This is a genomic window from Cobetia sp. 29-18-1 (assembly GCF_029846405.1).
Classification (GTDB): Bacteria; Pseudomonadota; Gammaproteobacteria; order Pseudomonadales; family Halomonadaceae; genus Cobetia; species Cobetia amphilecti.
In genome coordinates, this window is the sequence record NZ_JARWKS010000024.1 from 1 (window position 1) to 57,671 (window position 57,671).

Below are 57,671 nucleotides of genomic sequence, written 5' to 3' on the forward strand. Positions count from 1 at the left end.
GCACCAGTCTGAGCGCTTAAACCGCGCAGAACCGAATTGATCATCGCTTCCTTAGTGCCAGTCGGTTACGTTACCTGTTGGTGTCTTGTAGCAAGAGGCGCCGCGTTGGCGAGTCAGGCGCTGAAACGCCTGTCAGGGCCGAGTCTGAGGAAAGGGCTTGAGGAAAGGGCTTGAGGAAAGGGCTTATGGAGAGGACTTGAGGAAAGAGCTTATAGAGAGGGCTTGCGGAGAAAGCAGGAGGTGTCAGGCAAGAAGCAAGCAGCAGCCGTCACGACGGATGTGGCGCAGTACAGGCCATGTCATCGTCATGACGGCTGCCGGAGCAGGCGGCAATCAGTTGCCGAGTGCGGCCGTGATGATGTGGTACTTGTCCATCAGCTCTTCCTGGCTTTCCTTGTTGGCCGGGTCGAGCGGGATGCAGTCGACAGGACAGACCTGCTGACATTGCGGCTCATCGAAGTGTCCGACGCATTCGGTGCACAGGTCCGGGTCGATGACGTAGATCTCTTCCCCCGGCGAGATGGCCCCATTGGGACATTCCGGCTCGCAGACGTCGCAGTTGATGCACTCATCAGTGATGATCAGGGCCATGATGCTGTCCTCAGCTTGTGGCGGTGTCGTCGTCGGTAGCGGAGAAATGCCGGGCGAGGGTCTCGGCCACCAGCGGATGCACCAGACGCGACACATCACCGCCATGACGCGATATCTCGCGCACGATGGTCGATGAAATGTAGGAGTTCTGTAATTCCGGGGTCAGGAACAGGCTATCGACGTGCGGTGCCTGGGCCCGGTTCATGTTGGCCAGCTGCAGTTCGTACTCGAAGTCGGAGACCGCACGCAGGCCGCGCAGAATGATACGCGCATTCTGTTGCTCAAGCAGCTCTGTCAGCAGGCAGCTGAAACCGATGACCTCGACATTGTCGAGATGCGCCAGAATCCGGCGTGCCAGATCGATGCGCATCTCCAGCGGCAGCGCGGGGCGTTTGCTGGGGCTGTAAGCCACCGCGACCACCACCTTGTCGAACAGGCGGGCGCCGCGCTCGATCAGGTCGGTATGGCCATTGGTGATCGGGTCGAAGGTGCCGGGATAGACGGCAATGTTCTTGGGCATGACGAACTCGAGCTCTGTCGGCAGCGGGTCAGCCTGGTGACCGGCTGCAGTGGACGACGAAGGATGAGGAGCCGCAGAAGGCCGGGGCGCAGTGGCTGTCGCGCCGCCGGCTCCCCCGGTACGCCGAGTGTAGAACCCCTCGCGCGGCTTGCCAGTCGCGGGAGGGGATTCGTCACCGAGTGCGCAACCCGGGAGGGGTAGCCAGCCGGTCTTGCAGCGAGCCTGGCTTACAGCGAACCGAAGGGGTTGTCGACCTTGAGCGAGACGGGCTTCGCATAGCCGGGGATACGGATCTCGCGATCCGTGATCTCCAGCTCCGGACCTTCGAGCACGCCTTCACCGAAGCGATAGGTCGGCGTGAATTCGCCGCGCTGTGCCTTGTCCAGATAGTCGGCGCGACGCTGCTCGCAGAGACCGCTGCGTTCACGCCAGGCGGCCAGTGCCTCCTCACCATGTCGCGCCGCCAGCAACTTCAGCGTGACGTCTGCCGACAGCACCACGCCACTGGCGTTGTTGCCACCGAAGCCCTTGGCATTGATGAAGGCGACGTCTGCGGTGAACTCGCGCGCCTCGCGGCGGATGTCGAGGTGGCTGTGATGCACGTCATCGGCGATGGCATCCAGCGTCGGGATACCCGGCAGGATGCCGGTCGCCATGCTGCCGAGCGCCGACACTGCCTGATCGCCCGCGGCGCTGCCCTGGCTGTGGCCGACGAAGGATTTTACCGCCACCACGGGCCAGGCCTGGATGTCGTTGGCGCGAGCCACTTCATTGAGCACGTGGGACTCGGTGGTGCGGTTCTTCGGCGTGGAGGTGGCATGGGCGTGCACGAAGCTGCGCTGGCGCACGCCTTCATCGCCGACGATATCGCGCGCCAGCGCCACCGCCTTGCTCAGGGTGATGTAGTTGCCGACGCCGGGTGCCGAGATGGAGCGCTTCCAACCATCGGCATTGACGAACACGTCCGGCACGCTGCCGATGATGCGAGCGCCGGTGTCCAGCGCCAGATCATCCGCCATCAGGATCACGAACTGGGTCGCTTCCGCGATGGTGAAACCACAGTTGCGCGCGAACGGGCGACAGGCCTTCTGGTAATCGCTGTCGGTGAGCACTTCCAGCGCGTCGAGGGCCTTGAGGCTCTCGTCATCGGCCAGGGCGCCCATGCTGCGGAAGCCCTCGATGACTTCCGGCGTGATCGGCGCATCGGCGGTACCGACCATCACCACACGGCGACGGCCGCTGCGGATGTCATTCAGGCCCAGCTTCAGGTTGTAGAGGAAGCTTGCGCAGGCGCCCATCGCCGCACCGGCGCCGCCGACATTGCCCAGCACATAGGCATTGAGGAAGTCGGCGGGCATCTGGGCATAGCCCAGCGGCATCTGCTTGGAGGTGGCGCGCTCGCCGGCCACGAAGGACTTCATCAGTCCGCCCCAGCCTTCGGCGTCCATCTGGCCGATGGAGTTGCCGGCGTAGACGGCAATATCGTCCGGATCGAGGCTATCGCGCAGCGCATCCCAGTCCAGGCCGCTGTCGCCGAGGCAATCGCTGGCACCGAAGATGGTCATCGACAGGCCGCGCGGGTGATGCACGCTGCGATAGAGCTGCTCCGGCGCGAAGCCGCTGGGCAGCTGACCCGCGGCACGCACCAGCGCCTGACGATGATCGGGCAGCAGGACATCGAATTCGCCGGCCGGTACCGTGACTTCGACATGACGGTTGTCCAGCTCGCGGATCTGCCAGTCAGCGGGCGGCTGTTCCGGCAGCTGGCGGCTGCGCAGCGTGAAGGTCAAGTCCTGGCCCAGCGTCAGCTTTGACTGACGATTGGCAGGAATGCCGGTCGCGTTGAAGCGCTCGTCTTCAATGCGACGAATCAGGGTGTGGGACAGCACCTGGTCTGCCAGACGCTCCGCAAGCGCCTGAGCCTCGGCGGGCTGGCCTTCGGCATCGAACCACTGGCCCTGATCATCGCAGCGGGCGAGGTTCATGAGCGACGCGAGACCCAGCAGGGTCTCTTGACGGTCTGTCTCCGGCAGGGAGTCGAGCACCGTGCGTCGGAACGCCTGATGGCCCGAAGTTCTGCCGGCGGCATTGACGCCGCCCATGCCGACGATCACCGGTAAGTGTGACAAGCCGCTTTCCTCGTAAAAATACTGTGAGTCGTTGGTCTGGGCGATACCTCTGCGGATATTCGTCCAAATGATGGGCGGATGATAACACCCCCTCAATACAGGCGTCATGCACCCCCGCCTCTACGCGGGCGCGCCAGCGAGCGCTTGCTGCGAACACTGTGCGATATCTCTGCGCTCAGTGCGAGTCCCACTGGCCTGTTTTTGTACTCGTCATGGCGCGGGATGATCGTGATTAAACGTTTGTTTGATTTTCGAATCGCAAGCTGCCATTCTGTCGTGGCTGTTTGAGTTGGTGTAGGCGCGTGCCGCGAGGCAGGCGCCTTTTTTTGTGCCCAGGCCTTCCTGCGCCGCCGGCCCCGGATGGGCTGTACGCCATATGGCGCAGCCCGATGCAGGCGCATCTGCTAGACTCCGCGCGTGATTTTCCTGCCCGTTGCTATCGGAACTGCTGATGTACGCCAACTCCCGCCAGATCGATTCTCCCCAGACCGGCCCCCACGAGGATATCGAGCGTCGCGTGCGCCGTGCGATGGCTCATCCGCTGCGCAAACCCGTGGCGGAGCATACCCGCGAAGCGTTCCTGCAAGCGCAACAGTGGTTGTCGGCTCAGGCGAAGCCCCTGTGGCTGGACAGCGGCTGCGGCGTCGGGCGATCGACTCGCCAGCTGGCACTGGCGCATCCGGACCATGCCGTCATCGGCGTGGACCGCAGCGAAGACCGTCTCAGCCGCAAGCATGGCGAGCTGCCGGACAACGCCTTGCTGGTGCGCGCAGACCTCGTCGACTTCTGGCGCCTGGCGCTCGCCGCGGGCTGGGCACCTGCGCATCACACCCTGCTGTACCCCAATCCTTATCCCAAGGCGCGCCATCTCAAGATGCGCTGGCAGGGCCACCCGGTATTTCCGATCATCATGGCGCTGGGCGGTCAGCTGGAGCTGCGCACCAACTGGGAGATCTACGCTCGGGAGTTCGCCCAGGCCATCGGGTATGCCACCGGTGTCGAGGTGACAGCGCACGCCTTCGAGCCGCAGGGCGATTATCTGACGCACTTCGAGCGCAAGTATCACGAGTCTGGCCAGGCGCTGTGGCGACTCGAATGCCAGCTTGAACACACGCCCGAGCGCTACCCGCTGCAGGTCTGACGCGACTCACGTCGGTGGCAGGTTCTGGTTGGCGATAGCGGCGTGGCTGTTGTGGAAGGTGTCGCGCAGTGACTGGCGCAGCCAGCTGGCCGCGGGGCCACGAGGGCTGTCGCGGCGCGAGATCAGTTCGATATCGATGTCGGCGGTGGCGCCCAGCGCGCTCAAGTCCAGAATCTTCAGGCGCTGCTGAAAGGGGGGGTAGTGGGCGATATGGCGCGGAACCTGTGCCCAACCCAGCCCGCGCGTCGTAAGCTCTGCCATCGCATAGAAGCTGTTGAGCTGCCAGAAGCGCTGTGAGCGTGGCCCCTCGTGGCCGGGTTCCAGTTGCTGACGTTGGCCGATCATCAGCTGGCGGTGATCGGCCAGATCACTGTGGGTCGGGCTCTCGAGCTGCGCCAGCGGGTGATCGCGTGCCACGATCAGCACCTGCTCCAGTCGCCCCAGCGCCTCGCGCTCCAGCGCCATGACACCCAGCGGCTGATAGAACAGGATGCCGAGATTGGCCTGGTGCTGCTCCACCCAGCGGGCCACCTCATCCTGCGCGCCATTGAGCAGATTCAGCGTCAGCGTCGGGTATTGCACCGCCATCTTTTCCAGTACCGCCATCACCGGCGGCATCTCTACCAGCGCTTCATCGATCGCCAGCGTCAGGCTGGCTTCCAGCCCCTGGCTGAGGGTGCGGGCGCGTGCTTCCAGGCGCTGGCATTGCATCAGCACGCTGTTGGCTTCATGCAGCATGGCCTCGCCCGCGGGCGTCAGCACCGGCGTACGAGGGCCGCGATCGAACAGCTCGCAGCCCAGGTCCAGCTCCAGATTGGCGATGGCGGTGCTGACCGCGGATTGCGCGCGACCCAGACGCCGCGCCGCCGCCGAGAACGAGCCCGTCTCCGCCACGCAGCGCAGCGTCTGCAGTTGCTCCAGTGTCCAGTTCATTGCCTCGCCTCGCGCCTTGATCCATCTGAATAATAGATGGATACCAACTTTAAACCATCTTGTACCTCTCTAGAATGCCTCCTCCATCCGCGTCGTTCAGCCCGTCCGGCATCACACGCGGTGATCGAGAGGAGGTATGACATGCGTTCCAAGAAAGAACGTCTGGCCCAGGCAGGATTGCTGGAATTGGGCGGTATCCTGCTCGTGGCGCCGCTGTCGGCACTGGTCACGGGGAATGACCTGGCGAGCATGGGCAGCCTGGCGGTGGTGATGTCCACACTGGCGGTGATCTGGAGTACGGTCTGGAACTGGATGTTCGATCGCTGGGTGCCGACCCGCCAGCGCAGCGCGACCCAGCGCATCGCTCAGGCACTCGGCTTCGAGCTCGGCCTGGTACTGGTGACCGTCTTCATCGTGGCCGCCTGGCTCGACCTGGGACTGTGGCAGGCATTGCTGCTGGATCTGGGCTTCGTTGCCTTCTTCCTGGTCTGGGCCATGATCTTCAATCCGTTGTTCGATGCCGTGATGAGTCGTCTGCTGGCGCGCAAGGCCGCGCGTGAGCAGCAGCTGGCCCCCCACAATACGAGGTGATTCGATGAGTTATGTCTTCCTGGCAGTGGCCATACTGGCGGAGGTCATCGCGACCAGTGCGCTCAAGGCCTCCGAGTCCTTTTCGCGATTCGGCCCCAGCGTGATCGTGGTGGTGGGCTACGGCATCGCCTTCTATTTCCTGACGCTGGTACTGCGTGATCTGCCGCTGGGCGTGACCTATGCGGTGTGGTCCGGGCTCGGCATCGTGCTGGTCACCGTGTTCGGTGCGGTGGTCTATCGCGAGATGCCAGACCTGCCGGCCATCCTGGGGTTGGCGATGATCGTGGGCGGTGTCGCCGTCCTGCATCTGTTTTCCAGCGCCAGTCCTCATTAAGCTAGGGGCATCACGGCGCCTCCCGGCTGTGACATGGATGCTCACCGACGACGTCACTGGATGCCTCATGCCCCTATTTCGCACTGCACCGACCTCTGCGCGACCCTCCCGACTGTCTCCCCTGTTGCCCTTGCTGAAGGCGGCGCGCCCCGCGGCAGCGGGCAAGTCGCTGCGTTTCACGCGCTCGCTGCGCCGACTGGCCATGGCGGCCGGTGCGACGCTTGTCGTGGCGGGGCCGGCGCAGGCGGCGGGCTTTGACAACCTGACGCGACTGACTGACAAGGGCTTCATCGTCAGTGCCCAGGCGCGCATGCTTGATACCGGCGAGACGCTGGCCTCGGTCAATCCCGACCAGCAACTGACGCCGGCTTCGCTGTCCAAGCTCTATATCGCCGGTGCGGCGCTGGACCGTTTCGGCCCGCAGTACCGTTTCTCCACGCGTCTGCGCAGCACGGGCACGATCAGCGGCGGCGTCTTGACCGGTGACCTGGTGCTCGAGGGCAGCGGCGACCCGGCGCTGACCAGTGAAGAGCTGTGGCGTCTGACCGAGGAGCTGCGTTTTCGGGGCATCCGCCGCGTCGAAGGGCGCCTTTTGATCAGCCAGTGGCGCTTCGGGCCGGTGCCCTGCATCAGTACCGATCGCTGCAATGCCTCGCGGCGTTCCAGCAATGCCTATGATGCGCTGCTGTCGTCCGCGGCCAGCAACTATGCCAGCTGGTGCGTGAAGGTGATGCCGGGTGCGGGCAGTCAGGCGCCGGCGCGACTGGCCAGCTGCGACACCACCCAGCCCACCGAGATATTCGACAACCAGGTCACCACGGTCGGCGCGGGGGGCAAGAGCGCCATCAATGCCCGCCGCACCACCAGCAACGGTCGCGATACGCTGGTCGTCACCGGCACCATCGCCGCCGACAGCCAGCCGCGCAGCATCTACCGCGCCGTCTCCAATCCTGCGCTGTACACCGGTGAGCTGATGCGTGACATCCTGGCGCGCGCCGGGATCACGGTGACCGGCGGGGTGGACATCACCTCGACGGCGCCGCCCTCCAGCGCCGCGCAGCTCGGTAGCGTCGAAGGCAAGCCGATGCAGGAGTTGCTGACGCGCATGCTCAACTACTCCAACAACTTCATGGCGGACCAGCTGACGCTGGCGCTGGTCGGCGGCAGTCAGGCCACCTTGCGCCAGGGCGGCGCCAAGCTCGAGACCTTCGCCAGCGCGATTCCCGGTCACGGCCCGCTGACGATGTATTCCGGCAGCGGCCTGACCTCCCAGAACCGCACCAGCGTCAGTGGACTGGTGGCGTTGCTCGACAGCATGTATTACCGCCCGGCGCTGTTCCCCACCTTCGTGGCGGGCCTGCAGGCACCGGTCAATGGCCCGATGCGCTTCATCCGCCGTGGCAGCGAGACCTTCCGCAATCACGTGATGGTCAAGACGGGCACGCTCAACAACCCGGTGCCGGTGCGCGCCATCTCGGGATACTTCCGCACGCAAAGTGGCCGCTGGGGCGCCTTCGCGGTGATGGTCAACGGTCGGGCAGCGGTGCCTTATCTGTCCTGGCCGCAGGTGCTGGATCCGGTCGCCGAGGACCTGACCGCGATGATCGAGCGCAACTGAGCTCCTGATCGCGAGCGCAAGACACGAAAGCCCCGCCAATCGGCGGGGCTTTCGTGTTCATGGCCTGAGTGACAGACACAAAAAACCCCGCCCGAAGGCGGGGTGGTCCTCCACACGCCCGGCATGGCTGAGGGGAGGGCACTCGGGACGCTCGACAGGGCGCAACGAGATAACAAGAGCATAGCGTTGTGTGACGGCGTTGGCTAACGCCAAAATCGCTATTGCACCGCAACAATCAAGGACTTGAAGCGTTTTTGGCGCTGCGAGGGCAAATTTTCCGTCGCGGGTCGTGCGTCGAGTGTCTTCAGCGCGTCGGGTCGAGCAGCACACGACCGCTGACGCGTCCGTCGATCATCGCCTCGGCGCGTTCGGCGAGGCCTTCCAGGCCGACCGTCTCGAGCTGCATCTGGGTGTGCATCTCGTCCGGCAGGTCGGCCAGACGCTGCCAGACCTTTTGCCGGCGTTCGGCGTTGATCATGACGCTATCGACGCCCAGCAACGAGACACCGCGCAGGATGAACGGCATCACGCTGGTGGGCAGGTCGGCGCCCGCCGCGAGGCCCACGGCCGCCACCTTGCCATCGTAATTCATCTGCGCCAGCAGATTGGCCAGCACCTGGCCACCGGCGGTATCCACGGCGCCTGCCCAGCGGCTCTTCTCCAGCGGACGGCCCTTGTCCTCGAAATCACTGCGCAGATGGACTTCGCTCGCGCCCAGTGACTCGAGCCATTCGCGCTGCTCGGCCTTGCCGCTGACCGCGTGAACCTCGAAGCCTTGCCCAGCCAGCATCTGCACGGCCCAGCTGCCGACCCCACCGGTGGCGCCGGTGACGATCACCGGGCCCTGCTCGGGCGTCAGGCCGGCCTCCTCGAGACGCATCACGCATAGCATGGCGGTCAGGCCGGCGGTGCCGAAGGCCATGGCCTGCTCGGCGCTCAGATTGGCGGGGCGCTTGACCAGCCACTCGGGCTTGACGCGCATGCGCTCGGCCAGGCCGCCCCAATGGCGCTCGCCCACGCCCCAGCCGGTCAGGAGGACCTCATCGCCCGGCTGATAATCCGGCGAGTCGGAGGCCTCGACGCGACCCGCGAAATCGATGCCCGGCACGAAGGGCAGCTCGCGAACGATCTTGCCACGGCCAGTAATGGCCAGCGCGTCCTTGTAGTTGAGTCCGGAACGCTCGATGGCCACCGTGACAGGCAGGTCAGGTAGCTGATCATCGGAGAGGTCGACGACTCGAGCGCGAGGTGTCTCTTCGTGCAGCATCAGTGCGCGGGACATGGCTGTCTCCTTGTGGATGGCGTTGGTGTTGGCGGTCTTCCTGCTTGAAGGTGTCACGGCGTCTGATCGAGACGCGTCATCTCACAGTGCCTGCAAGCGACGCTGTGGGGAAGTCTCGCGATATCGACATTGGGATGAGACTGACGCAACCGGGGCCAGCCGGAGGTGCGGCTGGCCCCGGTAACAGGAGGTGCTGACTAGATGAAGCTGCGCACGGTGGCCAGCCCGACCAGCGTCATCAGCACCGTGTAGGGCAGCGCCATCCACACCATGCGCCCGTAGGAGAGCCTGACCAGCGGCGCGATGGCGGAGGTGAGCAGAAACAGGAACGCCGCCTGGCCGTTGGGGGTCGCAACGCTGGGCAGGTTGGTGCCGGTGTTCACCGCGACCGCCAGCGCATGGAAGTGCTCGCGGCTGATATTGCCGGCCACGAACTCGTTCTTGACCTGGGTGATGTATACCGTGGCCACGAAGACATTGTCCGAGATGGCCGAGAGCAGGCCGTTGGCCAGAAACAGCGCGCCGGCCTGTTCCTCGATGGGCAGACTCAGTACCCACTGGATGAACGGCTGGAACAGATGCTGCTCGTGGATGACCGCGACGATGGTGAAGAACACCACCAGCAGCGAGGTGAAGGGCAGCGATTCCTGGAAGGCGCGGCCGATCTGATGCTCATCGGTGATGCCGTTGCCGGCGGTCAGCAGGATGATCACCGCCAGCCCGATCAGCCCGACTTCTGCCATGTGCAGTGCCAGCGCCAGGACCAGTAGCACGGCCACCACGGCCTGCACGATCAGCGCGGCGCGTTCCCGCGGCGTGCGCCGTGAATCCTGGTGATGGTCATAATCCTCGAGAATGCGTCGTACGCTGGCGGGAAGGCGCTGGCCGTAGCCGAACCAGCGGCCACGCTCCAGCAGCACGCACAGGGCGAGGCCGGCGAAGAAGGTCGGCACGGTGACCGGCGCCATGGCGAGGAAGAAGTCGATGAAGTCCCATTCGGCGGCCTTGGCGATCACCAGATTCTGCGGCTCGCCGATCATGGTGCTGACGCCTCCCAGCGCGGTTCCCACCGCGCCATGCATCAGCAGCGAGCGCAGAAAGCCGCGGAAATCCTCGAGGTCTTCACTGTGCACGGCCTCGACGCTGACATCGTTGGCATGGTCATGCTGGGTATCGAAATGCTTGCCCGAGGCCACCTTGTGGTAGACGGAGTAGAAGCCCACCGCGATGCCGATGATCACCGCCGTCACCGTCAAGGCATCGAGAAAGGCGGACAGCAGGGCGCTGGAGAGACAGAACATCAGCGACAGCCAGGTCTTGGAGCGCACGCCGAGGATGATCTTGGTGAAGGCATACAGCAGCAGCGGCTTCATGAAGTAGATGCCGGCCACCATGAACATCAGCAGCAGGATCACCGGCAGGTTGCGCTCCATCTCCTGCATGATGGCCTCCGGCGAGGCCATGCCGATGACGACGGCCTCCAGTGCCAGCAGGCCACCTGGCTGGAGGGGATAGCACTTGAGCGCCATCGCCAGCGTGAAGATGAATTCCCCCAGCAGCAGCCAGCCGACGATCACGCCACCTTGCGGACCGCTGAACCACAGCAGCAGCGGATTGGTGATCAGAAACAGGCACATCAGCTGCTTGTACCAGCGTGGCGACTGGCCGAGGAAGTTGCGCGCCAGTCCGCGGCTGAGCGTCTGGCGTGTGTCGTGTGATAGCGAAGGCATGGGCAGTTCCCGGCGTTGATTTGTTGTTGTTGGAGGACGGGATCGGCAATGCCGCTTCAGCGCGTGCTTTGCTATCATCGCCGCCGTCATCGAGCGCCTGGCGGTATTAGAGCACGCCCGTCGATGAGGTCTCGGGTAGCCTTTGGTCGTGAAAATCGCGCAGGCAGCGCTGCGCTGTCGCTGGCCGGTGTGCTGCGAGCTCTCCCGAGGCGTGTTGCTGGCAGACGTCGTCCGATTGAAAGATCGGCCTTTGCAGCCTCCGTGCTGCTTCTGTACGAGACCCGAAGATGAAATCACGGCATACCGGCTTGACCCACCTCAAGCATTCCGCGCGTTACTCGCTCAAGGGCCTCAAGGCCGCCTGGAGCAACGAAGAGGCCTTCCGCCAGGAGATCGTGCTGTGCGCCTTGCTGCTGCCGTTTGCCTGGTGGATCGGTGATTCGCATGTCGAGTGGCTGCTGCTGGTCGGCTCCACGCTGATCGTGCTGATGGTCGAACTGCTCAACTCGGCGGTGGAATCCGCGATTGACCGCATCGGCCCGGAATTCCATGAACTGTCTGGCCGCGCCAAGGACATGGGCTCGGCGGCGGTGATGATCAGCCTGATCTTCGCCGGGCTGACCTGGGGCACCTTGCTCTACGACAAGCTGTTCGGCTGAGCGTCTTCGCTCCGGTCTCATCGATGGAAGGGGCAGCGGGCAGGGCCGTGTCATGTGCCTGCGGCCTCCGTTATGCTGAGGGCTGGATCGAAGGAGACGACCATGCCCCAGCCATCCCCCGCGCAGTCCCGCCCACTGTTGCCCGCTGATTTCCTTGCGCCGTCATCGCTGCTGGCCGAGCAGTCGGCTGACAGCCGTGCCACGCTCGAGAGCGCCCTGTGCGCCGCCCAGGAGCGCCTCGAAGAGAGCCTGGCCCAGGCTGAGAACCTCAGCGAGATGCGTGGCGATGACAGCTCTCCGCTGGCGAGCTTTCTGGCCCTTGATGAGCGTCAGCGCAGCCAGCTGGGACGTCTGATCACGCTGTCCGACTTCGCGCTGGAGACGCTGTGCCGTCGCCCTGAACTGCTGTCCGAGCTGCTCGAGAGCGGCGAGCTGCAGCGCGCCTTGCCGGTCGCCCAGCTCACTGAGCGCCTCGCCGTCGGCCTCGCCAGCGCCGAAGATGAGAAGGCGATGCAGCAGGTGCTGCGGCGCTTCCGCCAGCTGCGCATGCTGGGCATCGTGTGGCGCGACCTCAACGGCGCCGACATGTGGCAGACCGCGGCGGCGGTCTCGCACCTCGCCGAAGTCACCCTCGAGGGCGCGCTTGGCTGGCTGGAAGCCTCGCTTGAGCCGCGTTATGGCCGCCCCGCGCCGGACCGTTTCGGCGAGCCGCAGCGGCTGGTGGTGCTCGGCATGGGCAAACTGGGCGCCGGCGAGCTCAACCTCTCCTCCGATATCGATCTGATCTTCGCCTTCCCCGACAAGGGCGAGACATCAGGTGGCCGCAAGTCTCTGGATCATCAGGAATATTTCACGCGTCTCGGCCAGAAGCTGATTGCCGCGCTGGACGCGATGACCGCCGATGGCTTCGTGTTCCGCGTCGACATGCGGCTGCGTCCGCTGGGGGACGGCGGGCCACTGGTCGGCAGTTTCTCGATGCTGGCCAGCTACTACCAGGATCAGGGCCGCGAATGGGAGCGTTACGCGATGCTCAAGGCGCGCCCGGTGGCGGGCAGTGTCGCTGCCGGCGAGCGCCTGATCGCGCACCTGCGGCCCTTTGTCTATCGTAAGTATCTGGATTTCGGTGCCATCGAGTCGCTGCGCGAGATGAAGGCGATGATCAATCGCGAGGTCAAACGGCGCGGGCTGTCCGACAACATCAAGCTCGGCTCCGGCGGCATTCGCGAGGTGGAGTTCGTCGCCCAAGCCTTCCAGCTGATTCGGGGCGGGCGTGAGTCGGAATTGCAGGTCACCTCGCTCAAGCAGGCCTTTGCGCGCCTGCCAGCCCTGGGATTGCTGCCGCAGGCGGTCGTGGATGAGCTGGTGCCGGACTACGTCTTCCTGCGCGATCTCGAACACGCTCTGCAGGCACAGGCCGACCGCCAGACCCAGACACTGCCGCTGGACCCGCTGGGCCGCGAGCGCCTCGCGCTGGCCATGAAGCTGCCCGATTGGGAGGCGCTCACCGCGCGGCTGGAAGAGGTGCGTACGCGCATCCGCCATCACTTTGACAACGTGATCGCCGCGCCGGAAGACGACGAGGCCGAGCAGGGCGAAGGCCAGCAGGCGCTGGATGAGTGGCGAGCACTGTGGCGTGGCGAGCTGACGGCCGAGGAGGGCGAGGCTCTACTCGCCGAGAGTGGCTTCGAGAGTGCCGCCGAGAGTTTCCGGCGCCTCGACAGCCTGCGGCGGTCACGTGCGGTGCAGGGCATGCAGCGCATCGGCTTTGATCGTCTCGATGCACTGATGCCGCCATTGCTGCAGGCGCTGGGCTCGGCGGCGGGCGACCCCGAGAAGCCCGGCGAGCACGATGCCAGCCGAGTGCTGGAGCGCGTCTTGCCGCTGATCGAGGCGGTACTGCGGCGGACGGCCTATCTGGCGCTGCTGCGCGAGAACCCGGATGCGCTGGCGCAGTTGATGCGCCTGTGTGCGGCCAGCCCGTGGATCGCCGAGCAGCTGGCGCGCTATCCGGTGCTGCTCGACGAGCTGCTGCACCCGCATAACCTGTACTCACCCGCCGACAAGACGCGCCTCGCCGATGAGCTGCGCACTGCGCTTTCGCGCATTCCCGAAGATGATGAAGAGGCGCTGCTCGAGGCCTTGCGGGTGTTCCGCCATGCCCAGGTGCTGCACGTGGCGGCCTCCGATATCGCCGGTGCCCGCCCGCTGATGAAGGTCAGCGACTACCTGACCTTCATCGCCGAGGTGGTGCTGGAGCAGGTGCTGGCGATGGCGTGGAAGACCCTGACCCGCAAGCATGGCTTCCCCATCGGGCGCGATGGCCAGCCGATCACCGGCGACAGCCTGAGTGGCAGTTTCGTGATCGTCGGCTACGGCAAGCTGGGTGGCATCGAGCTGGGCTATGGCTCGGACCTGGATCTCGTCTTCCTGCATGATGCGGCCAGCAAGGGCCAGACGGATGGCCCGCGGCCGCTGGACAATCCGCTGTTCTTCACGCGTCTGGGGCAGCGCATCATCCACCTGCTGACGGCGGTGACGCCGGCCGGTGCGCTCTACGAGGTCGACATGCGCCTGCGTCCATCGGGCAATTCGGGGCTGCTGGTCTCGAGTCTGGCGGCCTTCCGGGACTATCAGCTCACGCAAGCCTGGACCTGGGAGCATCAGGCGCTGGTACGCGCGCGGGCCGTGGCGGGAGACCCGGCGCTGGCGCTGGCCTTCGAGGAGGTACGCCGTGAGGTCCTCGGTCAGCAGCGGGACGAGAAGACGCTGCGCCAGGAGGTGATCGCCATGCGCCACAAGATGCGTGATCACCTGGGCAGCAGCGCCAAGGACCGCGAGGCCGGCCAGTTCCACCTCAAGCAGGACGCCGGCGGCATCGTCGACATCGAGTTTCTCGCCCAGTACTGCGTGCTGGCGCTGAGTCATCAGGTGCCTGCTCTGCTCGAGTGGAGCGACAACATGCGGCTGCTGGAAACCCTCGAGTCCTGCGGACGGCTGCCGGGCGAGCAGGCCGGTGAGCTGCGCGAGGCCTATCTGGCCTATCGCGATGTCAGCCATCGCCTGGCGCTGGAGAAGCACGGCAGCCTGATGCGGTTGGAGCAGCACCCGGTGATAGCCGCCCATCGTGAGCGGGTCATCACCCTCTGGCAGGCACTGCTGGGCGAAGATCAGGTCAGCCACGAGGGAGTTTAACGCCAAATCAATGCTCGCAATCCCCTGTCGCTGTCCCCAAGAAAGGGTGCACCAGACAACGTTGACAGGGGAGGTCAGCATGATGGAGTGGATTGCGAATCACTCGAAAACCATCTCGGCGATAGCCAGTATCGGCTCGTTCTTCATCTGGCTGGTCTATGCGCAGCTGCTGTATCACAACTTCCGTCGCCAGCGTCGCCCGCGCGTGCTGATCAATCGCGGCAAGTCCAAGGGTATCGACAGTCTGTGCATCGTCAGCAACATGAGTGCCGAATCGATCTTCATCGAGCACATCATCGCCAGGCTGGATACCAGTCATGGCAGCCTGCTGATGGATGTCACCGAGTTCGAACGCAGCTATCAGGAAGGTGACGAGCAGGGTAACAATCAGCAGGACGGCGACAGCGAGCAGTCCGCGCAGGAGGCTTCCAGCAGCAGTGAATGGCGTATCTCCGATACCACGCGTCAGGGGCCGCTGGGCTCGGGCGACTTCCTGCATATCGGGACTTTCTCTGAAGTCATCGAGCGCATGGCGCGCCGCAATGGCATCTCGCTCGACGGTCACTGGCCCAGCAATGAGCAGCTGGAATTCCAGCGCCTGACGCTGAGCATCATCGGCATCTATGGCAGTGAGGACCATCCGATCGGCGTCGAGCGTGCCTTCCGCCTGCACGATGCCAATGGAGAATGTGCGCTGGTGCCGGAACGCTGGGATTCCAATCGCCTGTCATCACGCAGGCAGCGTCACAAGTTGCGCAAGCTTTTGAATCGCATCAGTGGTGAGGACATCAGCGAGCAGTCCACCTTCCAGCCCCCGAGTGACGAGGAGTCGCGCAACAAGGCTTGATGAGCGCGGGCGCCTGAGCCCAGGGATGCATGAACCATCGGACAGATGAGTGCTCGGGCGCACGCCAGCGGTGGCTGCACACTGTCAGGGCGACGAGGATGGGGTAGGCTTTCCAGAGCCCCACTCACGGAGAGTCTTCGGATGCAGGAACGCGTCACGCCCTTTCAGCTGTTCATCCTGGTGCTGTCGATCTATGTGATCGGCGCCATGGTGGTAGACCTTGTCTTTGTGCTGTCACCCCAGGTCCAGCGGCTGCTGGAATACATGGACTATGTGGTCTGCCTGTTCTTCTTCATCGATTTCTGCAAGCGCTTCGCCAGTGCCAAGAGCAAGCGCGAGTACATGAAGTGGGGCTGGATCGACCTGCTGGCCTGTATTCCGGCGGGACTCTTCCAGGGCGCGAGGCTGTTTCGCGTGGTGCAGGTGCTGCGGGTTCTGCGCGCCATCAAGTCGATGGAAATGATCTGGAAGCTGCTGTTTCGCAACCGGGCCGAGGGGGTCTTCGCCTCGGCGGCCACCGCCACGGTGCTGCTGGTGGTGTTCGGTGCCCTGACCATGCTGATGGTGGAGACACCCAATCCCGACAGCCCCATCAATACCGCAGAGGAAGCGCTGTGGTGGGCGGTGGTGACGGTGACCACCGTCGGTTATGGCGACTACTATCCCATCACGACGCTCGGTCGCGTGGTGGCGGTGCTGCTGATGGTCGGGGGCGTGGGGCTGTTCGGGAGTTTCGCCGCCTATATCAGCTCGATCTTCATCGAGGATGACAGCGAGCAGGAGGCCCGGGCGGCGCGTGCTCAGCGCGACATGACGCGGGCGCTCTATCATCAGATCAGCGAGCTGACGACGGAAGTGCGCGAGCTGCGTGAGCGGCTGGATCAGGTCGCGCAGGAGCGGGGTGAGTCGCTGGCTGAGCGCGAGCGCCACCGCGAGGCGCTGCATCGCCAGGTGAATGAGGAGATGGAACAGCGCCTGGGGGATGCCGCTCCGCCAGACAGGGAGGGCCCCGCCGGCGATCGTTGAGCCGGCAGGCAACAAAAAGCCCCTGACACCGTGAGGTGTCAGGGGCTTTTTTCGGACTGTCATCAGGCCTCAGGCAAGCAGGCACAGGCGCTGCGACTGCCGTGCATGACGCAGATGATGATCAGTCGAAGTTGCGCGAGTAGAAGATCTCGAGCATTTCACGACGCAGGCGGCCTTCGATGTTGGTGGCTTCCTCGAAGGTCAGCTCGCGACGCGAGGTGCCGAAGAGGTAGTTGTCCAGTTCGAAGTCCTTGAGCAGCATCTTGGTGTGGAACATGTTCTCTTGATACACGTTCACATCGACCATCTGGTAGGCACGCTTGGTGTCTTCCGCCAGGTAATCCTGGATGGAGGTGATGTCGTGATCGATGAACAGCTTCTTGCCATCCACGTCGCGCGTGAAGCCACGCACGCGGTAGTCCATGGTCACGATATCGGAATCGAAGCTGTGGATCAGATAGTTCAGCGCCTTCAGCGGGCTGATCATGCCACAGGTCGAGACATCGATATCCAGACGGAAGGTGCTGATGCCGTTGTCCGGGTGGGACTCGGGATAGGTGTGCACCGTGACGTGAGACTTGTCCAGATGGCCGACGACCGTTTCCGGCAGCGGGCCCGGGCCCGGCGCGGTCTGGGACACGTCCTGCTCTTCCAGCTCGTGCTCGGCGATCAGGATGGTCACGCTGGCACCATGCGGCTCATAGTCCTGGCGTGCGATGTTCAGCACGTGGGCACCGATGATGTTGGTGACATCCTTGAGGATCTGGGTAAGACGCTCGGCATTGTAGAGCTCATCGATATAATCGATATACGCCGTGCGCTGCTCTTCGGTCTGCGCGTAGCAGATGTCGTAGATATTGAAGCTCAACGAACTGGTGAGGTTGTTGAACCCGTGAAGGCGGAGTTGATCGCTCACGTCCAGGCCTCCTTGAAATGGGAGGGTGGTATGACATCCGATGCGCCATTGCAATGGAGCAGAGGCAGGCATCGGGCCGAAGAGGACATCTCGAAAGGCACGTCCCGAGCGCTGGCAGCATGACTCACAGGGAGCATTGCATGCCATCTTTGCCACGAGACGACCGGTGAGACGACCGGTTTGAGGGGCGTATTATGCACAGGCAGGCCTGACACGCCAGCGACAATTCCCGCCGATCCTGGCGAGACGTCGTCAGTGGTGCGCTCCCTCCCGCCGTCGGCGGGGCCTTGAGCGGCGGGAGGGCGAGGCTTGATCAGGCCGCGATGTCGATGACTTCGTAGGAGTGAGTGATCTCGACACCCCCGGCGCTCAGCATCAGGGAGGCGCTGCAGTACTTCTCGGCGGACAGCTCGACGGCACGCTTGACCTGGGATTCCTTGAGGTTGCGACCGGTGACCACGAACTTGACGTGAATCTTCGTGAACACGCTCGGCACGCTATCGGCGCGCTCGGCGCTCAGTTCGGCGTGACAGTCAGTGACCTGCTGGCGGGCCTTTTCCAGAATCTGGATGACATCGAAGCTGGTGCAGCCGCCCAGACCCATCAACAGCATTTCCATCGGACGCGGACCGGTGTTGCGACCGCCGTTGTCCGGATTGCCGTCCATGACCACGCTGTGGCCGCTGCCGGATTCGGCGAGGAACTGGCGACCATCGGTCCATTTGATGCTGGCGTTCATTGCCATGTCGGAACTTCTCCTTCTGATAAGTCGTTGATGCGCCACCGGCCCGGAGCTAGTGGCTATAAAGGCCAGGGGCTACAGGAATAAGGGCGCGGTGAGCACGATGGCGCACAGGGTAGCATTGTCATCGCCGTGCCCGGAGGAACGTCCAGCGCTGAGCTTATATCGCGCTGGCTCAGGCCCTGGCGTGGCTCAGCAGCTCATCCAGCTCGGCCAGACGCTGTGGGGTGCCGACATCGATCCAGGCGCCGCGATGATGCAGGCCGCGCACCTCGCCATGCTGCATGGCATCACGCAGCAGCGGCGCCAGCTTGAAGACGCTGTCGGGGCCTTGATAGGCCGGTGTCTCGGCAATGGCGCGGCGGATCAGGCGTGGTGACAGCCACGACACACCGGAGAAGGTCAGGTGGGTGCCGGCCTGCTCTTCCTGCTCGTCTTTCTCTTCCTTCTCGTCCTGTTCGTCGCTCTCGGCGCCGGCTTCATCCTTCACTATCCCCGTCGGGGTGAGCAGGAAGTCTCCCTCGGGATGATGTGGCGGGTTATCCACCAGCACCAGACCCGCCAGCGCCTGCGGCTGGTCGGCAAGCGGGGCCAGTGAATGGCTCGCCAGCGCCTGGATGGTCAGCAGCGTGAGGTCGACGTCACACCAGACATCGCCATTGATCAGCAGGAAGGGCGTGTCATCGCCTGCGTCCTGCGTCAGCGCATCGGAGAGTGACAGGGCGCGAGCGATGCCGCCGCCGGTTTCCAGCGGCGTCTCCTCGCGCGAGAAGATCAGCGTCAGGGAGCGCTTGCGGCCCTGCCAGCAAGCCTCGAGCTGGCCCTTGGCATTCGGCTTCGCGGCGAAGTGGCTCAGAATCCTGTCGGCCAGGTGGCCGACATTGATGACGACCTTGTCCACATCGATCGCTTCCAGACGCAGCAGATGGTGCTCCAGCAACGGCAGCCCGGCGACTTCCAGCAACGGCTTGGGGGTGTGGTCGGTCAGCGGGCGCATGCGCGTGCCGAAACCGGCCGCTAGAATCATCGCGCGCATCAGTGGCTCCCCGGCTGGTTATCGGCATTTGCTGCGCTTTCCTTGCTTTCCCCACTTTCCTTGCTTTCCCCACTTGCCGCAGCGCTCTTCGCGGTGTCAGCGGCGGCCGCATTGCGTTGCAGGCGGGCGGCGCGATCGGCGAGTGCCGCCAGCTCATCGTAATCATCGAGGTTGATCTCGGGGCGCTCGCCATTGGCGAGGCGCAGATCGCGCGCCTCGCATTCCTCGGCCAGCCGCAGCGACAGCGCCGGCGTCAGCACCTCATCCAGCCAGTGGGTGAAGGAGATCAGTTCCGGGCAGAAGGCCAGACCTTCGCGCAGGTGACCGAGGAAGCGCGGCATCAGCGTCAGGTAGCGAGGCTTGGCGTCCCGCAGTGTCAGGCGCGCGAAGATGCCGAGAATCTTGAGATTGCGCTGCACGCCCATGCGTTCGACGCTCTGGCGGTATTCCAGCGGGCTCGGTGCCGGCAGGCCGGCCGCGGCGTAGCGTGGCAAGGCGGCCAGACGCGCCTGCTCGATCCAGCGCGCCATGGCGGGTTCCGGCCAGCGCCAGTGACGGTCACGCAGCAGCGAGATCAGGTCGTAGTTCTCGGGGCCGCTGACGGCGTCTTGAAAATCGATGATCCACAGCCGGGTCTGGTGCTGGGATGCCGACTGATGCAGGAACAGGTTCTGGGCATGGAAGTCGCGATGCACGCTCACCACCGGTTGCGCGCTGGCGGCCGCGAGCAATTGCCCCGTCAGCTTGTTCCAGGCGGCGTAGCGGCGGTCATGCGGCATGTCGAGCAGCTGGCCGAGACACCACTCCGGAAACAGCTCCAGTTCGGCGGACAGGCGGGCGTCGTCATAGGCAGGCAGGTTGCCGGGCGGCAGTTGATGCAGCTGCTCGAGCAGCCCGATGGCTTCGCCATAGTAGTGGTCGGCGTGCTCGGTGCTGGTCAGGGCGGTCATCAGCGGGGTGTCGCCGAGGTCTTCCAGCTCCAGAAAGCCGAGTGCCTCGTCGAAGGCGAAGACCTCGGGAAGCGGCAGGCCGGCGTCGCGCCATTGGCGGGCGATGGCGACGAAGCCGTGGCTGTCTTCCTTCTCGGGCGGGGCGTCCATCAGGATGCGCGCCGGCGTGGCCGGATCGAGTTCCTCGAGGTGCAGACGGAAATAGCGGCGGAAGCTGGCGTCGTCAGCCACGGCGCTCATGCGCACGGCCTCTGGTGTGAGGTCGTGGCGGGCGGCGGCCCAGGCGTGCAGCGCCTGGCGGCGGGCGTCGGATGTCATGGGGCTTGGGCTCCTGTCGGCGTGTGCGCGGGGCCGGCTGTCAGTTGACGCCTGTGCCGCGGCCCCGCATGCTGTCGTGTGGTGACGAGAAGGCAGGCGGAACCGGCAAGCAGGAAGGCCGGTTGCTGGGCCTGTATAATACCGATTCCCCCAGCCAAGGACACAGAGCAGCCATGGCCCAGCGCAGCCATTCATCCCATCCGGGCAAGCCGACGACCGCTCCCGGGCGACGTCAGCGTCGCTTCGCGACTCCCTCTCTGTCTGCTCATTCCCGGCAGGCACCGATAGCCCGATTGGGCGATGACCGCCCGGTCTGGCAGCTCAAGCCACTGGTTTTCCGTCTGTTGTGGACCTTGGCGCCTCTGGCCGCCGGCGCCCCTCTGATGGCACAGGCCGCTCCGCCCGAGCCCCTGTCAGCCAGTCAGCTCGACTGGCAGCCCTATGATGAGGTGCCGCAGGGCAAGCTGTGCTCCGGGCGCTATGTCACGCCGGCCTACCGTATCGAGGCGGGCGACACGCCGGAGCAGGTCACGACCTCGGCCGACAAGGCCAACTACGGCAACGATGGCGTCGCCACCCTGATGGGGGAGGTGGTGCTGCGCCGCGGCGATTCCCAGCTGGAATCGCCCGAGGTCAGCGTCAACGAGGCGCGTGACACCGCCACTGCCAAGGGGCCTGTCACCTATCGCCAGCCCGGAGTCCTGCTGCGCGGCGACGACGCGCGGGTCTCGCTCAACAGCGATGCGGCCAGCGTCGACAACGGTCACTACGTCTTTCATGAGCAGCACGTGCGCGGCGACGCAGTGCAGCTGGCGCGTCTCGAGGATGGTCGCTACCGCCTGAAGGATGCCAGCTTCACCTCCTGCGAGCCGGGCAACAGCCTGTGGCGTCTGGTCGGCAGCGACATCACCATCGATCAGGACTCCGGCTGGGGAACGGCCAAGCATGCGCGCATGGAAATGGGCGGCGTGCCGGTCTTCTACTGGCCCTACGTGCGCTTCCCGGTCGATGACCGTCGCCACACGGGCCTGCTGTGGCCGCAGTTCAGCTACACCAGCTCCAGCGGCTTCGATTACGCCCAGCCGATCTACTTGAATCTGGCCCCCAATTACGATGCCACCCTCACGCCGCGTTACATCTCCGAGCGTGGCGAGATGCTGGAAGGCGAGTTCCGCTATCTATTGCCGCGTGGCGAGGAAGGCAGCATCGAGGGTGCCTGGCTCGCCGATGACGATGGCGGCAGCGACCCCGACGATGACGAGGAAGATCTGATCGGCGAGGACCGCTGGTACATCAACTACCAGCATGCTGGCCGCTATGATGCCCGTACCGACTACCAGTTGAAGTACGGCGCCGCCTCCGACGGCAATTATTTCGACGACTTCGGGCGCAATTTCGGGGAAACGGAAACCGATAGCCTCGAGCGTCTGGCACAGCTCGATTACCACGGCGATGTCTGGGACCTGCAGTTCAAGGCGCAGGGCTACCAGCGCATGGACTACCCGCTGGATAACGATGACAAGCCGTTCTACCGTCTGCCGAGCCTGACCGCGGATGGCCGCTGGAGTCAGTCCAACGGCTTCTACGAAGAGTGGAATTCCAACGCGACCTACTTCTGGCGTGATGTCGATGAGACGGATACCGACATCGACGAAGACCAGGCCGCCAATGGTTCGCGCCTGCGTCTGGCGCCGGCGCTGGGCTGGCGCAGCGATCAGAGCTGGAGCTTCATCGAGCCGCGCGCGCAGCTGGTCAGCCTGTCATACAGCCTGGACTACGGTGACCGCGAGACCGACCGCAGCACCAGCCCGTCCGCCACCATCCCGGTGCTGTCACTGGACAGCGGCCTGATCTTCGATCGCGAGACCGAATGGTTCGGCGACGGCTATACCCAGACACTGGAGCCGCGCCTCTATTACGCCTACGTGCCGGAGGTCGACCAGTCCGATCTGCCCGACTTCGACACCTCGGAAGACGCCTTCAGCTGGAATCAGCTGTGGTCGCCGTACCGCTTCAGCGGGGGTGACCGCGTCGGCGATACCAACAAGGTCTCCTACGGCGTGTCGTCACGCTTCATCAGCGGTGAAAGCGGCCGTGAACGCCTCAAGCTGGGTGTCGGCCAGTCGAGCTACCTGTCGGACCGCAACATCGACATGGACGGTGATCCGGACAAGACCTCACGCTCCGACTTCGACAGCTACTCCGACTACTATCGTGCGACGCGTGACCGCTCGCCGGTGGTCTTCCAGGCCGATGTGGTGCTCAACGACCAGTGGACCGCCTCCCAGGCCGTGTTCCAGGATTTCGATCGTGGCGTGACCGAAAGTGCCCAGACCTCGCTGCGTTATCGCGCGGAACAAGGCACGGTACTGAACTTTGGCTTCAATCGTGAGATCGAAGGCTTCGTGCCTTACGACGATGAGGACGCGGATGACGTGCTGGGCTATACCCGCAACGAGTGGGATTTCTCCTTCGCGACGCCGATGAGCGAGAGCTGGTCGCTGCTGGGCCGCTACATGTATGACAGCACCAATTCCCGTTCACTGGAGAAGGTGTTGGGCGTGCAGTACAACGATTGCTGCTACGGCGTGCAGGTCACCTGGCGTGAATGGCAGGATGACAACGACACCGCCAACACCATCTCGGATGACGAAGAGAAGAATGGCATCTTCCTGACCTTTGAATTCAAGGGCTTGGGAGGCGTTGGCCAGAGTGCTGACAGCTACCTGGAACAGGCCGTACCGGGCTATCGCAACGCGGGCTTCTGAGTCGCCGCGCCAGGCCGTGAATGACGCCAAGGCGCCGCCGCAGGGTGGCGCCATCAACATTTTTACGCCGAGAGAACATGTGATGCGCAAGACCCTGATTGCCCCGCTGGGGCTGGCATTTGTGCTGGCGAGTCTGCCGGCCGGTGCCGCCGAGTTGCTCGACCGCGTGGTTGCCGTGGTCAACAAGGACGCCATCATGCAAAGCGACATGGAGCAGCGCGTCACCCAGGCGAGTCAGCAGTTGCAGAGCCGTGGCATCAACCTGCCGCCGCGCGACGTGCTGGAGCGTCAGGTTCTTGATCGTATGGTCAACGAGCAGATTCAGCTGCAGCTGGCGGAGCAGGCCAATCTCAGCATCGATGACACCCAGCTCAACGCCACCCTGCGCGGCATCGCCAAGGACAACGGCATGAGCCTGGAAGCCTTCGCGGACAAGCTCGAGCAGGATGGCATGTCACTGGCCCAGGTGCGCGATCAGGTGCGTCGTGAGCTGCTGGTGCAGCAGATCCAGCAGCGCAGCGTCGCCAGCCGGGTGCGGATATCCGATCGTGAGATAGACCGCTATCTCAACCAGCAGAATGTCGGCAGCGACGTCCAGTACCATCTGGCCCACCTGCTGGTGGCACTGCCCCAGGAGCCGACGCCGGATCAGGTCAAGGCCGCGCGCGCCAAGGCCGACAGCCTGCGTCAGCAGATCGAGCAGGGCACCGATTTCGCCCAGCTGGCTGCCGCCGAATCCGCCGGCAGTCAGGCACTGAGCGGCGGTGATCTCGGCTGGCGTTCCGGCGGTGAGCTGCCGACGGTGTTCGCCGATGTCATTCCGAACATGCAGGCCGGTCAGGTCTCCGAGCCGCTGCGCAGTGCCAGCGGTTATCACCTCGTCAAGCTGATCGAGAAGCGTGGCGCGGGCAAGGCGTTGATCTCCCAGACGCGCGCACGCCACATCCTGATCCAGCCCAACCCGAACCTCAGCGATCAGCAGGCGCTTGAGCGTGCCGAGTCCATTCGCCGCCGTCTGCTGGGAGGCGAGGATTTCGCCGCGCTGGCTCAGGAATTCAGCGACGACAAGGGCAGCTCTCTCAAGGGCGGCGAGCTGGGCTGGGTCAGCCCGGGCCAGACGGTCTCCTCCTTCGAGACAGCCATGAATGGTCTGGACGTGGGCGAGATCAGCCAGCCGGTCAAGAGCCGCTTCGGCTACCACATCATCGAAGTCGAGGAGCGTCGCCAGCAGGATGTGACCAACTCCAGCCAGCGTGACAAGGTGCGCAAGACCCTGTTCCAGCGCAAGCTCAATGATGAGCTCGAAGCCTGGCAGCAGCAGGTGCGTGCCGAGGCCTATGTCGACAACCGTCTCGATGAGCAGTAAGTCCGAGTGGAGCAGCGAGACACCGTCATGAATCGTCGCGAAGAGATTGCGCCCGACATCATCGCCCTGACCGCCGGTGAGCCGGCGGGTATCGGCCCGGAACTTCTGGTCATGCTGGCCGGTCAGGCGGAAGCGTTCCCCGCGCAGCTGGTCGCCGTGGCGGACCCCGCCTTGCTGGTCAGTCGTGCCCGCCTGCTGAGACTGCCGCTGGTGGTGCATGAGCTGGCGCCGGGTGACCCGCTGCCGCCGGCCCGCAATGGTGAGCTGGCCGTGTGGCCGGTGCCGCTGGCAGTGCCCAGCGAGCCGGGCGTGATCGATGCGCGCAATGGCGATCATGTGCTGGCGATGCTGGATGTCGCCATCGCCGCCTGCCAGGCGGGGCATGCCAGCGCGATGGTGACGGCGCCGCTGTCCAAGGCCGCCGTGATCGAGGCCGGGCATGCGGGCTTCACCGGCCACACCGAATACCTGCGCGATGTCTGCGGGGTCGAGGAAGTGGTCATGATGCTGGCGTGCCCCGGGCTGCGGGTGGCGCTGGCCACCACGCACCTGCCGCTGCGCGAGGTGGCCGATGCCATCACGCCCGAGGGCCTGACGCGGGTGATGAAGATCCTCGCCAAGGACCTGACGCGCTACTTCGGCTGTGCCGCGCCGCGCATCGCGGTGTGCGGGCTCAATCCGCATGCCGGCGAGGGCGGGCATCTGGGGCATGAGGAGATCGAGGTGATCTCCCCGACGCTCGACGCCCTGCGCGCGACCGGCATGCAGCTGGATGGCCCGCTGCCGGCCGATACCCTGTTCACGCCGCGGCATCTGGAGGGCGTGGATGCGGTACTGGCGATGTACCACGACCAGGGCCTGCCGGTGCTCAAGTATGCCGGCTTCGGTGAAGCCGCCAACATCACGCTGGGCCTGCCGATCGTGCGTACCTCCGTGGATCACGGCACGGCGCTGGACCTTGCCGGCAGCGGGCGTGCCGACGTCGGCAGCCTGTTGCAGGCCGTGCGTGTCGCCATCGAGATGGCAGCCGCCGCGCGAGCCTGAGATAATCCCCGCATCACTCGGGCGTGACCGCATGGCGGCACGTCAGGCGTGCGCCACCGCGTGGCGTCTCGCTACCCCAGTCATTCGACCATCGAGGATGGTCTCGCCGCCCCGGTCTGCCTGTGTCCCTGCAGGCCATGGCGGCATCTTGTTGTCGGGAATCCCGACGGATTCCCAGGAGGAAGGTCAGTCCCATGTCCCAACATTTCCCCGCGCATCGTGCTCGCAAGCGTTTCGGTCAGAACTTTCTGCAGGACCTTGGCGTCATCTCTCGCATCGTGAATGCCATTCGTCCCGCGGAAGGCGAGCGCCTGGTCGAGATCGGCCCGGGGCAGGGTGCCTTGACCGGCCCGCTGCTGGAAGCGGCAGGCAAGCTGGAAGTCATCGAGCTGGACCGTGACCTCATCCCGGGTCTGCGCGTGCAGTTCTTCAACTACCCGGACTTCGTGATCCACGAAGGCGATGCCCTGCGTTTCGACTTCCCGGAGCTGGTCGGTGATGGCCCGGCACTGCGCGTGGTCGGCAACCTGCCGTACAACATCTCCACCCCGCTGATCTTCCACCTGCTGGAAGCACGCGGCGCAATCTCCGACATGCACTTCATGCTGCAGAAGGAAGTCGTCGAGCGTCTGGCCGCCGAGCCGGGTGGCACCGACTGGGGCCGCCTGTCGGTGATGACCCAGTATTACTGCGCGGTGGAAAATCTGTTCCTGGTGCCGCCGAGCGCCTTCTTCCCGGCGCCGAAGGTGGATTCCGCCATCGTGCGTCTGGTGCCGCACCGTGAATTGCCGCATCCGGCCAAGGACGAGAAGCTGCTCGCCGTCATCGTGCGCGAAGCCTTCTCCCAGCGCCGCAAGACGCTGCGCAACAACTTCAAGGGCCGCATCGATGCCGACCAGCTGACCGCGCTGGGCATCGATCCCTCGCGTCGTCCGCAGACACTGACCGTCGCTGAGCTGGTGATGATCAGCAACCACCTCAGTGAGCAGGGCATGACGGTGGACAAGGCCGACAAGGCACCGAAGAAGCGTCCACGCAGCAATGCCGGCCACGGTGCGCCGGCAGCCGACAGTGCCAGTGGTAGTGATGGGAATAGTGACAGTGGCGAGCGCCTCGATGCCGAGAGCGATGCCAAGGGCGACGCCCGCAACGCCAGCGACCACGACGCATGAGTAGCGTGGCGGACATCCGTATCGACGCCGTACCCGAGTACTGCGCCGACGAGAGTCGTCCGAGCGAGAACCGACACGTGTTCCGCTACACCATCACCGTGCACAACGGGACGGATGAGACCGTGCAGCTGCTGGCGCGCTACTGGAAGATCACCCAGGGCAGCGGCGATGAGCAGGAAGTGCGTGGCAAGGGCGTGGTCGGCAAGCAGCCGCTGATCGCGCCCGGCGAGAGCTTTCGCTATACCTCGCGCGCCGTGCTCGACATGCCGGTCGGCGTGATGCAGGGGGCCTATACCTTCTGTGACGCGACCCATGCGCGCACCTTCGAGGTCGCCATCGCACCGTTCCGTCTCGCCGGTCCGCATCAGGTTCACTAGGGTGGCCGCGTGACGCAGCGTTTCGTATTCAAGACAGCAAGTCAGGCCGCCACGGCGGTCAGGGAGTGGGCATGACGCAGTGGGCGATTGGCGATTTGCAGGGCTGCCATCAAGAGTTCGAACTTCTGTTGCAGCGCCTCGATTTCACGCCGGGGCGCGATGTGCTGTGGCTGGCGGGAGACCTGGTCAATCGCGGGCCGGGCTCGCTGGAGTGCCTGCGTCTGGTCAAGTCGCTGGGCGATGATGCGCGGGTGGTGCTGGGCAACCATGACCTCCACCTGCTGGCGGTGGCTGAGGGCTTCAGCCGCCACAAGCGCTCCGATACGCTGACGCCGATTCTCGAGGCGCCGGACCGTGAGGAGCTGCTGGACTGGCTGCGTCGTCAGCCGCTGATGGTGGATGCGCTGGTCGGCAATCGCCGCACGGTGATGAGCCATGCCGGCGTGTTGCCGAGCTGGACGCTGGACCAGGCGGCCGGTTATGCCCGCGAAGCGCACGCCGTGCTGGCGGGCGACGACTATCGAGGCTTTCTCGGCGAGATGTACGGCAATACGCCGGACCGCTGGCAGGAGGATCTCGAAGGCACGCCGCGCCTGCGCTGCATCGTCAATGTCTTCACGCGCATGCGCTTTCTGCACAGTGATGGCCGACTGGATTTCGCGGCCAAGGAAGGACTGGACAGCGCGCCGGAGGGGTGCCGTCCCTGGTTCCAGTATCCGCGTCCCGAAGGGGCCTGGGATGATTCGCCGCGCCTGCTGTTCGGTCACTGGGCTGCTCTGGAAGGCGAGACGCCGGCGGCGCGTCAGGATGTCGAGGCGCTGGACACCGGCTGCGTGTGGGGCGGTGGCCTGACGGCGCTCAATCTCGAGACGGAAGAGCGCGTCTTCGAGCCGGCGCTGACCTCGCGCTGAGCGCCCTCCCGTCGCCAGTGACAGCAGGTCTGCCGTCGCTGGCGAATGCCTTTCCCTTACTCAACAAGCGGAGTCCGCATGAGTTTCGAACATCTTGATCTCGCAACCCTCAGTGACTGGCGCCAACGCGACCCGTCGCTCGTGGTACTCGATATCCGCGATCCGCTCAGCTTCACGCAGGGGCGTATCCCGGGCAGCCGTCATCTGGACAACGCCAGTGCCGCTGCCATCCTGGAAGACACCCCGCGCGACAAGCCGCTGGTGGTGGTCTGCTATCACGGCCATTCCAGTCAGCAGGCCGCCGCCTGGCTGGCGGGGCAGGGCTTCGAGAAGGTCTATTCCCTCGATGGTGGCTTTACCCAGTACCAACTGACGCATGGCGATGACGTCGAGAGCGGTAGCTGACGCCGCCTGCACGTGACTGCCATCACTGGCCTTACTTCCTCGCTTTCCTCATTCAGCTTTGTATCTCGTGCCGCAGGGCAAGGACATTCGCATGACTCAGACGACGCCTTCTTCACTGACCGATTCGCGTGACCGCCTGTTGAGCGGGCTTGAGGTCTATCGCGTGGGCGGCGCGGTGCGTGATGCGCGCCTGGGTTGGCCGTGGCACGAGTGTGACTTCGTGGTGGTGGGCGCGACGGTGGAAGACATGCAGGCGCGTGGCTTCCGGCCGGTCGGGCGGGACTTCCCGGTCTTCCTGCATCCGCAGACCCAGGAGGAGTACGCGCTGGCGCGTACCGAGCGCAAGTCCGGCCACGGGTATGTCGGCTTCAGCGTGCATGCCAGCCCCGATGTGACGCTGGAAGAGGACCTCATTCGTCGCGACCTGACCATCAATGCCATGGCCGAGCCGCTCGACAGCACGCCGGGGCAGGGCGAGGTGATCGACCCCTACGGTGGCCTGGCGGATCTCGAGGCGCGCGTGTTGCGTCATGTCTCGAGCGCCTTCAGCGAAGACCCGCTGCGCGTATTGCGCGTGGCACGCTTTCTGGCGCGCTATCAGGGGCTCGGCTTCACGGTCGCGGAGGAGACACGGCAGATGATGGTTGCCATGGTCGAGAGCGGCGAGGTCTCGCATCTGGTGGCCGAGCGGGTCTGGAAGGAGACCGAGAAGGCGCTGGGCGAGGCCAGTCCCGAAGCCTACTTCCAGCTGCTCGATGAGCTGGGGGCACTGGCGGTGCTGATGCCGCCGCTGACCCGCGATGCCGAGCAGCTCGCAGCGGCACTGGCGCGTCTGGACCGCCTGCCGCGTCAGCTGGTCGATGAGGCGGAGATGGTCTGCTGGCGTATGGCGCGCCTGGTGGAGCACCTGTCACGCGACGAGATCGATGCCCTGGCGCAGGACTTGCGCCTGCCCAGCGCCGTGCGTGACGCCGCCCAGCAGGCGCGTCTGTGCCGGGAATTGAACGAGGCCTCGCGGCGGGAAGGTGGCGTGAGCGCAGCAGACCTCAAGGCCTGGCTGGATGGTGTCGATGCCTGGCGGCGTGGCGAGCGCCAGTCGGTGCTGGTGGCCCTGCTGGCGGTCGAGGACAAGGGGCTGGCACGGTTGGGCAATGCCGTCTGGCAAGCCGCGACGGCGGTGTCGCCGCAGTCTCTGGTCGAACAGGGCCTGAAAGGGGCGGAGATCGGGCGTGCGCTCAGCGAGCAGCGCCAGCAGGCCATCGAGCAGGCGCTGAGCGAATGGCAGGCCATGCCGGAAGTGCACGCGCCTCATTGCGGCTGCGGACACAGTCACTGATCACCTGCCCGCTGCTGAGCACCTGGCCTGAGCACCTGCTCTGAGCAAATGATCCGAGTATATGACCCCGAAAGCCCCGGTCCTGCGCCGGGGCTTTTGCGTCGTGGCATCAGGAAGGGTTTTGTGAGGCGGAGCGTGCTGTTTATGGGCAGAGCGTGTTTCCATGAGCGGAGCGCAGCGTGTGAGCAAAACATGCTTACAGGCGCGGCTCGCTGCCATCGCTCAGGCGGCGCAGATTCAGCGCATGACGAATCACGATCAGGCTGGCGAAGACCAGAATCACGCCGCTCATCTGCGGCGCCAGCCACAGGCTGAACAGGGGTGCCGCCAGGCCGGCCACCAGCGAGGCGATGGCCGCCGTGCGCAGTCGCCAGGCCAGCCCGACCCACAGCGCGGCGCAGCTCAAGGCGACGCCCGGCGCCAGCATCAGCAGCACGCCAAAGGCAGCGGCCACGGCCTTGCCGCCGCGATGGCCGCGGTGCCACAGCGGCAGGCTGTGGCCGATCAGCACGGCCAGTCCGATCAACCCCAGTGCCCAGGGCGGCAGCGAGAGCGCCAGCCCCAGCCAGAGTGCCGGCATGCCCTTGGTAGCATCGAAGACCAGCACCAGAGCGGCGGGCAGCGCGCCATGCAATCGCAGCACATTGGAGAAGCCCGGGTTGAAGGACCCCGCCAGGCGTGGGTCGGCCAGCCCCAGTCGCTGACAGATCCACACCGCGCCCAGCACCGAACCGCTGGCATAGGCCACGGCCATCAGCAGGCTCAACTGTTGCCAGCTGGCTAGTTGCGCGGCCCACTCGATCAGGCCTGTCAGCATGATGTCGACTCGTTGCGTGCCCGAGGTGTCGCACACAGGCAGGGAGAGAGGGGCAGGCAGCTTGGCCAAGCAGGGGCCGGGTGCAGTAGAATCAGTCGCATGATGGCGGGGCCTTGGGCGTCGTTTTTATTCGTTCATTCGACAAGCATAGAGGTAACGCCGTGGATCGTGTGCTGATCGAGGCTCTGGCCGTGGAAACCGTGATTGGGGTCTATGACTGGGAGCGTACCATTCGCCAGCGTCTGGTGATGGATCTGGAAATGGCCACGGATATTCGTGCCGCAGCTGCCGACGATGACCTGACGCACACCCTGGACTACGCCGCCATCAGTGCGCGCATCCAGACCTTCGCCGAAGAGAGCCACTTCGAGCTGGTGGAAACCTTCGCCGAGCGCCTGGCAGCGCTGCTGCGTGAAGAGTTCGGCATTCCCTGGCTGACCATGACGGTGCGCAAGCCGGGCGCCGTGCCGGAAGCCGCCGCCGTTGGCGTGCGCATCGTGCGCGGCAGCCTCGAGACCGTCTCGGATGCGCCGGCATGAGTCTGGTACTGATCTCCATCGGTAGCAATATCGAGCGCGAGCATCATGTGCGGGTCTGCCTGGATGCGCTGGAGGCGACCTTCGGCAACCTGACGCTGTCCTCCGTCTACGAGAGCGAGCCGGTGGGCTTCGTCGACGGGCGCAACTTCCTCAACCTGGTCGCAGGTTTCGAGAGTGACTGGAGCGTCGGCGAATTGCAGGCTTGGTGCAAGCAGCTCGAGCTGGCCAATGGTCGCCTCAAGAACAGCGCCAAGTTCAGTCCACGCACCCTGGATCTGGACCTGCTGACCGTCGGTACCCTGACCGGGGAGGTCGATGGCGTGATGCTGCCGCGCGATGAGGTCGATCGCAATGCCTTCGTGCTGCTGCCGCTGGCCGAGTCGTTCGGCGAAGAGCGCCACCCCGTCTCCGGAGAGGATTACGCTTCGCTTTGGAAGGCGTTCGTGGCCGCCGGGCGCGCCGAACAACAGCCGCTATGGCCGGTGGACTTCAGCTGGCGTTGCCGCATGATCTCTCGCGCCGATGCCACGGTCTGACACTGCTCTCTGATGTCTCGGTCTGACACCATCAGGCGCCACGTTGCCGGTGTCAGTGTCCGGCGGTGAGTGTGACCTGCCCCTCAACAACAACGCCCTGCCGATGAGAATCGGCAGGGCGTTGTTGTTGAGGGGCAGGGTACTGGCGTCTGGCAGGGCTCAGTCCTGCGCTGTGCTCGGGGCCGCCAGGCTGTCCAGCGGCCAGCGCGGCACGGCCTTCATCGGGCCGGTGTCCTGCTCGCCGGCATTCAGGCGCTGCGCGCCCACGTAGGCGATCATCGCGCCGTTGTCGGTGCAGAAGCGGCCACGCGGGTAGTAGGCGCGGGCATTGCGCTTGGTCAGCTCATGGCTCAGACGCTCACGCAGACGGGTGTTGGCACTCACGCCGCCGGCGACGACCAGGCGTTTGAGACCGGTCTGGTCCAGCGCGCGACGACACTTGATGACCAGGGTGTCGACCACGGCTTCCTCGAAGGCGCGTGCGATATCGGCGCAGTGCTGCTCATCCAGGTCGTCCGCAGCCTTGGCCTTCTTGAGCGTGACCATGGTGTGGGTCTTGAGGCCGGAGAAGCTGAAGTCGAGGCCCGGGCGGTCCGTCATCGGGCGCGGGAAGCGATAGCGTTTGGGGTCGCCCTGTTCGGCCAGCTTCGCGACCTGCGGGCCACCGGGGTAGGGCAGTTCCAGCATCTTGGCGGCCTTGTCGAAGGCTTCGCCGGCGGCGTCATCCACGGACTCGCCGAGCAGCTCGTATTCGCCCAGTCCGCGCACCGCGACCAGCTGGGTGTGTCCGCCGGAGACCAGCAGCGCCACGAAGGGGAATTCCGGTGCATCGTCTTCCAGCATTGGCGCCAGCAGGTGGCCTTCCATGTGGTGGACGCCGAGCACCGGCACTCCCCATGCCTTGGCAAGCCCGTGTGCGGTGGACGCGCCGACCATCAGTGCGCCGACCAGGCCCGGGCCTGCGGTATAGGTGATGGCATCGATGTCAGCGGCCTTCAGCTGCGCCTCATCCATCACCTGCTGGATCAGCGGCAGCAGCTTGCGAGTGTGATCACGCGACGCCAGTTCCGGCACCACGCCGCCGAACTCGGCGTGCATGGCGATCTGGCTGTAGAGGGCATCTGCAAGCAGGCCCTGGTCCGTGTCGTAGATGGCGACGCCGGTCTCGTCGCAGGAAGTCTCGATGCCGAGCACACGCATGGCTGACTCTCAGGAAATATCAGAAGTAGAGGGCGGCACGGCCAGCGAGGCTGCCTGAGCGAGCCCGAGAGGCGTGTGTGCCGTGAATGCGCGACATTCTACTGGCTGTGAGCACGGGTGTCGCGCCAGCTGGCGTTGAGGCAGAGAGGATTTCCGGTTTCCGCGTTTGCAAAGCCGGGGGCGGGTGTCTAGAATATGGCACTCTGCAAGACTGGGTCGTGCATCCGACCACCCCGCAAAAGCTCCCCGAATCATGATTCCAGCCAGCGACGGCTACCCTCACCGGTGGTGTCGCAGGCGACTGATTGATGCTGGATCGACCTGCAGGTGGCGGTTTACCGTCGCTGGCTGGTGGCTCCTGAGGAGTGGCTGCACCGGATGTGCGTTCAAACCGAACTCATGATCTCAAGGTAGGTGAGTGTTTAATGCCTTCAGTTAAAGTACGTGACAACGAGCCGTTCGACGTCGCCCTGCGCCGTTTCAAGCGCTCCTGCGAAAAAGCCGGTGTTCTTTCCGAAGTGCGTCGTCGTGAGCACTACGAGAAGCCGACAGCTGTTCGCAAGCGTCAGCAGGCGGCCGCTGTAAAGCGCCACGCCAAGAAGGTTCAGCGTGAGCGCAAGCGTTTCGAGCGTCTCTACTGATCCGTACTTTTGGGGAGTGATAGTCTGCTCTCTGGAAGGACACCAAGCGGCTGCCTCACGGTGGCCGCTTGTTTTTGTCTCTAGTGGTCCGTTTGTTCTCGAGCCGTGTGCCGTTGCCTGGCGCATGTCGCTAACTCGAGGAATGGCCTGACCTGAAGGTAGCCGCTCACTTTGCTGAGCCGACACTATCTTGCGGTCAGTCCGTTTTTCCACGACTTCTGGCGAATCATGGCTGGTCTCATCCCCCAAGGCTTCATTGACGATCTGCTGGCCCGCACCGACGTGGTCGAGGTGGTGGGTGAGCGCGTCCAGCTGAAGAAGGCCGGCAAGAGCTATGTCGGCCTCTGCCCGTTCCATCAGGAAAACTCTCCCTCGTTCAACGTCATCCCGGACAAGCAGTTCTATCACTGCTTCGGGTGCGGGGCGAGCGGCAGTGCCCTCAAGTTCCTGATGGAGTTCGATCGCCTGCCGTTCCCTGAGGCCGTCGAACAGTTGGCCTCGCGGCTGGCGCTTGAAGTGCCGCGCGAAGGCGGCAACCAGAGTCCGCATGAGCGCCGTGAGCGCCAGCGTCGTGAGCAGGCCCGCGAAGAGGGCGTCAATCTGCTCGAGGCGGCCGCGGACTTCTATCGTCAGCGCCTGACGGAGCCGGCCGCGCAGCCGGCACGTGAGTATCTGGAAGGCCGTGGTCTGTCGCGTGAGGTCATGCGTGATTTCGGCATCGGCTTCGCGCCGGAAGGCTGGGAGCACCTCAAGCATCACCTGAGCAAGCTGGGTGTCAGCGAGGATGTGCAGATCGAATACGGTCTGCTGATCCATCACGAGGAAAGCGGTCGCCGCTATGACCGCTTCCGCGATCGCGTGATGTTCCCGATCCGTGACTGGAAAGGCCGCACCATCGCCTTCGGCGGTCGCGTGATGGGCGACGCCAAGCCCAAATACCTGAATTCTCCCGAGACTCCCGTCTTCCACAAGGGACGCGAGCTCTACGGTCTGTTTGAAGCCCGTGAGGCGAATCGCAAGCTGGAACGCATGCTGATCGTCGAAGGCTACATGGACGTGGTGGCACTGGCGCAGTACGGCATTCGCAATGCCTGCGCGACCCTGGGCACCGCGACCAGTGAGGAGCACCTCAAGCGCCTCTATCGCCTGGTCGATGAGGTGGTGTTCTGCTTCGACGGCGACAAGGCCGGTCGGCAGGCGGCGCGCCGCGCGCTGGAGACCGTGCTCGAGGTCATGATCGATGGCCGTCAGGCGCGCTTCCTGTTCCTGCCGGAAGGCGAGGACCCGGATTCCCTGGTGCGCAGCGAGGGTCAGGAGGCATTCGAGAAGCGTGTCACCTGCGCCTCCGGGCTCTCCGAGTTCCTGTTCGAGCAGGCCGCGGAAGGACGCGACCTCAAGCGCATGGAGCAGCTCGAGCGGTTCGTGACCCAAGCGCTGGAGTGGATCTCGCGCGTGCCCGAAGGGGTGCTGCGCTCGCTGCTGCTCAAGGAGCTTGAGCGGCGCAGTGGTCTGGAGCGTGAGCGGCTGGACGCCATGCTGGTGGAGCGCGCCGCGGCGCGTGAAGCCCAGCAGGCACGGCTGCGTCAGCACCAGCAACTACGTCAGCACCCTCAGCAACCGCAGCGTTCGCAACAGCAGCAACGTCAGCCCGGCGCGACACATTCGGCACCGCGTTCAACGCCCGCTGCCAGTCCTCAGGACGGCGCGACGCTGAGTGACGCGCAGGATGAGTGGTCGTCGCTGGAGGCGATGGCAGATGCCGGCTTCGGCGACAGCGAGCCCGATGGCTGGCAGCCGGATGACTGGCAGTCGCATGGCGAGATGCCTGCGGGCCAGGGCGCTCAAGCCGCGCGCGCGACGCCGGCCAGGTCTCAGAAGCGCACCTCGGTCAGCATGCTGACGCGCCTGTTGCATCTTCTGGTGCACGAGCCGCAGCTGGTCGCCGAGCTGCCTGACTCCAATGAGTGGATCGAAGGCGCGGGCGAGCCGGCCGACAGCGAGGATGCGCAGCTGTTGAACGACGTGGTGCGTCTCTTGAAGGCGGGGCAGTATCGTTCGCCACAGGTGCTGTTGGCGCACTTCCTCGGCACCGCACAGGGGCCGAGGCTTGAGCAGCTGGCAGCCCGCGAATTGCTGATTCCGCGTGACGTGCGCAGCGAAGAGCTGAAGGGGCTGGTGGAGCATTGCCAGCATCAGCAGGCGCGCACCACGCCGGAAGCGGAATATCAGGCCTTGCTGGCCAAGGAAAAGCGTGGCGAGAAGTTGTCGGCAGAAGAGAAGCAGCGGCTGATGGCCCTGCTGATGGAGCTGGCAACACGGCGCTGACGCAGTCTCGGTGCCAGGAAGGCCGACAATGGTGGAAATGCCGTGAGAGCTGAGGCGATGGCGCAGGAAAATACGCCCCATGGCCTTGAAAGACGCACTCATGCCCACTATTTAATGAGGTAGCTCCCGATGCGGACTGCCGCAACGTAACCGATAACGCTAACACACCTGGATGGTCCGGCAAATACGCCGCTGGCAGCATCTCCTGATGGCACGCTATACTGGTGCGCTTGATGCTCTCTTCGTCCCTATACCGGCGCCATGCTCACTCGCTGAGCCGCGTCGCGTCCAGGTGCTTCATTCTTCTTCGTCGAGATAGGGGTTCTATGGCTGGTAATGCGCAGCAGCAGTCGCGTCTCAAGGAGTTGATCGCGCGCGGCAAGGAACAGGGTTACCTGACCTATGCCGAGGTCAACGATCACCTGCCCGAGGATATCGCTGATCCCGAACAGGTGGAAGACATCATCAGCATGATCAACGATATGGGCATCAAGGTCGCGGAAGAAGCGCCCGATGCCGATACCTTGATGATGTCTGATTCCTCCACTGACGAGTCTGCCGCCGAAGAGGCCGTTGCCGCCCTCGCCGCGGTGGAAAGCGATGTGGGGCGCACCACCGACCCCGTCCGCATGTACATGCGTGAGATGGGCACCGTGGAACTTCTGACCCGTGAAGGCGAAATCAAGATCGCCAAGCGGATCGAGGAGGGCACGCGTGAGGTGATGTCGTCGCTGGCATTCTTGCCGGGGGCAGTCGACTCCATCCTGGAAGCCTATGACGGCACTCTGGGCGAAGACGGCGGACGTCTGTCCGATCTCTTCTCCGGTTTCATCGACCCTGACGAAGGCGTGCCGGGTGTCGCCGAAGTCGAAGTCGAGGAAGTCGAAGAGATTCCCGAGGGCGAAGAGTCCGAAGGCGACGAAGACGAAGACGACGATTCCGCCTCTGAAGGTGGCCCGGACCCCGAGCTGGCCCGCGTCCGCTTCGAGCAGATCCGTGAGCAGAACGAGGCGACCAAGGCCGCCATCGAGAAGTACGGTTCCGGCTCTGCCGAGGCGAAAGCCGAACAGGATCGTCTTGCCGAGCTGTTCTCGCCGATCAAGCTGGTGCCCAAGCACTTCGAGCGTCTGGTCGGTCAGGTTCGCGTGTCCGTCGAGCAGGTGCGCGAGCAGGAAAAGGTCATCCTGCAGATCTTCGTCAAGCGCGGCAAGGTGCCTCGCAAGAGCTTCATCAAGGCCTTCCCGGGCCACGAGTCCGACATGGACTGGTTCGACAGCTTCATCGGTGGCAGCAAGAAGTACGCCGACAAGCTCGAGCCGTTCCGTGCCGACGTGCTGCGTGCCCAGCGCAAGATCGCCTTCGAGCAGGACATGGTCCAGCTGCCGGTCAGCGAGCTGAAGGAAGTGAACCGTCGCCTGTCGATCGGTGAAGCCAAGGCGCGTCGTGCCAAGAAGGAAATGGTCGAGGCCAACCTGCGTCTGGTCATCTCCATCGCCAAGAAGTACACCAACCGTGGTCTGCAGTTCCTGGATCTCATCCAGGAAGGCAACATTGGTCTGATGAAGGCCGTGGACAAGTTCGAGTACCGTCGTGGTTACAAGTTCTCGACCTACGCCACCTGGTGGATCCGTCAGGCGATCACTCGCTCCATCGCGGACCAGGCGCGCACCATCCGTATTCCGGTGCACATGATCGAGACCATCAACAAGCTGAACCGTGTCTCGCGTCAGATGCTGCAGGAAATGGGTCGCGAGCCGACGCCGGAAGAGCTGGGCGAACGTCTCGAGATGCCGGAAGACAAGGTGCGTCGCGTACTCAAGATCGCCAAGGAGCCCATCTCCATGGAGACGCCGATCGGTGACGATGATGATTCGCACCTGGGTGACTTCATCGAGGACGGCACCATGGTCTCGCCGATCGACTCCGCCACCGGCGAAGGTCTGATCGAAGCGACCCGTGGCATCCTGTCCGGCCTGACCGCACGTGAAGCCAAGGTGCTGCGCATGCGCTTCGGTATCGACATGAACACCGACCATACCCTCGAGGAAGTCGGCAAGCAGTTCGATGTCACCCGTGAGCGTATCCGTCAGATCGAAGCGAAGGCGCTGCGCAAGCTGCGTCACCCGTCACGCTCCGAGTCACTGCGTTCCTTCATGGAAGAGTGATCTGAAGCGCTCGGGGCCACACCTGAACTGCTGGCCCCGCTGACAAGACAACGCCCGCCCCCATGCGAATGGGAGGCGGGCGTTGTCGTTTGTGGGCTTTACGTTGCGGGTCTTTCTCTACGGGCTGTGTCGCCTTCAGGCTTTTCTTTACGGACCTTGCCACCTTCGAACTGCGTCGTTAAAGGTCTGCGTGATGTGCCCTGGGGGCTATCAGGCGCCGTGGCGCAACTGGTGAGACGAAGGCGTTGCCGCCACGCTGAAGACGACACGGCCCTTGATGCATTGACGGGAGACCGGCCCCATCTGCTCGCTGCTCAAGCCGTCGGGATGCTCGCCGCGTAGCCACAGGCGGCCGTTGTCGTCGATGCGATGCAGGCGCTTGACCAGCTGGCCCAGCCTGGGATGTTCCACCACGACGGTGGCGCCGGGCGTCAATCGCCAGCGACTGGGCCAGCGCATGCTGATGATGAGGCTGTGCTGCGGGAGACTGGGGGCAAGACTATGACCGTGCAAGCGGTAGCTACTGAACCAGCGCATGTGAGGCTCCTTGAGAATGAGGGCATGACACGGTCAAGATCCTGTCGGTGCTTTCCTGTGGCAGTGGCGATAGTTGAATTGTATCCACTGCTTAGTAAAATATAATCATTCTCATTTGATGTCCAGCCGTTTTCCGTCAGTACCTCGCGCAATGGCTATCGAGAGACGCCTGTCTAGCGCAGCCTGTCGAGAGAAGACTGTCGAGCAGAGACTGTTGAGCAGAGACTGTTGAGCAGAGCCTGTTGAGAGTAGAAACGAAAAAAAGCCGCGGCTCAGGTGAGCAGCGGCTTTTGGGAGAGTCACGGGTCTGTCTGTCTCTTGCGCTTCACGCTGTGCTTCATGTCACGTCACTTCGCGTTGTTTCATGGGGCAGGGCGAAGTGACGGTCGTGCGACAGGTCATGCGCGCAGCTCGGCAAGAGGGTTTTGCTGCCGGGCTCAGTCGTTGGCGTTGAGCTCACGCAGCAGGGCGCGGCGCTGGCGGCCCATGCGGATCGCCAGCAGCACGATCTCGATCACGGCGATGGCCATCAGGGTGTAGCCGAACAGTTCGGTGACTTCCTCGGCGGCATTCTTGACCGAACGCAGGTAGGAGTCCCCCATCAGGGTTTCCCAGAATTCCGAGCGACCGTAGAGGCGTGAGAAGACGTAGGTCGCCAGGAAGCCGGCGCCGAACAGGCCGAACGCGAAGCTGCGTCCGAAGTGCTCGAACTCGGCAATGAAGCGGTTGCGGTTGCGCCATACGCCGATGATGACCGGGATCGCGACCACGCTGACCAGGAACTGCCAGCTGCCATCGCCGATCATGCCGTCGAGCAGGGCGTCCTGTTCACGGATCAGGGACGCCGCGAACAGACCGAACAGCAGCAGGCTGATGGTGCGCAGGTCCGGCAGGCGTGAATGCACCAGCCACATGGTGGCTGCGCTCAAGGCCAACAGAGTGCTCTGCATGTGTTCTGTCCAGCTGGCTTCGCTGAAGCCGACATCACCGAAGTGGTGGGCATCATGCATGACCAGCGACATCATCGCGGCCACCAGCGGCGCATAGATGGCCAGGCGCAGGCAGGCTTGCATGAAGAGCGAAGTGGGCTTGCGCCCATACAGCGGCTGTTCGGCGCTGATGGGGAGCGGAACAGCGTTATGGTGCTGGGTATGCGAAGTCAGGCGAGACAAGGGACTCTCCGGACAGTCCATGGACTGCCTGTCAGGGTGAGGGTGTTGTTTGCCTGCTCATTATAACGATGCAAAGGTGCTCAGTTAATATTCTGGTAAGAAAACTGTGAGATTCCATTTCAGCATCGATGTTGCGCCGAGCGGAAATGTTCGTCAGCTCTGACGTAACCGATCCCGCTCGGCTTCCTCGACGATCCAGTCATGCACGGCCTGGATGCGGCCATCATCCAGGGTGCCGTGGGGATGGACGATGACGTAGCGCTTGCCGGTCAGTACCCGCTGCGCGAAGGGCGCGATCAGCGTGCCGCGCGACAGCTCGTCGGTGATCAGCGTGCGCCTTGCCATCGCGACTCCCATGCCGGCGATGGCAGCCTCCATCGACAGGTGGTTGCGGTTGAAGGTATAGCCACGCTGAACGTTGATCTCGGGCGCGCCGATGCTGGCCAGATAGAATTCCCACTCGGCGTGGTCGTGACTGCCGCGCCAGGCGGTGATGTCGTGCAGCAGCGGATACCAGGCGAGGTCCTCTGCGCTGCGCAGCGGCGGGCGGCCGCGCATCAGGCCGGGATGGCAGACGGGGAAGATCTCCTCCTCCATCAGGTCGGTGACCTGCATGCCCGGGTAGTGGCCGTCGTTGAGGTCGACTGCCAGCTCGAAATCACCCTCGCGCAGCGGTGAGTCACTGTCCTCGGCGCGCACGTGCAGCTCGATATCCGGAAAGCGTGCCTGTAGGCGCGGCAGCCGGGGCGCCAGCCATTTGGAGAGAAATGACGGCACCGAACGCAACCTGAGCACACCACTCATCAAGCCGCTGCGCAGCCGTTTGACCTCCAGTCCCACCGCGCTATAGGACTGCTCCACGACACGCGCCAGTCGAGCGCCTTCTCCTGTCAGCTCGAGTCCGCGTGAACGACGCAGAAACAGCTTGAAGCCCAGCCGCTCCTCCAGCTGCTTGATCTGCTGACTCACCGCGCCCGTGGTGACGTGCAGTTCTTCCGCCGCACGCGTGAAGGAGCCATGACGTGCGGCGCAGGCGAATACCTGCAGCCAGGCATGGGTCTGACCATTCAGGTGGCGCAGGCTCGGTGTGGTGGCGGGCGTGCCGGTCGCCGTCGGCGGCACGACGGGGCCAGTACCAGGCGTGTTGTCGAGAGAAGACGTCATGGGCGGGTCTCATGCAAGCGCTGGAGGCAGATAGTGAGGGAGAAGCCGCGATGGCCAGATGCAGATGGCGGTGATAGCTAAAGGCATCAGGGCACAAGGTGGCGCGAAGAGCATAGTTTACGCCGTTTTTGATGCATAGGGTTTAGTCAGGCTAAACCCACGACCAATTTTTATGGTTTGTCGCGTCCCGCCCCCATCCATCATCATTGCCTCATCCACTGGCAGGCGCTCAGGCGCGGCGAGTTTCCGAGATGAGGTGTTGTCATGTCCATCAGTGTATTTGATCTCTTCAAGGTCGGTGTCGGCCCCTCCAGCTCGCACACCGTCGGCCCGATGCGTGCTGCCGCGCAGTTCGTCGAGACCCTGCGCTCGCGTGACCAGCTGGAGCGCGTGGCGCGAATCGAGGTGCAGTTGCATGGTTCGCTGTCTGCCACTGGCGTAGGCCACGGCACCGACAAGGCGACCATTCTCGGTCTGATGGGCGAGCTGCCGGAAACGATCGACCCTGCGATCATCGACCCCTGCATCGAAGAGCTGCTGGAGTCCCAGACACTGCTGCTCGACAACCGCATCGCGGTGCCCTTCGTGTGGGTACGTGACATGCAGTGGCACGATGCGCCGCTGCCGTATCACCCCAATGCCATGCGTCTGATCGCCTACGGCCATCGCGATGAGCTGTATCGCAATGTCTATTACTCGGTGGGCGGCGGTTTCGTGGTCGACGAAGTCGAGGCTGCGCGTGACCCGCTGCTGGAAGACGAAAGCCTGCGTCTGCCGTATGAATTCAACACCGCCGATGAGCTGCTGGCGCTGTGTCGCATGCACAAGATGCGCATCAGCGAGCTGATGATGGCCAACGAATGTGCGCTGCGCAGTGAGACCCAGGTGCGTCGTGGGCTATGGCGCATCTGGGAAGTGATGAACGAGTGCATCGACAACGGCCTGACGCACGAAGGCGTGCTGCCCGGCGGGCTCAACGTAAAGCGCCGTGCCAAGCGACTGCATGCGCGTCTGCTGGATGTGGAATCCAGCAAGTCGATCATCACCTCGACCTTCTCGGCGATGGACTGGGTCAACCTGTTCGCGCTGGCGGTCAATGAAGAGAACGCGGCCGGTGGTCGCATGGTGACGGCGCCGACCAATGGCGCGGCCGGCATCATTCCGGCGGTGCTCAGCTATTACATGAAATTCCAGGAAGATGCTCGCGAGGAGGACGTGGTCGACTTCCTGCTCACGGCAGCCTCGGTGGGCATCCTGTGCAAGAAGAACGCCTCCATCTCCGGCGCGGAAGTCGGCTGTCAGGGCGAGGTGGGTTCTGCCTGCGCCATGGCGGCCGCCGGGCTTGCCGAGCTGATGGGCGCGACGCCGGAGCAGGTCGAGAACGCGGCGGAAATCGGTCTCGAACACAATCTGGGACTGACCTGTGACCCGATCGGCGGCCTGGTGCAGATTCCCTGCATCGAGCGCAATGCGATTGCCTCGGTCAAGGCGATCAATGCCGCCCAGATGGCGATGTGCGGCGATGGCGATCACTTCGTCTCGCTGGACAAGGCGATCCGCACCATGCGTGACACCGGCCGCGACATGCAGGACAAGTACAAGGAGACCTCCAAGGGCGGTCTCGCGGTCAACGCCATCGAATGCTGATGCGCCCAGTAGTCACTGACAGGTTCCGTGACCTGGACTGGATTGAGTCTGACTGAATTGAGTCTGCGTGAATTTAACCCGCGCGATGTGAACCTGTGTAATGTGAGCCTGAGTCGAACTGCCATGACTTTCCGCCGGAGGCCAGCCGCCTCCGGCCAAACCCGTTGTCTCTTGTCAGGTACATGATCTCCGGCCAGAGGTCATGATCTCGGCAACCCTCGTTGACGCCTCTTCGGCGCGGTATTCCGCGACGGACAGGCGTCTTTTTTATGGCGGGAATTGCGCTCATCTCGACGGTTCGGCTTTGGCTGGTGGGGGAGTCTGCCGGCCTCGAGATGTCTCGGGAGGGCTGCGTTGTAAAGAAGTCGCTGATATATCGGCTATTGGTCGAGTGAGCGCGCTTGCCGCTGGCAGCGCGCCTCTCGCTATTCTAGTTTACGTTAACGTCAGTTGCGCCGTTCGCAACGATGGCGCATATCAAGGGCCTGTGGATAGCGCCTGTTGATGCTGCGTGTCGATGACGAGCCGCGATGTTGCGGGCATCCGCGCTGACGAACTGCCCTCATGTCTCTTGGAAGACACAGACCACCGGCTTGCCGGTCAGGACGGAGTACTGACATGCCATCACCGCCCATTCAGGGGCCGCGTGCCAGCGGGGGCGCATCAGCGACGGCCCCGATTCTCGAGACGCGTGGCTTGAGCAAGGACTTTCGAGGTTTCACGGCCGTCGATGACGTCAATCTCCAGGTGCAGGAAGGGCATATCCATGCCCTGATCGGCCCCAATGGCGCCGGCAAGACGACAGTCTTCAATCTGCTGACGCGCTTTCTACCGGCCACCCGCGGCGAGATTCTCTATCGCGGCAAATCCATCACTCGCATGAAGTCGCATGAGATCGCGCGCCTGGGGTTGGTGCGCTCCTTCCAGATATCGGCGGTGTTTTCCCAGATAACGGTGCTCGAGAACGTGCGGGTCGCCCTGCAACGCCCCCAGGGCACCTCGTTTCATTTCTGGAAGCCGGAACGCAGCCTCGACAGCCTGAACGAGCAGGCGCTGCATCTGCTGGAGCAGGTAGGGCTGCGCGATGACGCCCACCGTGTGACCGCCAGTCTGCCCTATGGCCGCAAGCGCGCGCTGGAGCTGGCGACCACGCTGGCGCTTGAGCCCACGGTGATGCTGCTGGACGAGCCGACCCAGGGCATGGGCGCCGAGGATGTGGACCGCGTGGTCGAGCTGATTCGTGTCGCGGCGCGGGGCCGTACGGTGCTGATGGTCGAGCACAATCTGAGCGTGGTCAGCCGTCTGTGCGATCGCATCAGCGTGCTGGCGCGCGGCCGGGTGCTGGCGGAAGGCGATTACGCCAGCGTGTCGGCCAACCCCGAGGTGCGTGAAGCGTATCTGGGCAGTGAAGCGCCCGAGTCCACGGCGGATGAGCACAAGGAGGTTTCATGACGGTGGTTATGGAGCAGGCGACGGACAGGCAAGCCTCGACGGCCGACTCGCCGCTGGGGGAAGAGCAGCTCTGCCTGCGCGAGCTGAACGCCTGGTATGGCGAGTCCCATGTGCTGCATGGCGTCAACATGACGGTGCGGCGCGGCGAACTGGTGACCTTGCTGGGGCGCAACGGGGCCGGTCGCAGCAGCACGCTGCGCGCGATCATGAACATGGTCGGCCGGCGCAGCGGAGAGATTCTCATCAAGGGGCAGGACAGCATGGGGCTGGCGCCGCATCGCATCGCCCATCTCGGTGTCGGCTTCTGCCCCGAGGAGCGTGGCATCTTCGCCAGCCTGAGCGTCGAGGAGAATCTGCTGCTGCCACCGCTGGTCAGGAGCACAGGACATGACCAGAGCCAGAGCCAGAGCCAGGGCCAGGGCATGTCGCTGGATGAGCTCTATGCGCTGTTCCCCAATCTGCATGAGCGGCGCACCAGTCAGGGCACGCGCCTCTCCGGTGGCGAGCAGCAGATGCTGGCGTTGGCGCGCATCCTGCGCACCGGGGCGGACCTGCTGCTGCTGGATGAGATCACCGAGGGTCTGGCGCCGGTCATCAACCAGAAGCTGGCCGAAGTGCTGATGATGCTGAAGGCGCGCGGCATGACCATCGTGCTGGTGGAGCAGAACTTCCGCTTTGCCGCACCGCTGGCCGACCGTCATTACCTGATGGAGCACGGCACCATTCTGGAAGAGATCAGCGCGGCCGAATTGCCGGCCCGCCACGAATATCTGCACAAGGTACTGGGGGTCTGAGCTCCCGCTCGGGCTGAGCTGCACAGGGCTGGCCGCCATGCACGGCCTTTGCACTCGTCCATCTGAAGTCCGTACGTCTCGCCACAACAATCACAATATTGCCGGGAAACCGGTCTGGAGATGTCATGCACGCCACCGCTTCATCCAACGCCACTGCTACATCCAACGCCACCGTTTCATGCAACACCACTCCTGTCGCATCACCGTTGTCACGCCGCATCACGGCGGCCACTCGCCGGCGCCTGTTGCCGCTGTCCGCGCTCATGATGGGGTCACTGTTGTCGGCGGGAATCGCGCAGGCCGATATCAGCGACGGCGTGATCAAGATCGGCTATCTGGCCGACATGTCGGGCACCTATCGTGACCTGGCAGGACCGGGCGGCCTCGATGCGCTCAAGATGGCGGTCGAGGACTTCGGCGGCAGCGTCAACGGCATGCCGATCGAGGTATTGAGTGCCGATGACCGCAACAGCGCCGATGTCGGCGCCAATACGGTGCGCGGCTGGATCGATCAGCAGAATGTCGACATGGTCGCCGGACTGGTGGCCTCATCGGTGAGCATCGCGGTGACGCGGATTCTCGCCGAACAGGACACGCTGGGAATCGTCTCCGGCTCGGCGGCTTCCAGCATCACCAATGAGCATTGCACGCCCAATCATGTCCACTGGGTGTATGACACCTACCCGCTGGCGCATGGCACGGCCAAGGCGATCGTCGATGAAGGCGGCGATAGCTGGTTCCTTTTGACCGCGGACTACGCCTTCGGTCATGCCCTGGAAGGCGATGTGGAAAAGGTGGTGAACGAGAACGGCGGCACCATCGTCGGCAAGGTACGTCATCCGTTCCCGACCAGTGATTTCTCCTCCTACATCCTGCAGGCGCAGGGCTCCGGGGCCAAGATCGTCGGGTTGGCCAACGCCGGGTCGGACACCGTCAATGCGCTGACCACGGCGAGCCAGTTCGGCGTGGTGCAGGCCGGGCAGTCGCTGGCGGGGCTGTTGATCTTCCTCAATGACGTGCATGCCCTGGGGCTTGAGGTGGCGCAGGGGCTGCAGCTCACCACCGGCTGGTACTGGGACCTCAATGACGAGACACGTGCCTGGTCCCAGCGCTATCACGAGCGCAATGAGCGCATGCCGACCATGGTGCAGGCCGGTATCTACTCCAGCACCCTGCATTACCTGAATGCGGTCGCGGCCACCGGCAGCGATGACACCGCCACCGTGCGCGCCAAGATGGGCGAGACGCCGGTCAACGACATGTTCGCCAACAACGGCACCATCCGTGCCGATGGGCGCATGGTGCACGACATGTATCTGGTCAAGGTCAAGGCGCCCTCCGACTCCCAAGGCGAGTGGGATGTCTATGACGTGATCCGCACCATTCCCGGCGCTGAAGCCTACCGACCGCTGGCGGACAGCCAGTGCGAGCTGGTCAAGGGCTGAAGCCGAACGTCAGTCGAGTCGCTGAGGCGTATGGCATGGCGCTGCCGGTCGGATGATCGGCAGTGCCGAGCGGCTGACGCGAATGGGCGCTGAAAAGGAATGTGCGGATGACCATGATTTTTGGAATACCCCTGATGGTGCTGTTCGGTCAGCTGATGCTGGGGCTGATCAACGGTGCCTTCTATGCATTGCTGAGCCTGGGGCTGGCGGTGATCTTCGGTCTATTGCGCATCATCAACTTCGCGCATGGTGCCCAGTACATGCTGGGCGCCTTCGCGGCGCTGCTGGGAGCGCAATATCTGGGGCTCAACTACTGGACGGCGCTGATCGTGGTGCCGCTGGTGGTGGGAGCATTGGGCATCGTGGTCGAGCGTCTGCTGCTGCGGCGCATCCAGCATCTTGATCACCTCTATGGCCTGTTGCTGACCTTCGGGCTGGCGCTGATCTTCGAGGGCACGCTGGTGAATCTGTTCGGTGTCTCGGGGTCGAGCTATCCGATCCCCGAGGCGCTGAGTGGCGGCTTCAAGCTGAGCTTCATGTTCCTGCCCACCTACCGCGCCTGGGTGCTGGTGGCGGCGTTGGTGGTCTGCTTCGGAGTCTGGTTCCTGATCGAGCGCACGCGCCTCGGTGCCTATCTGCGCGCGGGAACCGAGAATCCCGAGCTGGTGCAGGCCTTCGGCATCAATGTGCCCTTGATGGTGTCGCTGACCTACGGACTCGGTGTGGCGCTTGCCGCCTTCGCCGGCGTGCTGGCCGCGCCCCTGTATCCCGTCTCGCCGACCATGGGCTCGAGCCTGCTGATCGTGGTGTTCGCGGTGGTGGTCATCGGCGGGATGGGCTCGATTCTCGGTGCCATCCTCACCGGGCTCGCGATGGGGCTGATCGAGGGGCTGACCAAGGTGTTCTATCCCGAGGCTGCCAATACCGTGATCTTCGTGGTGATGGTGATGGTGTTGATGCTTCGCCCTGCCGGGCTGTTCGGAAAGGAGGCCTGACATGGCCGTACTGCAACAGGATCACCAGGCCGCGCGTGCAGGCAGCGCGCCGCGCAGAATCACCCCGCTGGGCGTGCTGTATCTCGTGCTGTTCCTGCTCGGGTTGCTGGCACCCTGGGTCGCCTATCCCGTCTTTCTGATGAAGATTCTGTGCTTTGCGCTGTTCGCCAGCGCCTTCAATCTGCTGCTCGGCTTCGTGGGGCTGCTGTCCTTCGGGCATGCCGCCTTCCTGGCCACGGGCGCCTATATCACCGGCTTCTTGCTCGCGGAATACCCGGGCCTGAGTCCGGCGCTGGGCATCGTGGCCGGTACGCTCGGCGCGGTAGTGCTGGGGACGCTGTTCGGGGCGCTGGCCATCCGACGGCAGGGCATCTACTTCGCGATGATCACGCTGGCCCTGGCCCAGATGATGTTCTTCTTCTTCATCCAGGCGCCGTTCACCCACGGGGAAGATGGCCTGCATGGCGTGCCGCGCGGTGAGCTGTTCGGCGTGTTCGATCTGGCGAACAACCACACCCTCTATTACTTCGTGTTCGCGATCTTCGTGGCGGCCTTTGCCCTGATCCGGCGCGTGGTGCATTCCCCCTTCGGTCAGGTGCTGAAGGCCATCCGCGAGAATGAACCGCGCGCCATCTCGCTGGGCTATCACACCGATGCCTACAAGCTGGTGGCCTTCGTGCTGTCGGCGGGGCTGGCAGGCCTGGCGGGAGCGACCAAGACGCTGGTGTTCCAGCTCGCCTCGCTGGGTGATGCCAGCTGGCACATGTCGGGGGAGGTGATCCTGATGACATTGCTGGGCGGCGTCGGCACGCTGCTCGGGCCACTGGTGGGCTCCGGGCTGGTCATCGGGCTGCAGCATCAGTTGGCGCAATCCGCGCTGGGGGATTGGGTCAGCGTGATTCTGGGCGCCATCTTCGTGGTCTGCGTGCTCAGCTTCCGCAGCGGCATCATCGGTGAATGTCAGCGCTGGATCGCGCGTCGTCAGCAGCGGGAAGAAAAATGAGTGGCGAGAAGCGAGATCAGCAAGAAGGAGTGAGCGGCCCATCGTGCTCTGAAGCAAAGACATCAATGACTTGCCGCTGTCTGCTGGCATAAAAAAAGTCCACCCCAAATAGGGTGGACTTAAATGCCATTGTATATCGAGGGGGATACGCCGGTCCCGGATCCTCGACTCAGCAATGAGCACGCCATGCGAGATAGCCGCCATTTGCCATCTCGCTGTATAGATTGCATGCCCGATGCCAGCTTTTTGGTATTCCCAATAAAAACAATGGCTTGAGGTATTGGTGCCTGTTTGTGGGCTGCCAGGTGGCGGTCAGATGAGTCGAGCCGTGCGCGCTGTTGGGCGATTCATGGTGCGTTGCAGCATGGTTGTGCACCAAATGCGTGCCGTTTTTCGAGCATATCCGTACGTCATCAATAACTTATGTGGCTTGCGGGTGTGGATAGCGGGTGTGGATAGCGGGTTTGGCTAGCAGGCATCGTCTGCCCGCTGGCACTGTATCTGTACCTCGCCGCCAGCCAGACGCACAGGCCACACCGTCAATGCGAGTGTGTCGTCGTCCAGGCATTGGCCATCACTGAGTCGATAGCGCTGCTTGTAGAGTGGCGAGATCACCAGTGGCTCTCCGGCGTGATCACCCAGCAGGCCACGGGCAATCACGTTGGCGCCTGACACCGGATCATGATGGTCGATGGCGAACAGCGTGAGGTCGTCGCTGTCGGCTGTGGCCGGCAGCGTGAACAGGGCGATCTGGCGGACCTGGCCGTCCGCCTCAAGCCAGGCGGCCACGCCGGAGCCCGGCACCAGGTCCTCGCGCTGGCAGAGTGTCACCCAGCGTAGCGGCGTCTGTGCCGCGGCAGAGGTGTCCTGTGTTGCAGAGGACGGGCTGGAGAGCGGATCGGTAGATGTCGTGGCGAGTGCAGGCGATGTCATGAGCGTACCTCCGTGGCCAGGTGGGTCGTTGACTGATGTTCTGCCACTGCTTCGCGGGCGCCACCGTCGCTGATGATCAGATTGCCACTGGCCAGTTCATCGCGGCTGGCGGGGCGAATCTGGTCGCGCTCGACGATATTGACCACGTCAGGGTCCGGGCGCTGGTCATTCACGTAGCTGCGGAAGCGCTTGAGTTTCTCGGGGCTCTTGAGCGCATTGGCCCATTCGCATTCGTAGCGGTCCACCACCTGCTGCATCTGCTCTTCGAGGGTCTCGCCGAGCCCCAGACTGTCCTCGAGAATCACCTCTTTCAGATAGTCGAGGCCGCCTTCGAGGCCCTCGCGCCAGACGGAGGTGCGCTGCAGGCGGTCGGCGGTGCGGATGTAGAACATCAGGAAGCGGTCGATGGTGCGGATCAGGCTCTCGTCATCCAGGTCGGTCGCGAACAGCTCGGCATGACGCGGGCGCATGCCGCCGTTGCCGCAGACATAGAGGTTCCAGCCGTTCTCGGTGGCGATCACGCCGACATCCTTGCTCTGGGCCTCGGCGCATTCACGGGTGCAGCCGGAGACGGCGAACTTGAGCTTGTGCGGGGAACGCAGGCCCTTGTAGCGGTCTTCCAGCGTCAGCGACATCGCCATGCTGTCCTGCACGCCATAGCGACACCAGGTGCTGCCGATGCAGGATTTCACCGTGCGGGTGGACTTGCCGTAGGCGTGGCCGGTCTCGAAGCCGGCGGCGATCAGCTCGCTCCAGATGTCCGGCAGTTCATGCAGCTGGGCACCGAAGAGGTCGATACGCTGACCGCCGGTGATCTTGGTATAGAGGTTGTAGCGCTTGCCGATCTCGCCGATGGCGATCAGCTTGTCCGGCGTGATCTCGCCGCCGGGGATGCGTGGCACCACGGAATAGGTGCCGTTCTTCTGCATGTTGGCCATGAAGGTGTCATTGGTGTCCTGCAGCGGAATGTGCGAGGACTCGGTGATCGGCGCGTTCCAGCACGAGGCCAGAATCGAGCCCACCGCCGGCTTGCATATCTCGCAGCCCAGGGCATCCGGATGGCGGCCGTGGCTGGCCATCAGCTCGGCGAAGGTCTCGATGCCTTCGACGCGCACCAGCGAGTAGAGCTCCTGACGCGTGTGCGCGAAGTGCTCGCACAGTGAGCGATCGACCTCGACGCCACGACTTTCCAGCTCGGCATCCACTACCTTCTTGAGCAGCGCCGCACAGCCTCCGCAGCCGGTGCTGGCCTTGGTACAGGCCTTGATGGCGCCCAGATCACTGTTGCCGGCATCGATGGCGCTGCAGACATCGCCCTTGGAGACGTTGTGGCAGGAACACAGCGTGGCACTGTCGGGCAGGGCATCCGCGCCCAGCGTGATGGCTTCGCCACTGGCATCCGGCAGGATGAGTGCCGCCGGGTCCTTGGGCGCCGCGATGCCATTGGTGACGTACTGCAGCAGGGTGTCGTAGCGCGAGTTGTCGCCGATCAGCACCGCGCCCAGCACCTGCTTGCGGTCCTGCGAGACGATCAGGCGACGATAGACGCCGTCGGCCTCGTCACAGTAGCGATAGCTGATCGCGCCCTCGGTCTTGCCGTGGGCGTCACCGATGGAACCGACATCCACGCCCAGCAGCTTGAGCTTGGTGGACATGTCGGCGCCCTGGAAGCGGAAGCTCTCCTGAGAGGCGCTTGCGGCATCGCCAGCGCTGGCGGCCAGCAGGGACGCCACGCCGCGGGCCATCTGATAGCCCGGCGCGACCAGACCGAAGATGCGCGATTGCCACAGGGCGCACTCGCCGATGGCGAAGATTTCCGGGTCTGAGGTGCGGCATTCGTCATCGATGATGATGCCGCCGCGCTCGCCGATCTCGAGGCTGGCGCTGCGTGCCAGCGCGTCCTGAGGGCGGATGCCGGCAGAGAACACGATCAGGTCGGTCTCCAGATACTCGCCATCGGAGAAGTTCATCCGCCACTGATGGTGCTCGCCGGGCACGATGTCGGTGGTGGCGCGATTGAGGTGCACCCCCACGCCCAGCGCAGTGATGTGTTGCTTGAGCGCAAGGCCGCCATCCTCATCCAGCTGCACCGGCATCAGGCGTGGCGCGAATTCGACGACATGCGCTTCCAGGCCGAGTGACTTGAGGGCGTTGGCGGCTTCCAGCCCCAGCAGGCCACCGCCGACCACCACGCCGTGTGTCTTGCCATCGGCGGCAGCGCGAATCTGATCAAGATCCTCCAGGGTGCGGTAGACCAGACGATTGCTGGCGGCGGCCTCGCTTCCCGGCTCACCAAGGCCCTGGATGGGCGGCACGAAGGGGGTCGAGCCGGTCGCCAGCACCAGGCTGTCGTAGGGGTAGCGCCCGCGCGAGGTGATGACATGGCCGCCATCGCGGTCGATGGCGGTGACACACTCGTCGAGGTGCAGGGTGACGCCCGCCTTGCGGTAGTCGTCGGCGGTGCCGAGCGCGAGAGATTCGGCATCACGCCCGGTGAAATACTCCGAGAGATGCACGCGGTCGTAGGCGATGTGGCGTTCTTCGCCGAAGACATGAATCTGGTAGTGCGCGGTGGCGCCCAGTGCGATCAGCTGCTCGACGCAGTGATGGCCAACCATGCCATTGCCGATGATGATCAGGTGTTTCATGCGGCCTCCTCGAAGGTGTCAGGGGTGTTGTCGGTCTTGTCTGTGGTGTCGCGATCACGATGCTGGTCTGTCATGTCTTGAGTGCCCGGCTTGCCGCTGGGGTCATCGGGCGCCGTCGGCGGGCCGTCCTGGGTCAGTCCTGCCAGGGCTTCTGCCGGCATCAGCAGGAGGTCTTCGCGAATCCGGGCCAGTGGCGTGCCGGCCTTGAGCGCTTCGAACAGGGCGTTGCCGGCACTGACGTCGCCGTAGAGCACCACGCCGACCAGGCGCTCCTCGCGCAGCAGCAGTCGGCGGTAGTCGCCCAGGGCGTGGTCCTGATAGACCAGCACCTCGTCATTCGGCTGGGGGGCAAGCTCGCCGCAGCTATAGAGGTCGATGCCGCTGACCTTGAGGCGCGTCGCCAGTGGCGCATTGCGATAGGGCGGAGTCGGTTGCGCGAGAAGCTGGCGGGCGAGCACTTCGATCTGCGCCCAGATGGGCTCGATCAGGCCGAAGGTCTCGCCATCCACCTCACAGCATTCGCCCAGCGCATGAATGTGCGGATCGCTCGTGAGCAGATGGCCATCGACCTGGATGGCGCGCTGACAGGCCAGCCCTGAAGCACGCGCAAGTTCGATTTCGGGGCGAATGCCGGTGGCGGCGATGGTCAGTCCGGCGTGAAGTTCGCGGCCATCCGTGAGGCGCACGCCGCTGATGCGGCCCGCCGGGGACTCGAGCCACTCTTCGAGGTGCGCGCCAGTGATGATGTCGAGGCCGCGCTCGCGAAGCTCCTGCTCCAGCAGTCCGGCCGCGACCTGATCCAGTTGACGGTTCATCAGGCGCTCGCTGCGCTGCAGCAGCGTCACCTCAAGGCCACCCTTGCGCAGGCCCTCGGCGGCCTCGAGTCCGAGCAGCCCGCCGCCGATGACCAGTGCGCCGGCGCCCGCCTGCCGTCCGGCAAGACAGGCGGCCTGCATCTGCTCGACATCCTTCAGGTCGCGAAAGCCCATCAGTCCCGGCGGCCAGCCATTGGCGGACGACGCCTCTGGCAGGTGAGCGGGCAGAGGCAGGGGCAGCGCCGGCCGTGAGCCGGTCGCGATCACCAGCCGCTGATAGGGGATGCGGCCACCGCTGGCGGTCTCGACACAGCGGGCGGTGCGATCGATCTGGCTGACGGGATCGCCGCTGATCCGTGTGATGGCGTGCCGCGAGAACCAGTCGGCCTGCTGGCTGATCAGGCCTTCGGTTCGTGTCTCGCCGGCCAATAGCGGCGAGAGCTGAATGCGGTTGTAGGGGAGGTGGGGCTCCTCGCCGATCACCGTGACCGGCCAGGGAAGCTGCTGATCAGGGCTCAGCGAGACCAGCTGTTCCAGCAGCTTCTGCGCCGCCATGCCGTGGCCGATGATGACCAGTGCTGGCGTAGGCTCGCGGGTGGTAGATGACGGATGCATTCTGCCTCCTTGCGCTGACGTTCTGGACGCATAAAAAAAGCGCCTGCTTGCCGCCGTGATGATCACGACGTCAAGCAGGCGCCTTTGCCTGGAAGATGAGGGCTAAGCATTGGATAGCGAGTTGCAGCTTCAGGTGACGATGTCGCTGTCACCCGCAACTGCGGCAGGTCTGGCGGACCGTTGGCTGCTGCATGTCACTCATCGGAGTGATGCGCTGCGAGACCTGCGATTCGGGGTCGTCATTGACCCAACCTGCCGATACTCAGGCGAATTCGGTGCCGCTTCAGAGAAAGTCGCTATTTTTCATTCACTTGCAGTTGAAGAGGCTCGAGGCGCTGTCCTGCCATGGCAGAGTCGGTCGCGGTTGCGGGAGGCATCAAGGCAGGGATTGGTGCAGTCGCATGCGCTGATGCACATGGCTGGTGCGTCAGTAGTGCCTGGCGCTGGCCGTCTCGCGCTGTTCGGCTCCTGCATCGGTAGATTATGGCGGCCAAGTAATTGTTATTTATGATGATTGGTCAGGGTTGGTCTGTTAAGTGCGTCTGTCAGGTCATTGGTGTGATACCTGATTGAGGGTTCGTGACTCGGCAAGCTTCACTGTTGCGAGACTCGCGAACCGGCCAACGGCGGCTCTTCAATCATGCACGCCATGTCGACGTCTCGAAGACGAGATTGCGCACCCATCGGCATGGCGAGATCGTATTCACCATCAGTTCCATTGTCAGTCTGCAGGGCAGACCAGGACTGACAACGACAGGCAAAGGCGCCTGATGACCGCACATTACGTGGCGGGTCATCAGGCGCCTTTTTTCATGCTTACTGCACCAGGGAGTGATGTCGATGCAGGCCAGCAAGCCCCAGAGCACAAGTGAGTCTTCCTCCTGCAGCGCCTCGACGACCTGCCCGTATTGCGGTGTCGGGTGTGGCGTGTCACTTGAGCTGGAAACCCGGACGCAGGAGGGCGGTGAGCTCAAGCGCAGGATCACCGCCGTCAGCGGCGACAACGACCATCCGGCCAATTACGGGCGTCTGTGCGTCAAGGGGTCTGCGCTTGCCGAGACACTGTCATCCAGCGGCCGTCTGACGCAGCCTCAGATACGCGATGCCGCAGGCGTGCTGCGAGAGGTGAGCTGGGATACGGCGCTGGAGCTGATCGCCGCTCGCTTCGGTGAGCTGCGCAGCACCCATGGTGGGGACAGCATCGCCGCCTATCTGTCGGGGCAGCTGTTGACCGAGGACTATTACCTCGCCAACAAGCTGTTCAAGGGCTTCATCGGCACGCCGCACCTGGATACCAATTCGCGGCTGTGCATGGCCTCGGCGGTCGTGGCGCACAAGCGTGCCTTCGGAGCAGACGCCGTGCCTTGCAGCTACGAGGATCTCGAGCGTGCCGAGCTGGTGGTGCTGGTCGGCAGCAATCTGGCCTGGAATCACCCGGTGCTGTTCCAGCGCCTCAAGCAGGCGCGTATCGACAATCCCTTGCTGCGTATCGTGGTGATCGACCCGCGTCTGACCGACAGCTGCGAGATCGCGGACCTGTATCTGGGCATTCGCCCCGGCAGCGATGCGCGCCTCTTCAATGGCTTGCTGGCCTATATGGCCGAGCGCGGACGCACAGATCGCCTCTATCTGGAGGCTCACACCCAGGGTTTCGATGCGGCGCTCAAGCAGGCGAAGCGTGACGACTGCTCGCTTTCCGCGATTGCGCGGGATTGCGATATCGATGTGGAGCGTCTCGAGACCTTCTATTACTGGTTCGCCACCCAGTTGCACGTGGTCACGCTGTTCTCCCAGGGCGTGAATCAATCGACCAGTGGCACCGACAAGGGCAATGCGATCATCAATTGCCATCTGGCGGGCGGCAAGATCGGGCTGCCGGGGGCGGGGCCGTTCTCCATCACCGGGCAGCCCAATGCGATGGGCGGTCGCGAAGTCGGTGGCCTGGCGAACCAGCTGGCGGCACATATGGATTACGACACGCCGGGCGCGCGGGCGCTGGTCAGCGAGTTCTGGAAGGCACCGAACCTGCCCGAGGGGCCTGGTCACAAGGCGGTCGAGCTGTTCGCGGCGCTGGGGCGTGGCGAGATCAAGGCGCTGTGGGTCATGGCGACCAACCCGGCGGTGAGCCTGCCGGATAGCGCACGAGTGCGTGCGGCGCTGGCGGCCTGCCCGCTGGTGATCGTCTCCGAGTGCATGGCCGACAGTGACACCCTGGCGTACGCCGATGTGGTGCTGCCGGCCAGCAGCTGGAGCGAGAAGGATGGCACCGTCACCAACTCCGAGCGCTGCATCTCGCGCCAGCGTGGCCTGCTCACTCCGCCGGGTGAGGCGCGTCATGACTGGTGGCAGCTGGCGGAGGTCGGCAAGCGCATGGGCTATCAGGAGGCTTTCGACTACTCGGGGCCCCACGCGATCTTTCGTGAGCACGCCCGCCTCTCGGGGTTTCGCAATTCTGCGCCGCGTCTCAAGGCCGGTCGCAAGCCATCGGCGACCTCCTCGGTCAAGCGGCTGTTCAACATCGCGCCGCTGGCGGAGCTGGATCGCGCGGGTTACGACGCGCTCAAGCCGATCCAGTGGCCGGTACGCCGTGGGGAAAAGGGCGAGCTGATCGGCACGCCGCGCCTGTTCGAGGATGCCACCTTCAATACCCCCAATGGGCGCGCACGCCTGGTGCCCGTGGTACCGCAATTGCCGCAACAGGCGCTGAGCGATGCGGCGCCGCTGCGCCTCAATACCGGGCGTATCCGTGATCAGTGGCACACCATGACGCGCACCGCGCGCAGTGCTCGCCTGATGAATCATCGTGCCGAGCCTTTCGTGGAGCTTCATCCGCAGGATGCGGCGGCTCGCGATTTGCAGGATGGCGGTCTCGCGCAGCTCAAGGGGCGTGATGAGCAGGGCGGGCTGCGTGGAGATTATCGGGCTCGCGTCCGCATCAGCAGTGGTCAGCGTCGCGGTGAGGTGTTCATTCCGATGCACTGGAGCGACCACTTCGCGAGTCATGCCCGAGCCGGTGCGCTGCTGGCGGGGCTCGTCGATCCCTTCTCCGGTCAGCCGGAATCCAAGCATGGCGCGGTCGAGGTCGCTCCATTGCCATGCGAGTGGCAAGCCACCTTGTTGATCGCCCCCTCCATCCTGGCCGGGCGTGAGGATCTGGCAGATGCCGTGGCCCAGCTCGATGGACGCTACTGGGCGCGTATTCCGCAATCGGCATTGGTGCGCTACCAGCTGGCAGGTCAGGGGCAGCCGGATTGGCAGCATTGGTGCGAAAGCCATCTGGGTGTCCCGGCGGGGCTCTGGGCACAGGACGCCGCCCAAGGGGGCATCAGCGCAGCGGGCTTTCGTGATGGACGCCTTGTCTGGTGGCTGAAGGTGATGCCGGGTGACGCACACCTCGATCGCCAACCCAATATCGCCTGGCTGGGCGAATGCTTCGCATCAGAGCAGCTCTCCGCGCATGAGCGGCGCAGCCTGCTGGCCGGCCGTCTCTCCGGGCAGGCGGATGTCGGGGCGATGGTCTGCGCCTGTCATCAGGTCGGCGAGCTGACCATTCGCCAGGCCATCCAGTCCGGTGACGGTTCCGTGGAAGCCCTGGGCGCGCGACTGGCCTGCGGCACTCGCTGCGGTTCCTGCCTGCCTGAACTCAAACGTCTTGTGGAAGAGGAGCGATCCGATGAGCGGACTGATTCGTTGGAAATGGCGTGACCTGATGTCGCTATCCAGCAGTGTAGAGTCTCTCGGGATTCTCATGGCACGGCTGACCGACGGCCTGATGTCGCGGCGCGAGTGGCGTGGCGAGAATCGGCAGGCGCCAACGCGCAGCGATGCCAACGGGATTTCTCCCGCCTGGGAGGCGTTTCTTCCAGGGCAGGTCGCGCTGGTGGGCGCGGGGCCGGGGGATCCGGACCTGATGACGCTCAAGGCTTGGCGAATGCTGAATGCCGCGGATGCGGTGGTCTATGACCGCCTGGTCGGCGATGAGATTCTCGCTCAGCTACCGGTGCACTGTGAGCGCTACTACGTCGGCAAGGCCTGCGGCAATCATAGTGTGCCGCAGGATGAGATCGGCGCGCTGATGGTGCGCCTGGCAGGTGAGGGCATGCGAGTCGTGCGCCTCAAGGGCGGTGACCCTGGTGTCTTCGGCCGCATGGGGGAAGAGCTCGCGGCCCTCGATGATGCGGCCATCACGCGTCATATCGTGCCGGGCATCACCGCGGCTTCCGGTGCGGCCGCTGCCCTGGGGATGCCATTGACGGACAGGGCGCATGCACAGCGTCTGCGTTTCGTGACCGCT

46 protein-coding genes and 1 pseudogene (1 of these 47 running past the window's edge) are annotated in these 57,671 nt (G+C 64.2%); 29 read left to right on the forward strand and 18 right to left on the reverse strand.

The window, feature by feature from the left end; translation table 11 throughout:
• Positions 1–333: 333 nt before the first annotated feature.
• From QD208_RS15545 to QD208_RS15555, 3 genes are all read right to left on the reverse strand, one after another.
• Positions 334–591 (reverse strand): YfhL family 4Fe-4S dicluster ferredoxin, encoded by a 258-nt coding sequence (locus QD208_RS15545; protein ID WP_043334597.1) that lies wholly within the window; start codon positions 589–591, stop codon positions 334–336.
• Positions 592–601: 10 nt separating this feature from the next.
• The gene (gene coaD / locus QD208_RS15550) at positions 602–1,111 is read right to left on the reverse strand and encodes a pantetheine-phosphate adenylyltransferase (protein ID WP_043334599.1); all 510 of its coding nucleotides are present in this window, start codon (positions 1,109–1,111) and stop codon (positions 602–604) included.
• Between the two features lie 227 nt (positions 1,112–1,338).
• The gene (locus QD208_RS15555; protein ID WP_279837392.1) at positions 1,339–3,213 is read right to left on the reverse strand and encodes a beta-ketoacyl synthase; all 1,875 of its coding nucleotides are present in this window, start codon (positions 3,211–3,213) and stop codon (positions 1,339–1,341) included.
• A gap of 478 nt (positions 3,214–3,691) precedes the next feature.
• Here QD208_RS15555 and QD208_RS15560 point away from each other — a divergent pair, with 478 nt between their 5' ends.
• Positions 3,692–4,381, forward strand: a complete 690-nt coding sequence (locus QD208_RS15560) for an SAM-dependent methyltransferase (RefSeq protein WP_107335950.1) — start codon at positions 3,692–3,694, stop codon at positions 4,379–4,381.
• 6 nt (positions 4,382–4,387) lie between these two features.
• Here the strand turns inward: QD208_RS15560 and QD208_RS15565 are convergent, their stop codons facing one another.
• On the reverse strand, positions 4,388–5,314 hold the full coding sequence (locus QD208_RS15565) for a LysR family transcriptional regulator (protein ID WP_153636574.1): 927 nt from the start codon (positions 5,312–5,314) through the stop codon (positions 4,388–4,390).
• A 141-nt stretch (positions 5,315–5,455) separates the two neighbouring features.
• On the opposite strand from QD208_RS15565, the gene QD208_RS15570 reads away from it, so the two are divergent.
• The 3 genes from QD208_RS15570 (at position 5,456) to dacB (ending at position 7,857) form a co-directional block, all read left to right on the forward strand.
• Positions 5,456–5,905 (forward strand): PACE efflux transporter, encoded by a 450-nt coding sequence (locus tag QD208_RS15570; protein ID WP_153636573.1) that lies wholly within the window; start codon positions 5,456–5,458, stop codon positions 5,903–5,905.
• Between the two features lie 4 nt (positions 5,906–5,909).
• Positions 5,910–6,239, forward strand: coding sequence for a multidrug efflux SMR transporter (locus QD208_RS15575; RefSeq protein ID WP_153636572.1), 330 nt, complete (start codon positions 5,910–5,912; stop codon positions 6,237–6,239).
• Positions 6,240–6,306: 67 nt separating this feature from the next.
• A complete protein-coding gene (gene dacB / locus QD208_RS15580) occupies positions 6,307–7,857 on the forward strand; it encodes a D-alanyl-D-alanine carboxypeptidase/D-alanyl-D-alanine-endopeptidase (protein WP_242007700.1) in 1,551 nt (516 codons plus the stop codon).
• Between the two features lie 304 nt (positions 7,858–8,161).
• On the opposite strand, the gene QD208_RS15585 is transcribed toward dacB, so the two are convergent.
• Positions 8,162–9,139 carry an MDR family oxidoreductase gene (locus QD208_RS15585; protein WP_153636571.1) on the reverse strand — a complete coding sequence of 326 codons (978 nt, stop codon included), beginning with the start codon at positions 9,137–9,139 and terminating at the stop codon, positions 8,162–8,164.
• A gap of 197 nt (positions 9,140–9,336) precedes the next feature.
• The gene (nhaB, locus tag QD208_RS15590; protein ID WP_043334613.1) at positions 9,337–10,869 is read right to left on the reverse strand and encodes a sodium/proton antiporter NhaB; all 1,533 of its coding nucleotides are present in this window, start codon (positions 10,867–10,869) and stop codon (positions 9,337–9,339) included.
• Between the two features lie 287 nt (positions 10,870–11,156).
• Between nhaB and QD208_RS15595 the strand changes: the two genes are divergently transcribed.
• From QD208_RS15595 to QD208_RS15610, 4 genes are all read left to right on the forward strand, one after another.
• Positions 11,157–11,528 carry a diacylglycerol kinase gene (locus QD208_RS15595; protein WP_043334615.1) on the forward strand — a complete coding sequence of 124 codons (372 nt, stop codon included), beginning with the start codon at positions 11,157–11,159 and terminating at the stop codon, positions 11,526–11,528.
• A gap of 102 nt (positions 11,529–11,630) precedes the next feature.
• Positions 11,631–14,720: a bifunctional [glutamate--ammonia ligase]-adenylyl-L-tyrosine phosphorylase/[glutamate--ammonia-ligase] adenylyltransferase gene (gene glnE, locus QD208_RS15600; protein WP_279837374.1), complete on the forward strand. Its 3,090-nt coding sequence runs from the start codon at positions 11,631–11,633 to the stop codon at positions 14,718–14,720.
• 79 nt (positions 14,721–14,799) lie between these two features.
• A complete protein-coding gene (locus QD208_RS15605; protein WP_054557234.1) occupies positions 14,800–15,567 on the forward strand; it encodes a hypothetical protein in 768 nt (255 codons plus the stop codon).
• Between the two features lie 141 nt (positions 15,568–15,708).
• Positions 15,709–16,593, forward strand: a complete 885-nt coding sequence (locus QD208_RS15610) for an ion transporter (protein ID WP_279837375.1) — start codon at positions 15,709–15,711, stop codon at positions 16,591–16,593.
• Positions 16,594–16,714: 121 nt separating this feature from the next.
• On the opposite strand, the gene speD is transcribed toward QD208_RS15610, so the two are convergent.
• The 4 genes from speD to QD208_RS15630 all read right to left on the reverse strand — a co-directional run bounded on the left by speD (position 16,715) and on the right by QD208_RS15630 (position 20,555).
• Positions 16,715–17,509 (reverse strand): adenosylmethionine decarboxylase, encoded by a 795-nt coding sequence (speD, locus tag QD208_RS15615; RefSeq protein WP_043334620.1) that lies wholly within the window; start codon positions 17,507–17,509, stop codon positions 16,715–16,717.
• A 313-nt stretch (positions 17,510–17,822) separates the two neighbouring features.
• Entirely contained in the window at positions 17,823–18,248 is a 426-nt protein-coding gene (locus QD208_RS15620) for an OsmC family protein (protein WP_054557233.1), read from the reverse strand.
• Between the two features lie 178 nt (positions 18,249–18,426).
• The gene (locus QD208_RS15625) at positions 18,427–19,287 is read right to left on the reverse strand and encodes a nucleotidyltransferase family protein (protein WP_279837376.1); all 861 of its coding nucleotides are present in this window, start codon (positions 19,285–19,287) and stop codon (positions 18,427–18,429) included.
• Complete coding sequence (locus tag QD208_RS15630) at positions 19,287–20,555, reverse strand: phosphotransferase (protein ID WP_153636567.1); 1,269 nt, start codon at positions 20,553–20,555, stop codon at positions 19,287–19,289. Before QD208_RS15630 ends, QD208_RS15625 begins: the two co-directional genes overlap by 1 nt.
• Positions 20,556–20,728: 173 nt before the next feature.
• Between QD208_RS15630 and QD208_RS15635 the strand changes: the two genes are divergently transcribed.
• The 8 genes and pseudogenes from QD208_RS15635 to QD208_RS15670 all read left to right on the forward strand — a co-directional run bounded on the left by QD208_RS15635 (position 20,729) and on the right by QD208_RS15670 (position 29,934).
• Positions 20,729–23,323: an LPS-assembly protein LptD gene (locus QD208_RS15635; RefSeq protein ID WP_279837378.1), complete on the forward strand. Its 2,595-nt coding sequence runs from the start codon at positions 20,729–20,731 to the stop codon at positions 23,321–23,323.
• An 82-nt stretch (positions 23,324–23,405) separates the two neighbouring features.
• Positions 23,406–24,689: a peptidylprolyl isomerase gene (locus QD208_RS15640; protein WP_043334629.1), complete on the forward strand. Its 1,284-nt coding sequence runs from the start codon at positions 23,406–23,408 to the stop codon at positions 24,687–24,689.
• Between the two features lie 27 nt (positions 24,690–24,716).
• Positions 24,717–25,733 (forward strand): 4-hydroxythreonine-4-phosphate dehydrogenase PdxA, encoded by a 1,017-nt coding sequence (gene pdxA / locus QD208_RS15645; RefSeq protein ID WP_279837379.1) that lies wholly within the window; start codon positions 24,717–24,719, stop codon positions 25,731–25,733.
• A 194-nt stretch (positions 25,734–25,927) separates the two neighbouring features.
• Positions 25,928–26,716: pseudogene (gene rsmA, locus QD208_RS15650) on the forward strand (16S rRNA (adenine(1518)-N(6)/adenine(1519)-N(6))-dimethyltransferase RsmA); the annotation flags it as partial.
• A 185-nt stretch (positions 26,717–26,901) separates the two neighbouring features.
• Positions 26,902–27,282 carry a Co2+/Mg2+ efflux protein ApaG gene (gene apaG / locus QD208_RS15655; protein WP_043334633.1) on the forward strand — a complete coding sequence of 127 codons (381 nt, stop codon included), beginning with the start codon at positions 26,902–26,904 and terminating at the stop codon, positions 27,280–27,282.
• A 71-nt stretch (positions 27,283–27,353) separates the two neighbouring features.
• Positions 27,354–28,193 (forward strand): symmetrical bis(5'-nucleosyl)-tetraphosphatase, encoded by an 840-nt coding sequence (locus tag QD208_RS15660; protein WP_043334635.1) that lies wholly within the window; start codon positions 27,354–27,356, stop codon positions 28,191–28,193.
• 78 nt (positions 28,194–28,271) lie between these two features.
• Positions 28,272–28,598 (forward strand): thiosulfate sulfurtransferase GlpE, encoded by a 327-nt coding sequence (gene glpE / locus QD208_RS15665; RefSeq protein WP_043334637.1) that lies wholly within the window; start codon positions 28,272–28,274, stop codon positions 28,596–28,598.
• Positions 28,599–28,689: 91 nt separating this feature from the next.
• The gene (locus tag QD208_RS15670) at positions 28,690–29,934 is read left to right on the forward strand and encodes a polynucleotide adenylyltransferase (protein WP_216060519.1); all 1,245 of its coding nucleotides are present in this window, start codon (positions 28,690–28,692) and stop codon (positions 29,932–29,934) included.
• Positions 29,935–30,130: 196 nt separating this feature from the next.
• Here QD208_RS15670 and QD208_RS15675 read toward each other — a convergent pair whose 3' ends face one another.
• Complete coding sequence (locus tag QD208_RS15675) at positions 30,131–30,751, reverse strand: glycerol-3-phosphate acyltransferase (RefSeq protein ID WP_279837381.1); 621 nt, start codon at positions 30,749–30,751, stop codon at positions 30,131–30,133.
• 161 nt (positions 30,752–30,912) lie between these two features.
• Between QD208_RS15675 and folB the strand changes: the two genes are divergently transcribed.
• Positions 30,913–31,290, forward strand: a complete 378-nt coding sequence (gene folB, locus QD208_RS15680; RefSeq protein ID WP_043334640.1) for a dihydroneopterin aldolase — start codon at positions 30,913–30,915, stop codon at positions 31,288–31,290.
• Entirely contained in the window at positions 31,287–31,826 is a 540-nt protein-coding gene (gene folK / locus QD208_RS15685; RefSeq protein ID WP_131432744.1) for a 2-amino-4-hydroxy-6-hydroxymethyldihydropteridine diphosphokinase, read from the forward strand. Before folB ends, folK begins: the two co-directional genes overlap by 4 nt.
• Before the next feature lie 159 nt (positions 31,827–31,985).
• Here folK and tsaD read toward each other — a convergent pair whose 3' ends face one another.
• Positions 31,986–33,026, reverse strand: coding sequence for a tRNA (adenosine(37)-N6)-threonylcarbamoyltransferase complex transferase subunit TsaD (gene tsaD, locus QD208_RS15690; RefSeq protein WP_054557225.1), 1,041 nt, complete (start codon positions 33,024–33,026; stop codon positions 31,986–31,988).
• Positions 33,027–33,451: 425 nt separating this feature from the next.
• Here tsaD and rpsU point away from each other — a divergent pair, with 425 nt between their 5' ends.
• From rpsU to rpoD, 3 genes are all read left to right on the forward strand, one after another.
• Positions 33,452–33,667, forward strand: coding sequence for a 30S ribosomal protein S21 (gene rpsU / locus QD208_RS15695; protein WP_024951433.1), 216 nt, complete (start codon positions 33,452–33,454; stop codon positions 33,665–33,667).
• A gap of 228 nt (positions 33,668–33,895) precedes the next feature.
• Positions 33,896–35,992 (forward strand): DNA primase, encoded by a 2,097-nt coding sequence (gene dnaG, locus QD208_RS15700; RefSeq protein ID WP_279837382.1) that lies wholly within the window; start codon positions 33,896–33,898, stop codon positions 35,990–35,992.
• A 326-nt stretch (positions 35,993–36,318) separates the two neighbouring features.
• The gene (rpoD, locus tag QD208_RS15705; protein WP_043334650.1) at positions 36,319–38,157 is read left to right on the forward strand and encodes an RNA polymerase sigma factor RpoD; all 1,839 of its coding nucleotides are present in this window, start codon (positions 36,319–36,321) and stop codon (positions 38,155–38,157) included.
• Between the two features lie 210 nt (positions 38,158–38,367).
• Here rpoD and QD208_RS15710 read toward each other — a convergent pair whose 3' ends face one another.
• The 3 genes from QD208_RS15710 to QD208_RS15720 all read right to left on the reverse strand — a co-directional run bounded on the left by QD208_RS15710 (position 38,368) and on the right by QD208_RS15720 (position 41,030).
• Positions 38,368–38,694 carry a hypothetical protein gene (locus tag QD208_RS15710; protein ID WP_054557224.1) on the reverse strand — a complete coding sequence of 109 codons (327 nt, stop codon included), beginning with the start codon at positions 38,692–38,694 and terminating at the stop codon, positions 38,368–38,370.
• 437 nt (positions 38,695–39,131) lie between these two features.
• A complete protein-coding gene (locus tag QD208_RS15715; protein ID WP_279837384.1) occupies positions 39,132–39,866 on the reverse strand; it encodes a hypothetical protein in 735 nt (244 codons plus the stop codon).
• 153 nt (positions 39,867–40,019) lie between these two features.
• On the reverse strand, positions 40,020–41,030 hold the full coding sequence (locus QD208_RS15720) for a LysR substrate-binding domain-containing protein (RefSeq protein ID WP_131432742.1): 1,011 nt from the start codon (positions 41,028–41,030) through the stop codon (positions 40,020–40,022).
• Between the two features lie 264 nt (positions 41,031–41,294).
• Here QD208_RS15720 and QD208_RS15725 point away from each other — a divergent pair, with 264 nt between their 5' ends.
• The 6 genes from QD208_RS15725 to QD208_RS15750 all read left to right on the forward strand — a co-directional run bounded on the left by QD208_RS15725 (position 41,295) and on the right by QD208_RS15750 (position 48,366).
• Positions 41,295–42,677 (forward strand): L-serine ammonia-lyase, encoded by a 1,383-nt coding sequence (locus QD208_RS15725; protein WP_131432741.1) that lies wholly within the window; start codon positions 41,295–41,297, stop codon positions 42,675–42,677.
• 618 nt (positions 42,678–43,295) lie between these two features.
• The gene (locus QD208_RS15730; RefSeq protein ID WP_279837385.1) at positions 43,296–44,129 is read left to right on the forward strand and encodes an ABC transporter ATP-binding protein; all 834 of its coding nucleotides are present in this window, start codon (positions 43,296–43,298) and stop codon (positions 44,127–44,129) included.
• 8 nt (positions 44,130–44,137) lie between these two features.
• Positions 44,138–44,923: an ABC transporter ATP-binding protein gene (locus tag QD208_RS15735; protein ID WP_347882010.1), complete on the forward strand. Its 786-nt coding sequence runs from the start codon at positions 44,138–44,140 to the stop codon at positions 44,921–44,923.
• 263 nt (positions 44,924–45,186) lie between these two features.
• A complete protein-coding gene (locus tag QD208_RS15740; protein WP_279837394.1) occupies positions 45,187–46,368 on the forward strand; it encodes an ABC transporter substrate-binding protein in 1,182 nt (393 codons plus the stop codon).
• 107 nt (positions 46,369–46,475) lie between these two features.
• A complete protein-coding gene (locus tag QD208_RS15745; RefSeq protein WP_043334657.1) occupies positions 46,476–47,363 on the forward strand; it encodes a branched-chain amino acid ABC transporter permease in 888 nt (295 codons plus the stop codon).
• Between the two features lies 1 nt (position 47,364).
• Positions 47,365–48,366 carry a branched-chain amino acid ABC transporter permease gene (locus tag QD208_RS15750; RefSeq protein ID WP_082388929.1) on the forward strand — a complete coding sequence of 334 codons (1,002 nt, stop codon included), beginning with the start codon at positions 47,365–47,367 and terminating at the stop codon, positions 48,364–48,366.
• A gap of 468 nt (positions 48,367–48,834) precedes the next feature.
• On the opposite strand, the gene nirD is transcribed toward QD208_RS15750, so the two are convergent.
• The 3 genes from nirD to QD208_RS15765 are packed head-to-tail and all read right to left on the reverse strand — an operon-like array spanning position 48,835 to position 53,377.
• Positions 48,835–49,299, reverse strand: a complete 465-nt coding sequence (gene nirD, locus QD208_RS15755) for a nitrite reductase small subunit NirD (RefSeq protein ID WP_279837387.1) — start codon at positions 49,297–49,299, stop codon at positions 48,835–48,837.
• Positions 49,296–51,947, reverse strand: coding sequence for a nitrite reductase large subunit NirB (gene nirB, locus QD208_RS15760; RefSeq protein WP_279837388.1), 2,652 nt, complete (start codon positions 51,945–51,947; stop codon positions 49,296–49,298). The genes nirD and nirB overlap by 4 nt, the downstream gene beginning before the upstream one ends.
• Positions 51,944–53,377: an FAD-dependent oxidoreductase gene (locus QD208_RS15765; RefSeq protein ID WP_279837389.1), complete on the reverse strand. Its 1,434-nt coding sequence runs from the start codon at positions 53,375–53,377 to the stop codon at positions 51,944–51,946. The genes nirB and QD208_RS15765 overlap by 4 nt, the downstream gene beginning before the upstream one ends.
• 840 nt (positions 53,378–54,217) lie before the next feature.
• On the opposite strand from QD208_RS15765, the gene QD208_RS15770 reads away from it, so the two are divergent.
• Together QD208_RS15770 and cobA are read left to right on the forward strand one after the other, a co-directional pair.
• Positions 54,218–57,082 (forward strand): molybdopterin-dependent oxidoreductase, encoded by a 2,865-nt coding sequence (locus QD208_RS15770; RefSeq protein ID WP_279837390.1) that lies wholly within the window; start codon positions 54,218–54,220, stop codon positions 57,080–57,082.
• Positions 57,051–57,671, forward strand: partial view of a uroporphyrinogen-III C-methyltransferase gene (gene cobA, locus QD208_RS15775; protein ID WP_279837391.1) — the 5' portion only. Its footprint extends 366 nt past the window's final position; the window shows 621 of its 987 coding nt (coding positions 1–621); it begins with the start codon at positions 57,051–57,053; the stop codon falls past the right edge of the window. Before QD208_RS15770 ends, cobA begins: the two co-directional genes overlap by 32 nt.

Bases quoted from the DNA above. Each gene is read 5' to 3' on its own strand.
- QD208_RS15660 (WP_043334635.1), top strand. From the start codon at position 27,354: ATGACGCAGTGGGCGATTGGCGATTTGCAGGGCTGCCATCAAGAGTTC.
- rpoD (WP_043334650.1), top strand. From the start codon at position 36,319: ATGGCTGGTAATGCGCAGCAGCAGTCGCGTCTCAAGGAGTTGATCGCG.
- QD208_RS15635 (WP_279837378.1), top strand. From the start codon at position 20,729: ATGGCCCAGCGCAGCCATTCATCCCATCCGGGCAAGCCGACGACCGCT.
- QD208_RS15725 (WP_131432741.1), top strand. From the start codon at position 41,295: ATGTCCATCAGTGTATTTGATCTCTTCAAGGTCGGTGTCGGCCCCTCC.
- nhaB (WP_043334613.1), bottom strand. From the start codon at position 10,869: ATGCCTTCGCTATCACACGACACACGCCAGACGCTCAGCCGCGGACTG.
- pdxA (WP_279837379.1), top strand. From the start codon at position 24,717: ATGAATCGTCGCGAAGAGATTGCGCCCGACATCATCGCCCTGACCGCC.
- QD208_RS15750 (WP_082388929.1), top strand. From the start codon at position 47,365: ATGGCCGTACTGCAACAGGATCACCAGGCCGCGCGTGCAGGCAGCGCG.
- QD208_RS15740 (WP_279837394.1), top strand. From the start codon at position 45,187: ATGATGGGGTCACTGTTGTCGGCGGGAATCGCGCAGGCCGATATCAGC.
- QD208_RS15570 (WP_153636573.1), top strand. From the start codon at position 5,456: ATGCGTTCCAAGAAAGAACGTCTGGCCCAGGCAGGATTGCTGGAATTG.
- glpE (WP_043334637.1), top strand. From the start codon at position 28,272: ATGAGTTTCGAACATCTTGATCTCGCAACCCTCAGTGACTGGCGCCAA.
- QD208_RS15630 (WP_153636567.1), bottom strand. From the start codon at position 20,555: ATGACATCCGACGCCCGCCGCCAGGCGCTGCACGCCTGGGCCGCCGCC.
- tsaD (WP_054557225.1), bottom strand. From the start codon at position 33,026: ATGCGTGTGCTCGGCATCGAGACTTCCTGCGACGAGACCGGCGTCGCC.
- QD208_RS15735 (WP_347882010.1), top strand. From the start codon at position 44,138: ATGGAGCAGGCGACGGACAGGCAAGCCTCGACGGCCGACTCGCCGCTG.
- nirD (WP_279837387.1), bottom strand. From the start codon at position 49,299: ATGACATCGCCTGCACTCGCCACGACATCTACCGATCCGCTCTCCAGC.
- QD208_RS15765 (WP_279837389.1), bottom strand. From the start codon at position 53,377: ATGCATCCGTCATCTACCACCCGCGAGCCTACGCCAGCACTGGTCATC.
- QD208_RS15770 (WP_279837390.1), top strand. From the start codon at position 54,218: ATGCAGGCCAGCAAGCCCCAGAGCACAAGTGAGTCTTCCTCCTGCAGC.
- apaG (WP_043334633.1), top strand. From the start codon at position 26,902: ATGAGTAGCGTGGCGGACATCCGTATCGACGCCGTACCCGAGTACTGC.
- QD208_RS15675 (WP_279837381.1), bottom strand. From the start codon at position 30,751: ATGCTGACAGGCCTGATCGAGTGGGCCGCGCAACTAGCCAGCTGGCAA.
- QD208_RS15595 (WP_043334615.1), top strand. From the start codon at position 11,157: ATGAAATCACGGCATACCGGCTTGACCCACCTCAAGCATTCCGCGCGT.
- QD208_RS15545 (WP_043334597.1), bottom strand. From the start codon at position 591: ATGGCCCTGATCATCACTGATGAGTGCATCAACTGCGACGTCTGCGAG.
- QD208_RS15555 (WP_279837392.1), bottom strand. From the start codon at position 3,213: ATGGGCGGCGTCAATGCCGCCGGCAGAACTTCGGGCCATCAGGCGTTC.
- dnaG (WP_279837382.1), top strand. From the start codon at position 33,896: ATGGCTGGTCTCATCCCCCAAGGCTTCATTGACGATCTGCTGGCCCGC.
- QD208_RS15745 (WP_043334657.1), top strand. From the start codon at position 46,476: ATGACCATGATTTTTGGAATACCCCTGATGGTGCTGTTCGGTCAGCTG.
- QD208_RS15670 (WP_216060519.1), top strand. From the start codon at position 28,690: ATGACTCAGACGACGCCTTCTTCACTGACCGATTCGCGTGACCGCCTG.
- nirB (WP_279837388.1), bottom strand. From the start codon at position 51,947: ATGAAACACCTGATCATCATCGGCAATGGCATGGTTGGCCATCACTGC.
- QD208_RS15560 (WP_107335950.1), top strand. From the start codon at position 3,692: ATGTACGCCAACTCCCGCCAGATCGATTCTCCCCAGACCGGCCCCCAC.
- QD208_RS15575 (WP_153636572.1), top strand. From the start codon at position 5,910: ATGAGTTATGTCTTCCTGGCAGTGGCCATACTGGCGGAGGTCATCGCG.
- QD208_RS15625 (WP_279837376.1), bottom strand. From the start codon at position 19,287: ATGCGCGCGATGATTCTAGCGGCCGGTTTCGGCACGCGCATGCGCCCG.
- QD208_RS15730 (WP_279837385.1), top strand. From the start codon at position 43,296: ATGCCATCACCGCCCATTCAGGGGCCGCGTGCCAGCGGGGGCGCATCA.
- QD208_RS15620 (WP_054557233.1), bottom strand. From the start codon at position 18,248: ATGAACGCCAGCATCAAATGGACCGATGGTCGCCAGTTCCTCGCCGAA.
- folK (WP_131432744.1), top strand. From the start codon at position 31,287: ATGAGTCTGGTACTGATCTCCATCGGTAGCAATATCGAGCGCGAGCAT.
- QD208_RS15710 (WP_054557224.1), bottom strand. From the start codon at position 38,694: ATGCGCTGGTTCAGTAGCTACCGCTTGCACGGTCATAGTCTTGCCCCC.
- glnE (WP_279837374.1), top strand. From the start codon at position 11,631: ATGCCCCAGCCATCCCCCGCGCAGTCCCGCCCACTGTTGCCCGCTGAT.
- QD208_RS15585 (WP_153636571.1), bottom strand. From the start codon at position 9,139: ATGTCCCGCGCACTGATGCTGCACGAAGAGACACCTCGCGCTCGAGTC.
- QD208_RS15565 (WP_153636574.1), bottom strand. From the start codon at position 5,314: ATGAACTGGACACTGGAGCAACTGCAGACGCTGCGCTGCGTGGCGGAG.
- QD208_RS15605 (WP_054557234.1), top strand. From the start codon at position 14,800: ATGATGGAGTGGATTGCGAATCACTCGAAAACCATCTCGGCGATAGCC.
- coaD (WP_043334599.1), bottom strand. From the start codon at position 1,111: ATGCCCAAGAACATTGCCGTCTATCCCGGCACCTTCGACCCGATCACC.
- dacB (WP_242007700.1), top strand. From the start codon at position 6,307: ATGCCCCTATTTCGCACTGCACCGACCTCTGCGCGACCCTCCCGACTG.
- QD208_RS15720 (WP_131432742.1), bottom strand. From the start codon at position 41,030: ATGACGTCTTCTCTCGACAACACGCCTGGTACTGGCCCCGTCGTGCCG.
- QD208_RS15610 (WP_279837375.1), top strand. From the start codon at position 15,709: ATGCAGGAACGCGTCACGCCCTTTCAGCTGTTCATCCTGGTGCTGTCG.
- rpsU (WP_024951433.1), top strand. From the start codon at position 33,452: ATGCCTTCAGTTAAAGTACGTGACAACGAGCCGTTCGACGTCGCCCTG.
- QD208_RS15640 (WP_043334629.1), top strand. From the start codon at position 23,406: ATGCGCAAGACCCTGATTGCCCCGCTGGGGCTGGCATTTGTGCTGGCG.